At 72.4% G+C, this 57,671-nt stretch carries 41 protein-coding genes (2 of these 41 running past the window's edge); 21 read left to right on the top strand and 20 right to left on the bottom strand.

The window, feature by feature from the left end:
- On the top strand, window positions 1–292 hold the final stretch of the coding sequence (locus WMF27_RS31755) for an OmpA family protein (protein ID WP_437765122.1). It extends 533 nt beyond the left edge of the window; only the last 292 of its 825 coding nucleotides appear in the window; its start codon lies off the left edge, out of view; the stop codon is at window positions 290–292.
- Window positions 293–370: 78 nt separating this feature from the next.
- Here the strand turns inward: WMF27_RS31755 and WMF27_RS31750 are convergent, their stop codons facing one another.
- Window positions 371–1,207 (bottom strand): AraC family transcriptional regulator, encoded by an 837-nt coding sequence (locus WMF27_RS31750; RefSeq protein WP_437765123.1) that lies wholly within the window; start codon window positions 1,205–1,207, stop codon window positions 371–373.
- Between the two features lie 76 nt (window positions 1,208–1,283).
- Between WMF27_RS31750 and WMF27_RS31745 the strand changes: the two genes are divergently transcribed.
- Window positions 1,284–2,066: a class I SAM-dependent methyltransferase gene (locus WMF27_RS31745; protein ID WP_437765124.1), complete on the top strand. Its 783-nt coding sequence runs from the start codon at window positions 1,284–1,286 to the stop codon at window positions 2,064–2,066.
- A gap of 50 nt (window positions 2,067–2,116) precedes the next feature.
- Here the strand turns inward: WMF27_RS31745 and WMF27_RS31740 are convergent, their stop codons facing one another.
- Window positions 2,117–3,577 (bottom strand): hypothetical protein, encoded by a 1,461-nt coding sequence (locus WMF27_RS31740; protein ID WP_437765125.1) that lies wholly within the window; start codon window positions 3,575–3,577, stop codon window positions 2,117–2,119.
- Between the two features lie 610 nt (window positions 3,578–4,187).
- Complete coding sequence (locus WMF27_RS31735; RefSeq protein WP_437765126.1) at window positions 4,188–6,740, bottom strand: alpha/beta fold hydrolase; 2,553 nt, start codon at window positions 6,738–6,740, stop codon at window positions 4,188–4,190.
- 215 nt (window positions 6,741–6,955) lie between these two features.
- On the opposite strand from WMF27_RS31735, the gene WMF27_RS31730 reads away from it, so the two are divergent.
- Window positions 6,956–7,288 (top strand): transcriptional regulator, encoded by a 333-nt coding sequence (locus WMF27_RS31730; protein ID WP_437765127.1) that lies wholly within the window; start codon window positions 6,956–6,958, stop codon window positions 7,286–7,288.
- 25 nt (window positions 7,289–7,313) lie between these two features.
- On the opposite strand, the gene WMF27_RS31725 is transcribed toward WMF27_RS31730, so the two are convergent.
- Window positions 7,314–8,291 carry a hypothetical protein gene (locus WMF27_RS31725; RefSeq protein ID WP_437765128.1) on the bottom strand — a complete coding sequence of 326 codons (978 nt, stop codon included), beginning with the start codon at window positions 8,289–8,291 and terminating at the stop codon, window positions 7,314–7,316.
- A 330-nt stretch (window positions 8,292–8,621) separates the two neighbouring features.
- Between WMF27_RS31725 and WMF27_RS31720 the strand changes: the two genes are divergently transcribed.
- The gene (locus WMF27_RS31720; RefSeq protein ID WP_437765129.1) at window positions 8,622–9,212 is read left to right on the top strand and encodes a hypothetical protein; all 591 of its coding nucleotides are present in this window, start codon (window positions 8,622–8,624) and stop codon (window positions 9,210–9,212) included.
- 174 nt (window positions 9,213–9,386) lie between these two features.
- Window positions 9,387–10,820: a cytochrome P450 gene (locus WMF27_RS31715; protein WP_437765130.1), complete on the top strand. Its 1,434-nt coding sequence runs from the start codon at window positions 9,387–9,389 to the stop codon at window positions 10,818–10,820.
- Between the two features lie 54 nt (window positions 10,821–10,874).
- Here WMF27_RS31715 and WMF27_RS31710 read toward each other — a convergent pair whose 3' ends face one another.
- Both WMF27_RS31710 and WMF27_RS31705 read right to left on the bottom strand, forming a co-directional pair.
- The gene (locus tag WMF27_RS31710) at window positions 10,875–12,215 is read right to left on the bottom strand and encodes a cytochrome P450 (protein ID WP_437765131.1); all 1,341 of its coding nucleotides are present in this window, start codon (window positions 12,213–12,215) and stop codon (window positions 10,875–10,877) included.
- Window positions 12,216–12,311: 96 nt separating this feature from the next.
- Window positions 12,312–12,689 (bottom strand): Nif11 family protein, encoded by a 378-nt coding sequence (locus WMF27_RS31705; RefSeq protein WP_437765132.1) that lies wholly within the window; start codon window positions 12,687–12,689, stop codon window positions 12,312–12,314.
- 330 nt (window positions 12,690–13,019) lie between these two features.
- Between WMF27_RS31705 and WMF27_RS31700 the strand changes: the two genes are divergently transcribed.
- A complete protein-coding gene (locus WMF27_RS31700) occupies window positions 13,020–13,496 on the top strand; it encodes a MarR family winged helix-turn-helix transcriptional regulator (RefSeq protein ID WP_437765133.1) in 477 nt (158 codons plus the stop codon).
- Between the two features lie 248 nt (window positions 13,497–13,744).
- On the opposite strand, the gene WMF27_RS31695 is transcribed toward WMF27_RS31700, so the two are convergent.
- Window positions 13,745–14,086 carry an ArsR/SmtB family transcription factor gene (locus tag WMF27_RS31695; protein ID WP_437765134.1) on the bottom strand — a complete coding sequence of 114 codons (342 nt, stop codon included), beginning with the start codon at window positions 14,084–14,086 and terminating at the stop codon, window positions 13,745–13,747.
- Between the two features lie 312 nt (window positions 14,087–14,398).
- On the opposite strand from WMF27_RS31695, the gene WMF27_RS31690 reads away from it, so the two are divergent.
- The gene (locus WMF27_RS31690; RefSeq protein ID WP_012239035.1) at window positions 14,399–15,730 is read left to right on the top strand and encodes an aminotransferase family protein; all 1,332 of its coding nucleotides are present in this window, start codon (window positions 14,399–14,401) and stop codon (window positions 15,728–15,730) included.
- Between the two features lie 109 nt (window positions 15,731–15,839).
- On the top strand, window positions 15,840–16,667 hold the full coding sequence (locus tag WMF27_RS31685) for a Uma2 family endonuclease (RefSeq protein WP_437765135.1): 828 nt from the start codon (window positions 15,840–15,842) through the stop codon (window positions 16,665–16,667).
- A 110-nt stretch (window positions 16,668–16,777) separates the two neighbouring features.
- Here WMF27_RS31685 and WMF27_RS31680 read toward each other — a convergent pair whose 3' ends face one another.
- From WMF27_RS31680 to WMF27_RS31665, 4 genes are all read right to left on the bottom strand, one after another.
- On the bottom strand, window positions 16,778–18,061 hold the full coding sequence (locus WMF27_RS31680; RefSeq protein ID WP_437765136.1) for an RNA polymerase sigma factor: 1,284 nt from the start codon (window positions 18,059–18,061) through the stop codon (window positions 16,778–16,780).
- Between the two features lie 75 nt (window positions 18,062–18,136).
- Window positions 18,137–18,562 (bottom strand): YciI family protein, encoded by a 426-nt coding sequence (locus tag WMF27_RS31675; protein WP_437765137.1) that lies wholly within the window; start codon window positions 18,560–18,562, stop codon window positions 18,137–18,139.
- A gap of 468 nt (window positions 18,563–19,030) precedes the next feature.
- Window positions 19,031–19,723, bottom strand: coding sequence for a VTT domain-containing protein (locus WMF27_RS31670; protein ID WP_437765138.1), 693 nt, complete (start codon window positions 19,721–19,723; stop codon window positions 19,031–19,033).
- A 187-nt stretch (window positions 19,724–19,910) separates the two neighbouring features.
- On the bottom strand, window positions 19,911–21,437 hold the full coding sequence (locus tag WMF27_RS31665; protein WP_437765139.1) for a deoxyribodipyrimidine photolyase: 1,527 nt from the start codon (window positions 21,435–21,437) through the stop codon (window positions 19,911–19,913).
- 419 nt (window positions 21,438–21,856) lie between these two features.
- Here WMF27_RS31665 and WMF27_RS31660 point away from each other — a divergent pair, with 419 nt between their 5' ends.
- From WMF27_RS31660 to WMF27_RS31650, 3 genes are all read left to right on the top strand, one after another.
- A complete protein-coding gene (locus tag WMF27_RS31660) occupies window positions 21,857–23,056 on the top strand; it encodes a hypothetical protein (protein ID WP_437765140.1) in 1,200 nt (399 codons plus the stop codon).
- The gene (locus WMF27_RS31655) at window positions 23,053–23,811 is read left to right on the top strand and encodes a ferritin-like domain-containing protein (RefSeq protein WP_437765141.1); all 759 of its coding nucleotides are present in this window, start codon (window positions 23,053–23,055) and stop codon (window positions 23,809–23,811) included. Before WMF27_RS31660 ends, WMF27_RS31655 begins: the two co-directional genes overlap by 4 nt.
- Before the next feature lie 168 nt (window positions 23,812–23,979).
- Window positions 23,980–26,112, top strand: coding sequence for a S9 family peptidase (locus tag WMF27_RS31650; protein ID WP_437943228.1), 2,133 nt, complete (start codon window positions 23,980–23,982; stop codon window positions 26,110–26,112).
- Window positions 26,113–26,120: 8 nt separating this feature from the next.
- Here WMF27_RS31650 and WMF27_RS31645 read toward each other — a convergent pair whose 3' ends face one another.
- Both WMF27_RS31645 and WMF27_RS31640 read right to left on the bottom strand, forming a co-directional pair.
- Window positions 26,121–26,588, bottom strand: coding sequence for a response regulator (locus WMF27_RS31645; RefSeq protein WP_437765143.1), 468 nt, complete (start codon window positions 26,586–26,588; stop codon window positions 26,121–26,123).
- A gap of 170 nt (window positions 26,589–26,758) precedes the next feature.
- A complete protein-coding gene (locus WMF27_RS31640; RefSeq protein ID WP_437765144.1) occupies window positions 26,759–27,544 on the bottom strand; it encodes a TerC family protein in 786 nt (261 codons plus the stop codon).
- 430 nt (window positions 27,545–27,974) lie between these two features.
- Between WMF27_RS31640 and WMF27_RS31635 the strand changes: the two genes are divergently transcribed.
- Window positions 27,975–30,113: a hypothetical protein gene (locus WMF27_RS31635; protein WP_437765145.1), complete on the top strand. Its 2,139-nt coding sequence runs from the start codon at window positions 27,975–27,977 to the stop codon at window positions 30,111–30,113.
- A gap of 64 nt (window positions 30,114–30,177) precedes the next feature.
- On the top strand, window positions 30,178–30,558 hold the full coding sequence (locus tag WMF27_RS31630) for an STAS/SEC14 domain-containing protein (RefSeq protein WP_437943227.1): 381 nt from the start codon (window positions 30,178–30,180) through the stop codon (window positions 30,556–30,558).
- A 48-nt stretch (window positions 30,559–30,606) separates the two neighbouring features.
- Here the strand turns inward: WMF27_RS31630 and WMF27_RS31625 are convergent, their stop codons facing one another.
- Together WMF27_RS31625 and WMF27_RS31620 are read right to left on the bottom strand one after the other, a co-directional pair.
- Window positions 30,607–32,913: an Rv1355c family protein gene (locus WMF27_RS31625; protein WP_437943226.1), complete on the bottom strand. Its 2,307-nt coding sequence runs from the start codon at window positions 32,911–32,913 to the stop codon at window positions 30,607–30,609.
- A gap of 82 nt (window positions 32,914–32,995) precedes the next feature.
- The gene (locus WMF27_RS31620) at window positions 32,996–33,424 is read right to left on the bottom strand and encodes a hypothetical protein (protein WP_437765148.1); all 429 of its coding nucleotides are present in this window, start codon (window positions 33,422–33,424) and stop codon (window positions 32,996–32,998) included.
- Window positions 33,425–34,043: 619 nt separating this feature from the next.
- Here WMF27_RS31620 and WMF27_RS31615 point away from each other — a divergent pair.
- The 5 genes from WMF27_RS31615 to preA all read left to right on the top strand — a co-directional run bounded on the left by WMF27_RS31615 (window position 34,044) and on the right by preA (window position 40,799).
- Window positions 34,044–35,492: a CoA-acylating methylmalonate-semialdehyde dehydrogenase gene (locus WMF27_RS31615; RefSeq protein ID WP_437943225.1), complete on the top strand. Its 1,449-nt coding sequence runs from the start codon at window positions 34,044–34,046 to the stop codon at window positions 35,490–35,492.
- On the top strand, window positions 35,492–36,364 hold the full coding sequence (locus WMF27_RS31610; protein ID WP_437324274.1) for a nitrilase-related carbon-nitrogen hydrolase: 873 nt from the start codon (window positions 35,492–35,494) through the stop codon (window positions 36,362–36,364). The genes WMF27_RS31615 and WMF27_RS31610 overlap by 1 nt, the downstream gene beginning before the upstream one ends.
- 201 nt (window positions 36,365–36,565) lie before the next feature.
- A complete protein-coding gene (hydA, locus tag WMF27_RS31605; RefSeq protein WP_437765150.1) occupies window positions 36,566–37,969 on the top strand; it encodes a dihydropyrimidinase in 1,404 nt (467 codons plus the stop codon).
- Between the two features lie 40 nt (window positions 37,970–38,009).
- On the top strand, window positions 38,010–39,407 hold the full coding sequence (locus tag WMF27_RS31600; RefSeq protein WP_437765151.1) for an FAD-dependent oxidoreductase: 1,398 nt from the start codon (window positions 38,010–38,012) through the stop codon (window positions 39,405–39,407).
- Window positions 39,408–39,410: 3 nt separating this feature from the next.
- A complete protein-coding gene (preA, locus tag WMF27_RS31595) occupies window positions 39,411–40,799 on the top strand; it encodes an NAD-dependent dihydropyrimidine dehydrogenase subunit PreA (protein WP_437765152.1) in 1,389 nt (462 codons plus the stop codon).
- Between the two features lie 67 nt (window positions 40,800–40,866).
- Here the strand turns inward: preA and WMF27_RS31590 are convergent, their stop codons facing one another.
- Complete coding sequence (locus WMF27_RS31590) at window positions 40,867–44,505, bottom strand: DNRLRE domain-containing protein (RefSeq protein WP_437765153.1); 3,639 nt, start codon at window positions 44,503–44,505, stop codon at window positions 40,867–40,869.
- A gap of 325 nt (window positions 44,506–44,830) precedes the next feature.
- Here WMF27_RS31590 and WMF27_RS31585 point away from each other — a divergent pair, with 325 nt between their 5' ends.
- Entirely contained in the window at window positions 44,831–45,349 is a 519-nt protein-coding gene (locus WMF27_RS31585; RefSeq protein WP_437943224.1) for a hypothetical protein, read from the top strand.
- Between the two features lie 21 nt (window positions 45,350–45,370).
- Here the strand turns inward: WMF27_RS31585 and WMF27_RS31580 are convergent, their stop codons facing one another.
- On the bottom strand, window positions 45,371–46,594 hold the full coding sequence (locus WMF27_RS31580) for a hydroxymethylglutaryl-CoA synthase family protein (RefSeq protein ID WP_437765155.1): 1,224 nt from the start codon (window positions 46,592–46,594) through the stop codon (window positions 45,371–45,373).
- Between the two features lie 391 nt (window positions 46,595–46,985).
- On the opposite strand from WMF27_RS31580, the gene WMF27_RS31575 reads away from it, so the two are divergent.
- The gene (locus WMF27_RS31575) at window positions 46,986–48,287 is read left to right on the top strand and encodes a hypothetical protein (RefSeq protein WP_437943223.1); all 1,302 of its coding nucleotides are present in this window, start codon (window positions 46,986–46,988) and stop codon (window positions 48,285–48,287) included.
- A gap of 112 nt (window positions 48,288–48,399) precedes the next feature.
- On the opposite strand, the gene WMF27_RS31570 is transcribed toward WMF27_RS31575, so the two are convergent.
- Window positions 48,400–50,016 carry an SUMF1/EgtB/PvdO family nonheme iron enzyme gene (locus tag WMF27_RS31570; protein WP_437765157.1) on the bottom strand — a complete coding sequence of 539 codons (1,617 nt, stop codon included), beginning with the start codon at window positions 50,014–50,016 and terminating at the stop codon, window positions 48,400–48,402.
- Window positions 50,017–50,191: 175 nt separating this feature from the next.
- Window positions 50,192–54,049, bottom strand: a complete 3,858-nt coding sequence (locus WMF27_RS31565) for a serine/threonine-protein kinase (protein ID WP_437943222.1) — start codon at window positions 54,047–54,049, stop codon at window positions 50,192–50,194.
- 432 nt (window positions 54,050–54,481) lie between these two features.
- Between WMF27_RS31565 and WMF27_RS31560 the strand changes: the two genes are divergently transcribed.
- Window positions 54,482–55,216 (top strand): Uma2 family endonuclease, encoded by a 735-nt coding sequence (locus WMF27_RS31560; RefSeq protein WP_437943221.1) that lies wholly within the window; start codon window positions 54,482–54,484, stop codon window positions 55,214–55,216.
- A 111-nt stretch (window positions 55,217–55,327) separates the two neighbouring features.
- Here WMF27_RS31560 and hrpA read toward each other — a convergent pair whose 3' ends face one another.
- Window positions 55,328–57,671: the 3' portion of an ATP-dependent RNA helicase HrpA gene (hrpA, locus tag WMF27_RS31555; RefSeq protein ID WP_437943220.1), read on the bottom strand. The gene runs 1,436 nt beyond the window's last position; the window shows 2,344 of its 3,780 coding nt (coding positions 1,437–3,780); its start codon lies off the right edge, out of view — the gene reads right to left on this strand; the stop codon is at window positions 55,328–55,330.

Here is a 57,671-nt window from a genome sequence, read left to right as displayed (position 1 = left end):
GGTCGCCGGCCACACGGACAACAAGCCGCTCGCGGGCGGCCAGTTCCGCGACAACTGGGGCCTGTCGCTGATGCGCGCCCGCGAGGTGCTCGTGTTCCTCGTCAGCCCGGCCGACGTCAAGGGCGGCGGGGGCGCGCTCCCCGTCGCGAACTGGAGCGCGGCGGGCTTCGCGGACACCGATCCGGTCGCGACCAACGACACCGACGAGGGCCGGCAGAAGAACCGCCGCTGCGACCTCATCGTGGTCCCGAGCGTCGAAGAGATGCTCGACCTCCGGGCGATCACGCAGTAGCCCCCGACCTCGCGGCGCGCGCCGCCGTCCGCGGCGCGCTCTTCGACGATCGCGTCCGCGCCGTCAGGTCCGCTCAGGTCAGCTCGTGTGTCCACCGCCCGGCGATGGCCGGGCGGCCCTGCGAAACTCGCTCGGCGTCTGGCCGGTGACGGCGCGGAACGCGGCGGCGAACGCGCCGAGGCTCTGAAAGCCGACGTCCAGCGCGACCTGCGTGACGCTGGCGCTCGGGCTGGAGAGCAGGTCGATCGCCCGGAGCACGCGCGCGCGCGTGACGAAGCCGCGCCACGTGACGCCGGTCTCCTCGCGGAACCGCCGCCGCAGCGTGCGCTCGGTCGCCCCTGCGAACGCGGCGGCCCGCGGGAGATCGGCGCTGGAGACGTCGCGCAGCGCGCACTCGATCGCGCGCTGCACCGGCCGCGTCTTGCCGCGGGGCAGCCGGTACGTGGCGCCGCGATCGAGGAGCGGGCCGATGATGTCCGCCATCGCCGCGAAGAACGTGTTGGCCGCGGCGTCGTCCGGACGCCGCGCGACCGGCCAGCGGCGCGCGTAGATCACCATCTCGCGCAGGAGCGCGGGGATCTCGAAGATCCTCACCGCCGCGAGGGGGGAAGGGAACGCGGCGGGCTCGAAATAGATCGAGACGATGGACGCGTCGCGGCAGGTGGTGGCGTGCCGCTCGCCCGCGGGGATGAGCGCGGCGAGCTGCGGGGGGAGCAGGAACGACGCGTCCTCGACCTCGAGGCGCGCCGTGCCGGCCAGAGGGCAGAGCAGCTGGTGCCGCGCGTGGGTGTGCCAGCCGTACACGGCTCCCGGCAGCTCGTCTTCGTAGGAGAACGCGCGCGCGCCGGCATGATCGAGCCCGAGGCGCGCGAGGTGCTCGGTGGTCTCCGTCGGGGTCAGGACGCGGGCTTGCAAGGCGTGGCCTCTCGGCGGTGATCTTTGTCCGATCGCCGGCAGCCGTAAAGCCGGAGCGCGTCCATCTTCGAGCGCCATGAAGCAAGCGACTCCCGCGGCGCACGATGCGTTGATACAGGAACAGTTCACCCGCCAGGCCAGGCCGTTCGCCGAGGTCCGGGCCCACTCGGCGGAATCCGCCATGGGGCTGCTGCTCGACGCGCTCGCCCCGGCGCCGAGCGACGCGGCCCTCGACGTGGCCTGCGGGCCGGGGATCGTCGCCTGCGCGCTGGCCCAGCGCGTGGCGAGCGTGCGGGGGCTCGACATCGTCCCGGCGATGCTGGACGAGGCGCGGAAGAGGCAGGCGAGCCTCGGCCTCTCCAACGTCACCTGGGAGCTCGGCGACGCGAGCCGGCTGCCCTATCCGGACGAGAGCTATCGCCTGGTCACGACGCGCTACAGCTTCCATCACCTGCTGGAGCCGCTCGTGACGCTGCGCGAGATGGCCCGCGTGTGCCAGAGGAGCGGGCGAGTCGCCGTGATCGACGTGGCGCCGTCCGAGGACAGGCGGGCGGCGTACGACGCCGCCGAGAAGATCCGCGATCCGTCGCACGCGAGCGCGCTCACCGAGCGCGAGCTCGGCGCCCTGTTCGACGCGGCGGGGCTGGAGATCGAGACGACGACGCGGTACCGGCTCGAGGTGGAGCTCGAGGCCACGCTCCGGGCCTCCTTCCCGGAGCCCGGCGGAGCGGACCGGCTCCGGGCCCTCTACCGCGCCGACGTCGGCGTCGACGCGCTCGGCGTGGGCGCGGAGCTCCGGGGGGACGAGGTCCACTTCGCCTATCCGATCGTCATCCTGGTGGGCCGGAAGCGCGGCTGAGCCGAGAGGCACCTTCTGCCCGGCGACTCGAGGCGCCAGGACTCCGCAGCTCAGGGGAGCGCCGCGGCCGGGCAGGAGGGATCGGTCGTCGCCTCGACGTCGTCCACGTGCAAGGCCTCGTCGTCGAGCGGCGCATCGCAGGTGCCGCTGGCTCTTATCTTGAAAGAGATCGGCTGAGGCATGCCCGCCGTGCGCGGATCCAGGCAGATCGTCTGTTGCGTCCAGCGCTCGCTGGCAGCGAGCGCGCCTCCTGGCATCGAGGAGGCGGTCGCCGCGAGGAGGTGGCTCGTGCGGTACCAGAACTTCAGCGCCGGACCGGCGGTCCCCTGAGGCTCGGGGACGGTGAACACGGTGGAGGCCGAGGGCTCGCGGCACGGCTTCCGCACGGACAGCGAGAGCGAGACGTCGCCGGCGTGCGCGGCCGCCGCGTCGACCGCGAGCCTGGCGCTGCCGCGCGCAGGGTCCTCCGCGTTGAGGACCCATGTCGGCGAGAGGCCCGCGTCGGCGCCGGGGTTCTCGAAGCCGGGGTCGAAGAGCGGCGCGTCCCCGGGGCAGCGGTCGTCGGAGACGATGGCGAGATCATCCACCGTGAAATCCCGCTTGTTCTCGTCCATGCACGGCTGGCTGTGCCGGTTCCGGAACGCGAACGCGAGGCGGTGCGCCATGCCGAGCGCCCACCGGGGCAAGCAGGCATGCGAGACCTGCGCCTCGCCCGTGCCCGTCAGGGCCGTCAGCCGGTGCGTGCTCAGCATCACGTCGACGATCGCCCCCGGGCTGCCACGGCTCCAGATGCGGAGCGCCGGGCTCGGCAGCGCGGCGGACGGCAAGGGCGCCGAGAGCGTGCCCTCGAGCGAGGGAACCTGGCAGAAGAGCGTGGTGGCGAGATGTCCGCCCTTGCCGCCGCCCTGGCCCAGGCCGCCCTCGATCGCGGAGACGCCGCCCTCGGGGGTCGTCTTCCAGCCGGCGGCGCCTGCTTCGAAGTCGCCGTTCAGCACCTGGCCAGGCGGCGGGCACTCGTTCATTTCATCAGGCCGAAGGGCGACGTCATCGAACGTCAGCGTGAAGTCCTGTCCGGTGTCCTCATCGCACAGGGGAGAACGCCGGGCGGGCCCGAGGAGCAGCTCGATCGGCCTGCCGTAGGCGCGCTCTCCCAGGCACACGCGTTGCGGGGAAAAGGACGAAGAGGGCATGAGATCGAGGTCGGTGATCCCTCCGTCGATCCGGACCCCCACCCCCGGCGGGCCGAGGCAGTCCATCGCGAGCTCGCAGCCGACGCGCGCGGCGAACGTGAGGAGGAGCGGTCCGGCGCACGCGAGGTCCGGCATCGAGAGGCGCTGATAGAAGCCGGCCATCTGGCACACCGCGTCTCTCCCGATGATGCCGGCCCCGGGGTTGCCGTTGCCCTCGACCTCGGGGGAGACGAGCGCTGCCCCCGTGGTGCCCCACGTATCCGAGCGCTGGAATGAGGGGTCCTCCGGGCCTCCCCGCCAGTCGCAGTCGCCGTCGACCATCGGATCATCATCGGCGCTGGCACACTCCGAAACAACACATACGCTGTCTGCGCAGCGGAGCCCGCCGTCGCACTGGCCCAGAGGCCCACACGGACAGCCTTCCTCACCAGGAGGGCAGTCGGCGCCCCCGCCCGCCGCGCTCTCGGCGCTGCCGTCACCTCCCGCCCCGCCTGCGCCTGCCGCTGCGCCGGCAGAGCCCTGCTCCGTCCCGGAGCAAGCGCTCGCGAATGCGCCAAGCACGGCAGCGATACAGCAGGTCAGCGGGCGCGACCATCCCATCATCAATTCAAGCTAGCGGGGGAATCACGAGATCGCAAGGTAGACAGGATGTTTCCTTTTTCCTGGAGAGACATCGAGATAAGGAGAACTCTCAAGTCGTATCGGGCGAAGCCGGAGACGCGGACGTCCGCACGCTGAACTCGGGCTCATCAGCTCATCGTAGCGCGGGCAAACATCGGTTGAGGAAGCGCTGCGAGCGCGAGCGTCCGAGAGGCGGGCGCGCGTCTGACGGCCCGCGCGGCTCGTCGTGCGAGCGCAGGAGTGTCCACGAGAGCTCCGCGGCGCGAGCCGGGCGACGACGCACCGCGTGCTTGGCCCCGCGCCGAGCGCGTCAGCCGCCGGAGGCGGCGCCGAGCGCCGCGGAGGGCACGAGGCTCGAGACGGGGGTCCCCCCGGCATCCGCGCCAAGGAAGGCCCGCAGCTCGGCGAGCAGCGGACCTGACTCGCCGATGAAGGGGAGGTGATCGTCGCCCGGCAGCTCGACGTGGCGCGCGCCGCGGATGCGGCCGGCGAGGTCGCGCCCGGCCGCCGCCGGGACGGCCCGATCGCCGGCCCGGTGCAGCACGAGCGTCGGGGCGCTCACCCGGCCCAGCGCGGACCGGACGTCGGCCGCCGCGTGTGCCCGGAGCATGCGCGCCGCCCCGCCAGGGCTCGCGCCGTGGCGCAGGTACGCGGCCCAGAAGCGCCGGAACGCGCCGTCATCCGCCGCGGACGGGGCCAGGCGATCGAGGAAGAGCGGCTCGCCCCAGCCGCTCCGCAGCACGCGCTCGGCCTCCTCGGCGTCCTCGCCGGCGAGCCCGAAGAGGCACCCCGGCCAGGCAGACATCTGCGCCGCGCTCCCGAGCGCAATCAGGGCGCGCGCCCGCGCCGGGTGCGCCGCCGCGAGCAGCGCGCACGGCGCGAAGCCGGCGCCGACGCCGAGGAGCGCGGCGCGCGCCACGCCGGCCGCGTCCAGCACCGCCAGCAGGTCCTCCGCCTGCTGCTCGGCCGGAGCGCCCGCGCCCTCCCGCTCGCTCATCCCGGTGCCGCGCTGGTCGAGCACGATGAGCCGCGCCCACGCGCCGAGCTCGGCGAAGAACCGGGAGATGTGCGCGCCCTCCCACGCGGCCTCCACGTGCGTCACCCACCCCTGGACCAGCACCAGATCGATCGGCCCGGCGCCCGCGGTCCTGTAAGCCAGGCTCGCGTCGGCGCTCGTGGCCAAGCGGGTCTCCGCGGCGGGCAGGCGCGCGGGCGCCCGCGTGGAGGAGACCACCCCCTCCCGCGCGGCCTCGAGCCCGCGCCGCATCGCCTCGGCGACCTGCGCGTACGCGCCCGCCCAGGCCCGCGCGGCGGCGGGCGACCACGCGTCCCCTTCGAGCTCCCCGAGCGCCTCGAGCAGCGCGCGGCCCATGGCGTCGAGATGCTCGGGCAACGCGGCGTACGCCGCGTGGCGGCGACCGAGCGCCTCGAGCATCTCGACCAGCTTGTCCGGCGCGCGCAGGTTGTCGACCACGAGCTGCAGCGCCGCGGCGAGCTTGCGCCGCTGCTCGCGCATGTCCGGCGGGAACAGCGCCCGGAGCGCCGGCTCGCGGGCGAAGAGCCGCTCGTAGAAGCGCGTCACGAGCGCCTCGGCGCGCGGGGCGAGGCGCTCGAACGAGGCGCGCACGACGTCCGCGCCCGCGTCCTGCGCGCTCGCGGGGGACGACGCGGAGCGGACGATCTGGAACGCCCGGCAGAGCGCCTCGGTCTCCTCGAGCGCGGCCTGCACCTCCTCGGCCGACGCGAAGCGCGCCTCCGGCTCGCGCAGGACGCAGCGATCGATGACGGCCGCGAGCATCTCCGGGATGTCGGGGCAGAGCGAGCGCAGCGGCGGGAGCGCCCGCGCCGTCACCCAGCTGGCGATCGCGTGCACATCGAGCCCCGCGTGAGGCAGCCGGCCCGCGCACAGCTCGTAGAAGACCAGCCCGAGCGCGTAGACGTCGGAGCGGGGCGTGCCGGCGGTGCCCGCCCAGAGCTCGGGCGCGAGGTAGAGCGGCGTGCCCATCATCGTGCCGCCGTCGGTCAGGCTCGCGGTCTCGAGCGTGCCGATCGCGTCGAGCGCCACCGGGATCGCGGTCGTCAGGGCGGACATGTCCGCGAGCGCCCACGGCGCGGGCGCGACGGCGGAATTCGGCGCGGCGCGATGGCCCGCGTCGACGGCGGGGGCGCCGGGCCGGTCGGCGAGCTTGGCGAGGCCGAAGTCGAGCAGCTTCACCTCGCCGCTCGCGTCGAGCATCACGTTCGCCGGCTTGATGTCGCGGTGGAGGACGCCCCGCCGGTGCGCCGCGGCGAGCCCGCGCGCGAGGCCGAGCGCGAGGCGCAGCGCGGCGGGCCACGGGAGCGGCTTCGGGAGCAGCTCGAGCGGCTCGCCCTCGACGAACTCGTAGGCGATGTACGGCCGCCCGCGCACCTCGCCGATCCGGTAGACGGCGACGACGTTGGGGTGCTGGAGGCGCGCGATCGCGCGGGCCTCGACGCGCAGCCGCTCGATGGTCCTGGGATCGGGGCTGTCCGCCGCGACGAACTTGAGCGCGACGGGCCGGTCGAGGACCTCGTCGTGGGCGAGGTACACCTGCCCCATGCCCCCGCGGCCGAGCGGCCGCACCACGCGGTAGTCGTCGAAGGCCGAGGGCGGCGCCCACGAGAGCGGGGGCGACGGCGGCCGCTCGCTCTCGCCGAAGCGCTGGTGCGTCGCGTGGAGGAAGAGCGGCGCCCCGAGGTCGCTCTCGCTCGGGCGCGTCGAGAGCCGCGCGCGGCAGCCGTCGCAGCCGGCCACGTGCCCGCGGATGCTCGCCGCGTCGTCGTGCGGGAAATTGCCCGCGAGCCAGGCGGCCAGGGCGTCGTCGGACGGGCACGGGATCATGCGCTGCTGTTCTCCGGAGCGGCATTGTCCGTGCGCGCTGTGGGCAGCGCAATGGCCGCGCGGTCTGTGCCGCGCTGCGCTGCCCCGCCGCCGTGAGAGGCAGCACCTGTGCGCCTGTCCTGGCCGCGCGGTGCTGGAGCGCGGCGCGAGTCCAGCGCGCGAGCGCGCTCGCGTGCTGGACCGGCGCCGCCGCGGTGTCACGCTCACGGAGCGCGATGAGCGACCCGAAGCCACCGCCGAGCCCAGCGCCCCGGTCGGAGACGGTGCGGCAGGCGCTCCTGGAGGAGCTCCGCAGGGGAGCGGCGACCGCGTGGGAGCTCTCCACCCGCCTCGGGATGCGGGAGCGCGAGGTGGCGCCGCACCTCGAGCACCTCGCGCGCTCGTTGCGCGCGCGCGGCGAGCGGCTCTCGGTCGCGCCGGCGCGCTGCCTGCGCTGCGGCTACGCGTTCGACGAGCGGCGGTCGCTCGCGAAGCCGAGCCGCTGCCCGGCGTGCCGGGGGGAGCGCATCGAGGCGCCGCGGTTCCGGATCGACGCGGGCGAAGGGTGAGGCTCCCGGGCGGCGGCGGCGCTCCTCACAGGGCCGGTCGCTCGGGCGGCTCCGGGCGCCCGCGCCGCGCGGCGCGGGCCTCCACCTCGCCGAGCAGCCGCGGGCCCGCGCGCTCGCCCGCGCCCGCGAAGAAGGCGCGGGCCTGGGCGAGGTCGCCGTGCGCCGCGTAGAGCTCGACGAGCTCTCGCTCCGCGGCCTCGTCGATCATCGCCTCCAGCGAGCCGGCGCGCGCGGGGCCGAGCTGCACGATGGCGCGCAGCGCCCTCATGGCCCCCCCGGTGGCGCTCCGGCCGCCGAGGCCCCGCAGGCCCCACGACTTCACGTAGAGCGCGCGCTTGCGGAGCGGCGCCCCCGCGGCGCCGCGGAGCGCGCCGTCGCAGGCGCTCACCGCCTCGTCGAGGCGCCCCGCGGCGAACGCCAGGTCGGCCAGCGCGAGGTAGGCCTCGGCCGCCTCGCCGGACGCCGGGTGCTCGAGCGTGAGCTGGCGCAGCCGCGCCTCGGCGCCGCCCGCGTCCCCGCCGTCCTGGAGCGCCCGCGCGAGCGCGAGGAGCGCTCGGGGCCGCTGCTCCGCTGCGCGCAGCGCCGGCGCGTCGACCAGCGCGGCGTAGGCCGCCGCGACGCCCGCCCGCAGCCGCGCGGCCTCGGCTTCGAGCGCCGCCCGCCGCGCCGCGCCCGCCGCGCCCGCCTCCGCGGCCTGGTCGAGCACGAAGAGCTGCACGCCGATCACGCGGTAGCGCCCCGCGAGCGACTCCGCCTCACGGAAGAGCGGCTCGGCCGCCGCGCTCGCGAAGGGGTCTGCGCCCCCGCGCGCGGGCGCCGGCGCTCCCGCGCTCGCGCCGGGGTCCGCGCCCCCGCGCGCGGCGGGCGCCGGCGCTCCCTGCGCGGCGCATCCGGCCGAGGCGAGGGTGAGCGCCATGAACGCGGCGCCCCGCCGCGCCGCCGCTCTGCGCCGCTCCGTGAGACTGCCGGCGGTCTTCGCTGCGCGCTCCACAACCCGTGACACTTCTTCTCCTCGTGACTCGCCGCCGGCAGAGAGGGCGAAGCGCCGCGCGCTTCGTGCCGAACGGCGCGGGAAGATAACCGCGGGCGCCCCAGGGACCAGGGCAATCCACGGCGGGCGCGCCGATTGTCTCCCTGAACCGCGCGGAGAACAGCGCCTTTCGAGCGCCTTGCGCGGCGGCGCACACGCGGCGCGCGGAGCGACGCGCCGCAGAGCACGCACCTCCAGCACGCTCCGCTTCGGCCCATCCATTGCGTCTCGGCCTTCATCGCTCCGCGCCCGGACCGGCGCTTCACACCGGGCGGGGGGCGTATCCGGATGGAGAGTCACGACATGGCGACAAAAGTGAACTGCCTCCCGTTCACGATCCCCACGATGCCGCGCCTCGGGCTCGCCGACCTGGAGGCGCGCTTCCGACGCCTCTCGCTTGTCATGTACGACACGAAGGTTCCGAACGCGACGCTGGAGAAGGAGGTCTATCCCTACCTTGCCCGTGGCATCGAGTTCGTCAATCCATGGCGGCGCGTGCGCGGGATCGAGACGTACCAGGTCGGCCTCTCGGGATCTCGCGTCGGCGGCCGTTTCGACCTCGACGTCTCTCAGCTGAACGTCCAGCTCTCCGAGCGGCGTGACGCGGGCCGCGCCCTGGTCGACAGCACCTTGTACCTGAGGTTGTTCCCGCGCCGCGCGTATCCCGTGCGGGTGATCCTGACCTACGATTTCTGCATGATCGACGGCGGCGAGAGCTTCGAGATCACGCGCCACGAGGAGATGTGGCGTATCGGGGACATTCTTCGGAGCGCTCCGCTGCTGGGCCGCTCCTACGATGTCTTCCGTTCCTGCTCGGGTTACCTCTTCACCGGCGCGCTGCTCCTGTCCCGCGCGGTCGCTGTCCGTCCGCCTGGCGCCGAGGCCGCGACCTGAGCGCGGGCCGGCGATCTCTCGGAATCGACGGAATCGACGGAACCGACGGAACCGAGGGAACCGACGGAACCGAGGGAACCGAACGCCGGTCCGCGTGTCGGAATGTCCCCGGCGCCCTGGTCTTCTCCGGCCGGGGGCATCCCGACAACCCTCGTTCACTCACGGAGCAGCTCGATGGGAAATCTGCCGCCCGGGCCGAAGTCGCTCAGCCTTGTGGATACCATTCGCGCAGGATTCATTTCCTCCGAGCCCGTCTTCAGGCGCTACGCCGCCGAGTACGGCCCCACGTTTCGCCTGAGGTCGCCGAACGGGATACTGACCATCACGGGCGATCCGGAGGCGATCCGCGCGGTCTACACGGCCGACCCCGACGAGTTCGATGTCTGGGGTGTCCAGCTGACGGAGCCGGTCTTCGGGACCTCGTCGGTGGTGGTGACGGCGGGCGCGCGGCACCGGCGCGATCGGCGGCTGCTCGCCCCGCCGTTCAGCGCCGGCGCGATGCGGGGTTATGGCGGCGTGATCGCGGACATCAGCCTGGACGTGGCGTTGCGGTGGCGGCCGGGCCGGTCGTTCTCGATGCTCGCGGCGACCCAGGCGATCGCGCTCGACGTGATCGTCCGCGTGGTCTTCGGCGTGAGGGGCGAGGCGCGCGTCGGCAGGACCCGCGAGGCCGTGCTCGGGCTCATCGAGTCGCTGAGCCCGAGCTTCATGATCCTCCCTGCGCTCCGCCGCGACTTCGCCGGCTTCGGCCCCTATGCGCGCCACAAGCGCGCCGCCAGGGCGCTCGACGCGCTGCTCTTCGAAGAGATCCGGGCAAGGCGCGCGGAGGGGGACGCGTCGCAGGACATCCTGGGCCTGATGATGAGCGCCCGCCACGACGACGGCGCGGGCATGAGCGACGTCGAGATCGCGGACCAGCTCCGGGCGCTCCTGTTCGCTGGCCACGAGACGACGGCCATGTCGCTCGGGTGGGCGATGTACTGGCTGCACCGCGAGCCGGCCGTGCTCGCGCGCCTCCGCGACGAGCTCGACGCGCTCGGCCCCGCGCCCGAGGCGGACGCGCTCGCGTCGCTGCCGTACCTGGAGGCGGTGTGCCTGGAGGCGCTCCGCCTCCACCCGCCGGTGGTGGACGTGGCCCGCGTCGTGAAGAGGCCGTTCCAGCTCAAGGGTTACACCATCCCGGCCGGCGAGGCGATCGCCGCCTCGCCGCTGCTCCTGCACGGCCGCGAGGATCTCTACCCGTCGCCTGAGCGATTCCGCCCTTCGCGGTTCCTCGATCGGAAATTCACACCCTTCGAGTTCATCGCCTTTGGCGGCGGCGCCCGCCGGTGCCTGGGCGCGGCGTTCGCGATCTACGAGATGAAGGTCGTCCTCGGCACGATCCTCGGGAGATATCGGCTCCGGCTCGAGAGCCAGGCGCCCATTCACCACGTGCGCCGCGGGCTCACCATGGGGCCGAGCGGGGATGTGGCGATGATCCTGGAAGGGGAGCGCGAGCGAGCGAGGGCGGAAGGCCGCCCGGCTGCGGTCCAGGGCAGCCCGGCGGAGCCGGCGCTCCGGCCCGTCGCGCCGCAGCCGGCAGGGCGGTGCCCCATGGGCTTCTCCTGAGCGTTGCTCACCGGGTCTCCTTACGCGCGGCTGGCCGGCCGCGCGCTCTGGCCTTCATCCCGTCAGCTCGTGCTCGCGGGGACGCCGATCCGCCCTCCGGCGGCGCTCCACGACGAGCGGCAGCCCATCCCGCGGCACGAGCGCCCGCCGGCCGCCTGCGCCCGCCTCGTACCCTGCGGGCAGCTCGAACCGGAACTCCCGCACCAGCGCCGCAAGCATGAGCTTCATCTGCAGCACGGCGGTCCGCTCGCCGATGCACTTGCGCATCCCGAGCCCGAAGGGAAGGAACGCCGAAGACGGGCGCTCCTCGTGCCATGGCGAGCCCGGCTCGAATCGCTCCGGGAGGAACGCCTCCGGGCGCTCCCAGTACCGCGGGAGCCGCTGCATGACATACGGGCTCACGAGGACCTCGTCTCCCGCGTTCACCGCGTGTGGCCCATGGCGGAACTCGCTCCGCGCCTCGCGCGCCAGCACCCATACGGGCGGGTGCAGCCGCAAGGTCTCCTGCACCACCGCCGACAGGAGCGAGGCGCGCTCCACCTCCGCTCCCTGCCCGCCCATCCCCTGCGCGCCGATCGCGTCGAGCTCCTCCTCGAGGCGCCTTCGCACCTCCGGGCGCTGCGCGAGCTCGTAGAGCGCCCATGCCGACGCCGCGGCCGTCGGCACGTGCGTCACCAGCATCATCACGACCTCGTCGATCAGGGCTTGTTCGTCGATCTGGCCGGCGTCCACCGCGCGCACGAGCGGATCCAGCAGATCGGTTGTCCCGCGGTTCCCGGCCGCCCTGCGGTGCTCTGCCGCCGCCAGGATGGACGCCGCGAGCGCATCCCTCGCCTGGCCATAGGCTATCTCGTCGTCTGCGGCGTGCCCGAGCCACGCTTCCACCCGGGGCAGCTCGGTCGCGATGCGCTCCACGACCTGCTCTCCCGACTCCCCGAGCAGCAGCATCGACGCGCTCCGCAGGGCGACGTCCTCGAGCACCGGCAGCACCGGCAGCACCGCGCGCGCCTCGCCCGTGCGCAGCCGCGCGAGCGCCTCGCGCACCACGCGCGCGGCGCCCTCGGCGCGCGCGAGGAGCGCCTCGCGATGGAACGCCGGTGCGAGCGCCCTCCGGCGTTCCAGGTGCTCACCCCCCTCGAGGCGGGCGACGCTCCGCGGATAGGCGTCCTGCATCCGGTGCGGCAGCGTCTTGTCCGTGAAGCCCTCCCGATCCGAGAACACCCTCTGGATCGCGGCCGGATCCGAGACGGCAAAGCACTGCTTGAGCCCCAGCCGGAACCGGAAGAAATCGCCGTACGCCAGGGTGCCGTCGAGCAGGAAGGCGAGGGGATCTGCGCGGAACTCCGGCCAGGAGCCGTGCAGAGGGTGCGCTTTCGGACCGGGGGATCGGATCATGGCCAGTTCTCCGGAGAGCGTAGAGCCGCGGTTTGCATACGAGCGAGCGTCGGGACGGGCGCCGGCGTTCCGCAATCAGGGGCGCGCGGGCGTCGTTCAGGAAGACAGCTGGGCGCCGGGGCTCGAAGGAGCGCGAAGGCTCAGGTACACCATCGCGTGGCTCAGGTCCGAAGGCGCGCGGAGGCTGAGATCGACCACCGGATACCCGAAGTCATAGGCCGACGCGCCGGGCTGCGCGCGCACGTGCTCCTCGTACGCCCTCGCGAGCTCCTGCGCGGTGCACGGGCAGCCGGCCTCGGCGGCGATCGTGAGGATGCGCGTCATATCCCCATCGGCCTCGGCCATCTTCTCCGCGAGGCGCTCGTCCGCCTCGACCTGCGCCAGAAACGCGCGCGCGTCGCTCCTCGTCGCGCGTCCTGCCATCGTCCCCTGGTTCGTGGTCGAAATACCGATCGTGGTGAGTTGTCCAGTCATGTGCGCAGACCTCCTTCGGGCCCCTTGAGGCCGCGGAACCGCGGCGGCGGCGTGCCGCGCGCGGTCCGTCGTCTCCCTCCCCCAGAGCAGGTCCCGCGCCAGCGCCGCGGGCAGGCGAAATGGCCGGCGATGGCGGCCCTCGAGATGCCCGTTGTGCGCGCCCTCGCGCGAGTTGCGCGAGCGCTCGCGCAACTCGCGCAGCGGCGCCTCTCTCACCGCCCCAGGGGCCCGGGCGCCGCCCCCTCGCCGTACGCTTCGGCCCAGCGAAGGGGCTCTCGCCGGCCCTGCGATCCCACTTGATAATATTAGTTAGTCTTACTAACTATTGGGGTGCCCGACACGCTGACCGTCTTCACCACGCTGCTGCTCGCGCGGATCGCTCGCGTGGATCGCACCGCCTTGCAGCTGATCCAGGAGCGCCTCGCCGAGCGGGGGGTCACGCTCGCGGAGTTCCGCCTGATCGGCGCGCTGCTCGGAGAGCGCGTGGGGCTCACCCAGCGCGAGCTCGCCGAGCGGCTGCAGATCACAGCCGCGTCGCTCTCGCCCCTCGTCGGCCGCCTCGAAAAGAAGGGGCTCGTCGAGAGGACCCCGGACGAGAGCGACGCGCGCGCCTTCCGCGTGCGCTGCACGCCTCAGAACACGGAGTACGACTGGGTACAGGACGTGGTGGTCGAGGTGGAGCGCCGCGCGACGCGAGGCGTTCCGGCCACAGAACTTGAGACCACGGGGCGTGTCCTCGCCGCCATGATCGGCAATCTCGAGATCGACGACACGCCCGTTCCATCAATAAGGAGGAGAGAGGAATGAAGCGCGCACGCGCCCTCGTGGTGTCCTTCTCGACGGCAGCAGCAGGCGGCTGCGGGGGTCTGCCGCCGTCGTCCCTGCCGCCGATGACCACGGCCGTGGCCGAGCCTGATGTGACGCTCGTCTGGAGCGATGCGGGGCTCGGACGTGCCGGTGATCATCCGCCCGACCCTGGGAGACGGCGAGGGGCGGGCGGATCCGGAGCTCCGGCGCAGCCAGCTGGAGATCGCGGGTGACGCGCAGGTCGCGTCTCATGATCTGCCTCCCCTGCGCGCGATGTCCGCCTCGCGATCGAGCAGCGCGTCGAGCTTCTTCGCCCAGAAGCGCTCGTAATGAGCGGCCCAGTCGTAGACCGCGCGCAGCGGCGCGGCCTCCACGTGGTAGAGCCGCGAGCGCCCCTCCCGGCGGGGCGCGACGAGCCCGGCGTCCCGCAGCACCCTGAGGTGCTGCGAGATCGCCGACTGGGTCACGTCGAACATCGCGCATAGCTCGGTGACCGAGCGCTCCCCGCCGGCCAGCGCGTCGAGGATCGCGCGCCGCGTGGGGTCTGCGATCGCGCGGAACGTTTCGTCCGGGGAGCGCGCGTTCGTCACCTCACGTCACCTCGCGCCACATCATATTAGTGAGCTCTAATATGTCAACCGACCGGCGCGGTGACGAGCTCGCCCGCTCATGGACGGATCACGACCGTCCTTGGTGACGGGATCGCGCGCGGCGCCGCGAGCGCGCTCGTTCCGTCCGAGCATCGCGGCGGCGACGGCGAAGCGCGGCGCGGAGTCGCGGGCGCGCTGCACGGAATCGCGGGCGCGGCGCGCGGAAGCGGGCGAGCGGCGCCGGGGAATTCGCGTGCGAAGAGGTCTGATCACCCTCTACGCTGAGCGCCTCCTCGAACCGCGAAGGTTGCCATGAGCGATGACATCGTCGAGCTGACCACGAAGCACACGTACGGCACCTGGCGCGCCCAGCGCGGCTGGAAGCCGATCCATGTCACCCGCGCGGAGGGCTGCGCGTTCTGGGACGCGTCCGGCAAGCGCTACCTGGACCTGTCCTCGCAGCTCATCTGCTCGAACCTCGGCCACCAGAACGAGGCCGTGATCGAGGCCATCTGCGCGCAGGCGAGGCAGCTCGCCTACATCAGCCCGGCGCACACGTGCGAGGTGCGGGCCAGGGTGGCGCAGAAGCTCCTGGAGGTGATGCCGAAGGGGCTCGACAAGTTCTTCTTCGCGACGTCGGGCACGGAGGCGAACGAGGCGGCGTTCAAGATGGCCCGGCTCTACACCGGCAAGCACAAGATCATCGCGCGCTACACGTCGTACCATGGGTCCACCGCGGGCTCGGTCGCGGCGACCGGCGACTTTCGCCGCTGGTTCATCGAGCCGGCCGGCAAGATCCCGGGCGTGGTGTTCGGCCCGGAGGTGAACTGCTACCGCTGCCCGCTCGGCCGGAGCCACCCCGAGTGCGGCGTCGCGTGCGCCGACTACCTGGCTTACATGATCGACCACGAGGAGAACGTCGCGGCGGTGATCGTCGAGCCGGTCGTGGGCACGAACGGCGTCCTCATCCCGCCGGCCGACTACCTGCCGAAGATCGCCGAGGTCGCGCGGAAGCGCGGCGTGCTCCTCATCGCGGACGAGGTGATGAGCGGCTGGGGCAGGACCGGAAAGTGGTTTGCGGTCGATCACTGGGGCGTGGTGCCGGATATCCTGACGACGGCGAAGGGCGTGACGAACGCGGCCGCGCCGCTCGGGGTCGTCGCGACCTCCCGCGCGATCGCGGACTACTTCGACGACAACATGTTCGCGCACGGCCACACCTACGAGGCCCACCCCCTCACGCTGGCCCCGGTGATCGCCGCGATCGACGAGTATCGCCGGCTGGACCTCCTCGACCGCGCGACGAAGATGGGAGACGTGGTGGGCGCGAAGCTCCGCGCCCTCAAGGAGAAGCACCCCTCGATCGGCGACGTGCGCGGGATCGGCCTGTTCTGGGCGGTGGAGCTCGTGAAGGACCGCGCGACCAAGGAGCCGTTCAACGTGCCGCAGGACAAGGCGGCTCGGCGGCCCCTGGTGGTCGACGCGGTGGTCGCCGAGGCGGCGAAGCGCGGGGTGTCCCTCATGGGGTGGGTGAGCCACCTGCTCGTGGCGCCGCCGCTCATCATCAGCGAGGCGGAGATCGACGAGGGGATCGCGGCGCTCGACGCGGCGCTCGACGTGGCGGATCAGCGGCTCTCGGGCTGAGGACCTCGGGCGCGAGGCGGCCCTTCGCGGGCCGCCGGAAGAGCACGTCTGTGGCTGCCGCGAGGCGCGCCCGGCGAGGGGGGCGCGGCGACGTGCTAGGATCGTGGGCATGACTGCACGCACGAACGGCCTGCCGACCCGTCCGCCCCGGAACACGGGGCCGATCGAGCTGCGCGATTTCGGCCCGACCGGCCGCCGTCTGGGCACGCCCGACGATTGTTACGACGGCAGCCCGTGGGAGCTGCACCGCGGGGAGCTGATCGAGCAGATGGGGAGCAAGGATATCCATGGCATCGTGATGGCGCTCCTCGCCGCCCTCTTCCGCACGCACGCGCGCGAGGGCTTCACGGTGATGACCGACGTGTACTGCGATCTCAGCGACCCGGCAGGGCCGTCGCTCCGGGCGCCGGACGTGGTGGTGGTGGGCGATCTCTCGTCGCCGCGGAACGACGCCTACCGCGGCACGCCGGTGCTGGCCGTGGAGATCCGGGGCACGCAGTCGAGGCGCTACCTCGAGGAGAAGGTGAAGCTCTACCTGGAGCACGAGTGGCCGTGGGTGTGGATCGCGCACGCGGAGCGGCGGGAGCTCGAGGTCGTGCGGCCTGGGACGGCGTCGATCACCTACCGTCCGGGCGCGGAGGTGCCCCTCCTGCCGGAGCTGGGCAAGCACGGCCTCGGCGCCGTGCCGGTCGCGGCGCTGTTCGAGGAGCGCGACGCGGCGCGGTTCACGGACGAGTGGGTCGAGGCGCGCACCCAGGCGCGCACCCAGGCGCGCGCGATCCTCGCGGTGATCTCGGCGCGGGGGCTCGCGGTGCCGGAGGCGGTGCAGGCGCGGGTGCTCGCGTGCGACGAGCCTGCAGCGCTGGAGCGATGGCTCGTCAGCGCGGCGACGGCGGCGAGCGGGGCGGTGTTCGCGGCGGCCGTGGATCGAGGGTGAGCCGGCGGCTGTCGGCCGCTCGGTAAGGGCGGCGGCCGAGGGCCGTGCGCTCCGGGGAGCGCTCCTCGGCGCGGAGCCAGCCTGTCACCGCGGCGCCGGCCCCGCCGCCATCACCGCGACGTCGGCGCCGAGCCGCCCGCGCACGCGGCGGCGCGCGCGAGGAGCAGGTCGCGCTCGCGCGCGTTGCGCGTGAGCGACGCCGCGCGCTCGAGCTCCGCGCGCGCCTCGTCGAGGCGGCCGAGCTTCGCGAGGAGGTCGCCGCGCACGCTCGGCAAGAGGTGGTAGCTCTCGAGGGAGCGCTCCGAGGTCAGCGCGTCGACGACGGCGAGGCCCGCCGCCGGGCCGAACGCCATCGAGAGCGCGACGGCGCGGTTCAGCTCGACGACGGGCGACGGCGTGACCTGGGCGAGCGCCGCGTAGAGCGCCGCGATGCGCGCCCAGTCCGTCTCCTCCGCGGCGCGCGCGCGCGCGTGGCAGGCGGCGATCGCGGCCTGGAGCGCGTAGGGACCGCGCGCGCCGCCGAGCGCCTCGGCGCGCTCGAGCGCCGCGAGGCCGCGGCGGATCAGCAGGTGATCCCAGCGCGCGCGGTTCTGATCCAGGAGCAGGATGGGCTCTCCCGACGGTCCGACCCGCGCCCTGGAGCGCGAGGCCTGGATCTCCATCAGCGCGACGAGGCCGTGGACCTCCGGCTCCTGCGGCGCGAGCTCGGCCAGGATGCGGCCGAGGCGGAGCGCGTCCTCGCAGAGGGCAGGCCGCATCCAGTCGCCGCCGGCCGTCGCCGAGTAGCCCTCGTTGAAGACCAGGTAGATGACCTGCAGCACCGACGAGAGGCGGGGCGCGAGCTCGGCGCCGCGGGGGACCTCGAAGGGGACGCGCGCCTCGGCGAGGGTCCGCTTGGCGCGGACGATCCGCTGGGCGACGGTCGGCTCCGGGACGAGGAACGCGCGCGCGATCTCCTCGGTCGTCAGGCCTCCGAGCAGGCGGAGCGTGAGCGCGACCTGCGCCTCGGTCGAGAGGACCGGATGGCAGGCCGTGAACACGAGGCGCAGGAGGTCGTCGCCGACGTCATCGTCGAGCGCGGCGTCCAGATCCGGCGCGGCCAGCGCGTGCTGGGCCTCGATCTCGTGGCCGAGCTCCTCGTGCTTGCGCTCGAGCCGCTTGCTCCGGCGGAGCTCGTCGATCGCGCGGCGCTTCGCGGTGGCCATGAGCCAAGCGCCCGGCCTGTCCGGGACGCCCGACTCCGGCCACCGCTCGAGCGCGGCGACGAGCGCGTCCTGCGCGAGCTCCTCGGCGAGGCCGACATCGCGCACCATCCGCGCGAGACCGGCGATGAGCCTGGCCGACTCGATGCGGAAGACCGCGTGGATGGCGCGATGCACCTCGGGGGCCGTCACGGCGCCCGATCAGAACACCTTCCGCCGTCGGCGCAAGCCCCCCGCCGCCGGCGCAAGCCCCCGAGGTGCGCGGGGCTACTTCTTCTGCGCCGCCTGCGCGCGCAGGCGCTCCTCCTGCTCCCTGAGCTCGGGCGTGAGCGCAGGGCCGAAGTCGTCCGCCGTGAACACCTGGCGAATCTCGATCTCGGAGTCCTCGTACATCGGGTTGGGACAGCGCTTCACCCACTCGATGGCCTCTTCCTTCGACTTCACGTCCCAGATCCAGAAGCCCGCGATCAGCTCCTTCGTCTCGGTGAAGGGCCCGTCGACGACGGTCCTCTTGTCGCCCGAGAACCGGATGCGCGCACCCTTCGTGCTCGGGTGGAGCCCCTCGCCCGCGACCATCACGCCGGCCTTGACGAGCTCTTCGTTGAACTTCCCCATCTCGGTGAGGAGCTGCTCGCTCGGCATGACGCCCGCTTCGCTGTCCTTGGTGGCCTTGATCAGGATCATGAATCGCATGGTCGTGTCTCCTTGCTTCCTTGGTGGAGCTGGGCTCCGGAGGGTCTCTTGCCCGGGGCGAACCGTGGCTTCATCGTCACGACGAACGGCGGGGCGCGGGATCGACACGCCGGGCGATCTTTTCTTGAGATGCTTTCAAGTGAGCGTAATTATTGATGATTAGAGCGATTGGCCCGCCCGCCGCGCCGGTCCGGGGCCTCAGAAGCGGCTGCGCAGCAGCGCGCCGCCGCCCGGCAGGATCGCGGGCGCGAGGGCGACCGAGCTGCGCTGCTCGGCGCCGTCAGGAGGAGCACCAGGCGGAGGGGATGGCGGGCTGCTGCGCCATGGTGGGAGGAGAGCGTAGCGGCGAGGTGGTGCGGAGTACAAGAGGCGGGCGGCCTCGATGGCCGCTCGCGAGCGCCCGACCCGGGAGGGCTTGCGCGATGACGGACTCGACGCGATCCGCTCGCGACGTCCGCCGGAGAGCGCCTAGGGCTCGGCCTCGATCCGCGCGGCGTCCTTCTTCTGCTGGAGCCTGTGCTTGATCGCCCCGAAGAGCACCGGCGCCACGGAGACGAAGATGATCAGGTAGACGACCCGCTCGATCTGCTTGGCGTCGAAGACCTTGCCAAGGAAGTAGCCGAGGAAGGTCATCGAGAAGACCCAGAGCACGCCGCCCACCACGTTGAACATCGCGAAGCGCCGGTACTGCATCTGCCCCACGCCCGCCACGACCGGCGCGAACGTCCGGGCGAACGGCATGAAGCGCGCGAGGATGATCGTCTTGCCGCCGTGCTTCTCGTAGAACTTCTGCGTCGCGATCAGGTGATCCTTCCGGAACAGGAGCGACTGCTCGCGCGTGAAGATCTTCGGGCCGGCGCGCCGCCCGATCGAGAAGCCCACCGCGTCGCCGAGGATCGCCATCGCCATCAGCGTGACGTTCATCAGGAGCAGGTTCTGGAAGTTCGGTAAGCCGAGCGGGTTGATGAGCCCCGCGTTGACCAGCACCCCGGCGGTGACGAGCAGCGAGTCCCCGGGCAGGAAGAACCCGATGAGCAGCCCCGTCTCGGCAAAGATGATGATCATCAGGACGGGGTAGCCGCCCCACTGGAGCAGCGACTCGAGCTCCCTCAGCCTGCTGAAAAATTCACGGAGGAGATCCACGGCCGCTCGATAGCTCACCCCGGCGGCCGCGTCGAACCCCGCGTGCGCCCCGGCCGCCGGCGCCGCCGTTCACACGGGCGCCGCCGGCGGTGGGTCGCCCTGCATCGCTGGCTGCCCCGCCGGGTTGCTCCCGCGGGTGAGCCCCCCGCGCTCCCCGGAACCTCGAGGGCGAGCTCCCCCGGCGCGCCGCCGGTGGCCGCGCGCGCTACGGCGTATAGCGCGCCAGGTACTCCTTGAGGTGCAGCTTCCGGGCCGTGTTCTCGGACGACATGTAACGTATCGTGCCGAAGATCTCCCGCTCTGGACCCCAGGCCCGATCGTAGCGGCCGAGCACCCAGAAGATGCCCGAGGTCGAGTTCGGGTCGCGGCCGTCGAGCGCATACCGATCGTTGAGCTCGATCATGATCTCGAGCGCCTCGCGCGGCGTCCGCGACCACTCCAGGATCTTCTTGCCCCAGAGCATCCGGAGGTAATTGTGCATTCGCCCCTCGCGGAGGAGCTCGACCTGCGACGCGTTCCAGATCCGGTCGTAGGTCGCCCCCGCCGCGAGCGCCTCGATCGGGTAGACGCGCGGGCGCCTGTCGCGCGCGTGCTTCTCGAGCGTCGCGAGCGCCCAGTCCGGCAGAGACTCGTACTCGGTCGGATCGCGCTTCCACGAGGGGCGCGGCCCGTCTCCCTCGCTCGCCCCGAGCGCGAAGGCGTTGAACCCGAGCTCTCGCCAGGTGACGAGCTGCTCGAGGAACGCCTCGGCCGAGGCGCTCATCCCCCAGAACCCCTCGCGGCTGCCGCTCGGCCGCTTCACGCCGTCACCGGGGCGGCCGAGCTGCTCGACGCGGAAGGCCTCGCGCCGCGCGACGGCCGCGAAGACCTCGTGCGCCGCGAGGTGGCCGAAGTGCAGGTACGGCGACAGGCCGCTCGTCGCGCCGGCGTCGGGGTGATCGCGCTCTTCCAGGTAGCGCGGCAGCCGCTCCGAGACGAAGCGCGCGAGCGCCTTGCCAGCCGCCTCCGGGCCGCCCCGGCAGGGCGCCGGCGGGACGGCGTGATCGATGGGGATCGCGGAGAGCGCCGCAGGATCGCCCCCGAGCAGCGCCGGCGAGGCCGCCGGCCACCTGCGCGCGATCGCGCGGGGGAGGGGAGCCGCAGGCCGGAGCTTCGCCCGCTTCAGCGGATCGGCCGCCGGTTGCGCGCCGAGGTGCTCGCCGATCACCCGCTGCCAGAAGATGCGGAACGAGCGCGCGGTCGTGAACACCCGATCGGCCGCGCGCATCGGCAAGAGGCCGTTCGCGTCGACCTGCTCGAGGCGGACCGGCGCCTGCCGCGCCGCCGAGGCGACCATGCGCGGGAGGAAAAAGCAGGGGTAGTCGTCCGTGACCACCACGCACGCCCGCGCCGCGAGCGCGCCGAGCAGGCCCTTGCCGGCCCCCTCGGCGGGCTCGACGTAGGGGTGATGCGCGACGCCGGCGGCCGCGAGGCGGCGCGCGTTGTCGGCCATGCCGTCGATCACGAAGCGATGGATCCTGTCGCTCGCCCAGCGGTAGCCGCACCGCAGCGCCTCCAGCACGACGAGCGGTCGATCGAGCGCCATCGACCAGGCGATCGCGCGCTCCAGACCGAAATTGTACCGTGTCCGGCGACTCGCGATCATCCAGTAAAGGACGTAGTCGCCGCCCTCGCGGACAGGCATCGCGTTGCGGGTGCGGAGACGGAGCTCTGGGACGCTGCTGGAGATCACGACACCTCCTCCTCGACCGGCCCGCCAGCGCGCCGCCGCGGGGCCGGCGCTCTGCTCTCTCTTCAGGACGAGCGGCGCTCTAGAAGCGACAAACGGGTTGAAATTGCCTGAAAAACACGAAATTTCGAACCGCCAAGACGCCAAGACGCCAAGAGCGCCAAGAGCGCCAAGAAGAGAATCTCATCTTGGCGTCTTGATGTCTTGGCGGTTTATTTCTCGCTTGATCAACGTGACCGCTGCTCTAGCACGGCTCGGACACGGGCGCGCACATGCGTCTGGCGGTTTCATGTGGAAAAGGCCGGCGCGCGGCCCCGACCTCTCGGGATATGCCCACGCTTGCGCCGTGGTGAAGGCGGCTTCAGGTACCGCCGCAGCGGTCGTTCATCGGCGCACGAGCACGACGCGCGAGGAGGGGCAACATGGCTCTTGATCTCCTGAGAGAGCGGGGGACGCCGCTCGACCGCCAGTCGTTCAACTGGCGTGATCTCGTCCAGGTGCCGTTCAGCAAGCTAGACGACGACGCGTTCACCCGGGTGCGCGTCATCCTGATGAACGGCATCGAGCTCGAGAGCGTGCGGTTCCTGCACAGCTTTGCGCGCATGAACCGGGATCTGCGGCGCGTGCTCGCCCAGGTGCGCCGCGTCGATCACCACCAGGCCACGGTGGTGAACTGGCTCAACCCGCCGGATCAATCGGCGCTGGAGACCACCATCGGATACGAGCAGGTCGCGATCGAGATCACCGCGCACGCGGCGCTCGCCGAGCCGGACCCGTACCTCGCGCAGGTCTACCGCTTCGGCATGCTCGAGGACTACGATCACCTGTATCGCTACGCGGCGCTCCTGGACCGCCTGGAAGGCAAGGACGCGAACAACATCCTGCAATCGTACACCGACGTGACGGTGGGGCGCCCGACCGCGGTGGAGCACCGCGCACCCGAGGACGACGTGCGCGCGCCGTACGACCGGCGGACCGCGAGCGGGATCACGAAGCTCAACGCGCTCACCATCATGGCGGCCGAGCAGCAGACGCACAACTACTACGTCAATGTCGGGCCGTTCTTCACGGACCCGGTGGCGCGGCTTCTCTACGCCGAGATCGCCTCGATCGAGGAGCAGCACGTCACGCAGTACGAGGCGATCATCGACCCCGAGGAGACCTGGCTGGAGAAGTGGGTCCTCCATGAGGCCACCGAGGTCTACAACTACTGGAGCTGCCTCCAGCAGGAGCAGAACGCCCGCGTGAAGCGGATCTGGGAGCGGTTCCTCGACTACGAGCTCGGGCAGCTCCACGTGGCCATCGACCACCTCAACCGGATCGAGCGGCGCGACGCGGCCGAGATCCTCCCCGCCTCGCTCCCGGACCCGGTCTCCCACAAGAGCCACCGCCAGTTCGTGCGCGACGTGCTGTCCACGGAGGTGCAGCTCCGCGCCGTCGGCGAGGACATCGTCGATCCGCGGGTCGTCCCGGAGAGCGCCGCGACGATCGCCTACCGGCAGCAGATGAACTCCGCCGGCTCCCCCTCCGAGATCGTGGCCGCGGGCTACCGGTTCACGCCGGGCACAGAGCTCTCGCGGCGCGCCGAGAAGATCGACGGACAGAAGGAGGCGACGCCATGAAACAGATCAAGATGGGGACCAACACCACGGGCATCGCGACCTCTCCCATCGACAGCAAGGAGCTCATCGAGTTTGCGCAGGTGATCCCGCCGAGCTCCCCCGGGAGCGAGGCCGATGCCGCGGCGGTGAGGAGCGAGTACGCGAGGGAGTCGGGCACGGTCGGGAGCGTGCCGCCGCCGGCGAGCCTCAAGGGGGTCGTCAAGGCAGCCGGAGAGCTCATCCACGGCAGGCCCCCCGCGCTGCTCATCGACAAGCTCGGCGAGCGCCTCCAGTTCGAGCGCTCGGGCACGCGCCTCTACGAGGCGATGATCGCCAAGCACGACGCGGAGGGGAGCTTCGAGGGCGGCCCGACGCGCGCCGACCTCGAGGCGATCCGCGACGACGAGCTCCGGCACTTCGCGCTGCTGAAGCGCGCGATCGAGCGGCTCGGGGCCGATCCGACCGCGATGACGCCCGGCGCCGACGTCATCGGCCTGGCGTCGTCCGGCGTCCTCGCGGTCGCCGTCGAGCCGAGGATCAACCTCGGGCAGAGCCTGCAAGCATTGCTCGTCGCCGAGCTCACGGACAACGACAGCTGGCGGATGCTCATCGACCTGGCGATCGCCTGCGGCCAGGACGAGATGGCCGCCGAGTTCCGCGTGGCCGAGCAGCACGAGGCGCTCCACCTCGAGCGCGTGCGAGCGTGGCTGTCGAGCAAGCTCACGCTCGACGCGCGCGGCGAGCCCACCCGCACGACACCGCAGCAAGCCGCCTGACGCCGAGCCGGCATGCCCCCCCGGATCGGGCGATCCGGGCTGGGCGGATCGCGGGCGCCTTCGGTGCGGCCCCCGTAGACCGGCCTCCGGGATCTCGGTTATGACGCTCGGCGCGCGGGCCCGGCGCATGCGGGGTGCCGCCAGCGGCTCCGCGCCCCGGGTGAACCCATGGACTTGCCCCAGAAGCTCCGATCGCTGTTCCTGCTGCCCTTGATCGCGCCGCTCGCCTGCGGCGGCGCTCCGGCGTCCGCGCCGCCGCCTCCCCGACAGGCCGCCGCGCCGGCCCCGGCAGCGCCCGCGGCCGCCGGGGCCCCGGCCGCCGCGGCCCCGGCGGCGCCGACGAAGGCCGGGCCGCGCGTCGACGCGACGCTCATGCCCCGGCGCGTGCTCTTCGGCAACCCCGATCGCATGTCCCCCCAGATCAGCCCGGACGGCCAGCGGCTCGGGTTCCTGGCCCCCTCCGACGGCGTGCTCAACGTGTGGGTCGGCCCGGCCCAGGCGCCGGCGTCGGCCAAGCCGGTCACGAAGGAGCAGAGCCGCGGGGTGCGCACCTTCCTGTTCCCCTACGCGGGCGACTACGTCCTCTATCGCCAGGACAAGGCCGGCGACGAGAACTGGCACATCTACGCCGTCGAGCTCAAGACCGGGCAGATCAAGGACCTCACCCCCTTCGAGGGCATCTCCGCGATGTTCGAGGGGATGAGCCCCAAGATCCCGAACGAGATCCTGATCGGCATGAACGATCGGGACAAGAAGGTCCACGACCTCTACCGCGTCGACGTGCGCACCGGCCAGCGCAAGCTCGTGCGGCAGAACGACGGGTTCGTCGGGTTCGTCACCGATCATGACTTCAAGGCGCGGCTCGCGTCGCGGATGACGCGCGACGGAGGCCAGGAGTACGTCGATCTCACCGGCAAGGAGCTGAAGCCCTTCGTCGCGTTCGGGCCCGAGGACGCCGTGACGAGCGAGGCGATCGGCTTCGACGCGGCCGGCAAGACGCTCTATTTCCGGGACAGCCGCGGCCGCGACACCTCCGCGCTCGTCACCCTCGATCCGCGGACCGCGAAGCCCGCGGTGCTCGCCGAGGACGCGAAGGCCGATGTCAGCGCCGTGATCGTCCACCCGAAGACGGGCAAGGTCCAGGCGGCGGCCTCCGAGCGCGAGCGCAAGCGCTGGCAGGTGCTCGACAAGAGCATCCAGCCCGATCTCGACGCCCTCCGCGCGGTCGCCGACGGCGAGCTCGACGTGCTGAGCCGGTCGCTCGACGACAAGCGCTGGACCGTCGGATACACCGTGTCGGACGGCCCGGTCCGATACTACCTCTATGACCGTGACGCGAAGAAGGCGACATTCCTCTTCACGAACCGCGCCGCGCTCGAGTCGCAGCCGCTCGTGAATATGCGGCCCGTGGTCATCAAGGCGCGCGACGGCCTCGAGCTCGTGAGCTACCTGTCGCTGCCGCGCGCCGCCGACCCCGACGGCGACGGCAAGCCGGACAGGCCGCTCTCGATGGTGCTCCTCGTCCACGGCGGCCCCTGGGCGCGCAGCTCCTTCCGCCTCGATCCGATGCACCAGTGGCTCGCGAACCGCGGCTACGCCGTGCTGAGCGTCAACTTCCGGGGCTCGACGGGCTTCGGAAAGAGGTTTGTCAACGCGGGCGACCTCGAGTGGGCGGGCAAGATGCACAACGACCTGCTCGACGCCGTGGAATGGTCCGTCGCGCAGGGCATCGCCGACAGGGCTCGCGTGGCGATCATGGGCGGCAGCTACGGCGGCTACGCGACGCTCGTCGGCCTGACCTTCACGCCGGAGACCTTCGCCTGCGGCGTCGACATCGTCGGCCCCTCGAACCTCGTGACCCTGCTCCAGTCCATCCCGCCCTACTGGGCGCCGATGCTCGAGCTCTTCGCGAAGCGGGTCGGCGACCCCCGCACCGAGGACGGCCGCGATCTCCTGCGCACGCGCTCGCCGCTCTACCGCGCCGACCAGATCAAGCGGCCCCTCCTCATCGGCCAGGGCGCCAACGACCCGCGCGTGAAGCAGGCCGAGAGCGATCAGATCGTCAAGGCGATGACGAGCAAGGGCATCCCGGTCACGTACGTGGTGTACCCCGACGAGGGCCACGGCTTCGCCCGCCCGGAGAACTCCATGTCGTTCAACGCGATCGCGGAGACCTTCCTCGCGCAGTGCCTCGACGGCTCCTACGAGCCGGTCGGCGGCGACTTCAAGCGGTCGAGCGTCACCGTCCCCGTGGGCGCCGAGGTCGTCCACGGGCTCTCCGCGGCGCTCCCCCGGCCCTGAGCGCTCCGCTACGTCCGCTGCGTCGACGCGGTCCGCGTGCGCCGCCGCGCGTCTGGTTCGCTCACCGGGGGCGCGCTCGTCAGGTCGTCGAGCGTCTCCAGCAGCTGCTCCAGGTCGAACGGCTTGTTGATGATCCTCGTCGCGTCCGGGTGGTTCGGATCGATGCAGAAGCCGGGATCGCTGAGCGCGGTCACGAGCACGACCGGCGCCGCTCTCCCCTCGGCCACGAGCGTCTCGATGAGGCGCGGCCCGTCCAGGAACGGCATCACGCAGTCGATGACGATGGCGTCGGGCGGCGCCTGGGAGCGCAGCCGCTCCAGGGCTTCGAGGGGGTCGGTGTACCCCTCGACCTCGTACCCTTCCGCCAGCAGCACCTCCGCCAGCGTCTCGACGATCGCGTCGTCGTCGTCGACGACGACGATGCGCCGCTGCCTTCCTCGCTCTGAGTCTCCTTGGTCGTCTCGCTCGTCGCTCACGCTCACCTCGGTGGAGAACCCCGGTGTCACTTCTGGGACCGGCCGCTCTCGCCGTCGACCCTCGTAGACCACCTCTGTGCGAATTGTTTACAGGCTCTCCCGGTGCTCGCTCCAAGCGCCCCGGCCTCCGCCGCCTCTCCGGCTCTTCCGCGGAGATCCCGGCGTAAAACTCAGCTCCGTGCCGGAGGCTGCTCGTGCGCCGGCGAGAGGTCCGGAGAGCTCCCCATCCTCGTGCGCAGCTGGACGGGCCGCTGGCGCACCCGGAGGCGCATGTTGATGAGCTCGACGCCGAGCGAGAAGGCCATCGCGAAGTAGATATACCCCTTGCTGATGTGCTGGCCCATGCCGTCGGCCAACAGCACCACGCCGATGAGGAGCAGGAAGCTCAGCGCGAGGATCTTCATGCTCGGGTGGCGCTGGATGAAGGCGCCGATGCTCCCGGCGAAGACGAGCATCACGCCCACCGCGATGAACATGGCCACCATCATGATCGAGATGTGCTGCGCCATGCCGACGGCGGTGATGACCGAGTCGAGCGAAAAGACGATGTCGAGCAGCACGATCTGCGCGATGACGGAGGGGAACGACGCCTTCGCCTTCGGCTGCTCTTCCTTGGGATCGTCGACCTCGAGTTTATCGAACATCTCGTGGGTCGCCTTGCCAATCAAGAACACACCCCCAGCGAGCAGGATCAGATCACGCCCGCTGAAGTCGTGTCCGAGCAGGCTGAACAGGGTAGCCTTGAGTCCCATCACCCATGAGATCGCGAGCAGGAGGAGCAGCCGCATCCCGAGGGCGAGCACGAGGCCGATGCGACGGGCGAGCGGCTGCTGCTCCAGCGGCAGCTTCGCCGTCATGATGGAGAGGAAGACGATGTTGTCGATTCCAAGCACGATCTCCAGCGCGCTGAGGGTCGCCAGCGTGATCCAGCCGTCGGCGTGCAGAAAGGCGCTCATGTCGGGCATCGGGGTGGCGCTTTGTAGCATGGACAGCCGTGGCCGCCCGCCACGCCCGGACCATCGCCCCGCGCTCCGGTGGATCCTGGGCGATCTTGCTCCCGTGTTCAGGGCGCGGGGCGGCGGCGATTACGACGGATGCGTGAACGCAAAATACGTTGGCGGCGTTGACGGCGGCGACCCTGCACGGGCGACACACGTCGGCGAGCGCGGCACGGGCGGCGCTTGACGCGGGATGTCGACATCCGGTACAGAGGATATGGAAGTACGCGCAAGTGGATCTGCCTCCTTCCCGGCTTCCAGGTGAGCTCCTGCGGGGTGTTGGCGAGCTCGCCGAACAGCGCCGCGCTTTCTCGCCATGCTGGCGAAGCAGCATCGTCGCCTGTTCCTCACCTGGAACGCGTGGCCTCACGAAAGAGGGGGCGCCCGCGTGACCGTGGTTCCGAAGGTCGGCTTCGGGCAGGACGCGCGCTGGGCCGCCGGCGGCAGCGCTGACGGGGGGCCTCTGGATCGGGCGCTCCTCGGGGGGGATCCGGCGGTCAGGGTGCCGGAGGCGTGCTGGCTGGACGGCGGCGCTGCCCGGCTGCGCATCGAGGGGCGCGACCTGAGCTACCCGATCGTCCTGCTCGGCTCGATGGGCGCCTGGATCGAGCCCGACTATCGGACCTCGTTCCCTTTCGGCAGCGTCGTCCGGGTGCGCCTGTACGCCGGCGACGTCGAGATCGGTCCGCTCTCCGCCGTGCTGGTGCTCCAGTCGATGGGCCTGCGGGGGCCGCTCATCGGACTGTCGTTCGAGGACGGAACCCCCTCGCGCGCGGCGGGGCAGATCCGCGACGTGCTGCGCGCCCTCGTCGACGCGGGCACGGCCAAGGCGGCCGCGGCGAGCCTGTTCAGGCCCTCGGCCACGGACGCGGGGCAAGTGCGCGAGATCATCGACGACCCCAGGAGGGTGCGCAACATCCTCGGCTTCCTGCTGCGGAGGAAGGGCGTCGTCTGCCGCGCCGAGAGCGCGCCGCCCCTCTGCGTGATGCTCAGCGAGGTGGGGGCCGGGACGGTCACGTGGTTCGGCATCAAGGGCTGGAGCGAGGACGCCGCGGTCGAGATCGCCGGTCAGAACTCCGTCTTTCGCTTCAACGTCCGCGCGGACGAGGTGCGCCCGGGCGAGCTCGTCTCCGCGCTGCCGGCGCGCGTGGAGCGCCTCCGCAAGAACCTGCTGCAGCGGGGCGTCGAGGCCGATCTCACCGCGCGCTTCCTGCACCCCCAGTGGCTTCACCTCCCGCCGATCGAGGCCGAGGTGGTCGACGTGTCCTTCTCGGGCCTGCGGATGGCGCTGACGAGGGGACACCCGCCGCTGCTCCCCAGGCACAAGCTCTCGCTGGAGCTCCCCGACGGCGACGACGGCGTCGTCCACCTGCGGGGCGAGGTGCGGTCGGTGTCGGTCGTGGAGGGCGCGGACACCCAGCTCTGCAGCGTGCACGTGACCGCCGCGCGGCGCGAGGACGAGCGGCGCTGGCTCAGGCTCGTGTCCCGCATCCTGCACGCGACGACCTACGGGGGGACCGCGTGGCAGGCGGAGCTCTGGGATCTCTTCGACTCGTCCGGCTATTTCAACCTCTCCGGGCGGCGGCCGGAGCACTTCGACGCCATCAAGCCGAGCTTCCTGACCATGGCGCAGAAGGCCGCGGCGGTGCCGCACCTCCTGTACAACGTGGCGTGTCTGTCCGAGCACGGGATCGAGGGCAATTTCTCGATCATGAAGCCCTACCACAGCACGTGGATGATTCATCAGCTCGCGAAGCGGCCAAAGTCCGCGTCGAACCTGAGCTCCCGGCAGGTGCTCCGCGACATGTTCACCCGCTGCTTCGAGCACGCGATGGCCGACCCGGAGTGCCGCTGGATCATCGCCTACGCGGAGGCGCACGTCGCGTGGAACGAGCGATCGCTGTTCGAGTTCGCCCGCGCGCGCCACGAGACGGGCCACGTCCTGTCGCTGCCTTTCCGCCTGATGGGGGTGGACGCGCGCGCCGCGCCGCGCGCGCCGCGCGAAGCCGGCGGGCCGATCGAGATCGGCGAGCCGACCCCCGGGGAGCAGGCGGCGCTGCTCGGCCTCCTGTGCGCGACGTCGCCGCGCATGTACGTGGAGGCGCTCGATCTCGTGCCCGGCAGGCTCGGGATGGGGCCCTGCGTCGAGCGCTGGCGCAGCGCGGGCCTGGAGCGGGAGCGCGTGCTCCTCGTGGCGCGCCAGCACGGCGAGCCGCTGGCGGTCGCGATCCTCGAGCTCGGCGAGCTCGGCACGAACCTCTTCCGCCTCCTCGACTCGGTCCGCATCTTCCCGATGCGCCCCGGCGGAGACGCCGCGCTCGGCCCGCTGCTCGACGCGGCGTGCGGCTGGTTCCGCAGCCACGACAGGAAGTCGTTCATCTACTTCGGTGAGCGCGGCAAGCTGACCTTCGATGGTCCTGCAGGCTTGCACGACCTCGGCGAAGGACGGCTGTGGATCGTCGCCAGGGAGCTCGTCCCGGAGTTCGTGGAGCATGTCTACCGGCTCACCGAGCCGAAGCTGCGATAACGGCCTGGATCCACGGCGGCGCGACGCTATGGTCTCTTGGTCTCGGTCCTCCAGGTGAAGTGGCATGTACCAGCTCAAGATCGACCTCATCAACGCGCTCATCGAGGTCACGTTGCAAGGCGTCGTGCGCGCGGAGGAGGCGCAGGCGTACGCCGCGGAGTACAAGAAGGCCCTCGGCTCGCTCTATGGCCGGAGGATCCGCGTCCTCGTGGACTTCCGTGGCTTTTCCATCGCCTCCGAGGAGGCGACGGAGCTCCTCCGCGACATCGCGGCGACCTCGACCGCGATGGGGGTGATCAGGGCCGCCGAGCTCGTGCAAAGCGATCTCGCGGCGCTGCAGGCGAGCCGGATCGCCCGTGAGGCGGGGACCGCGCAGTTCGTGCGGGTCTTCAAGGACGAGGGGGCCGCGCGCAGCTGGCTCTTCGGCGATCGCCCGGCGCCGTGAGGGCCGGCTGCGCGCGGGCCGCTGCGGCGCGCCGTGCGGGCCGCCCGCTCAGCGCACGACGAGCACGTCGTCGACGGGGCGGCGGAGGGAGCGCGCCGACACGGGGCCCGCGAGCGACAGGCGGAAGAGCAGGACCTCCGCCGTCGCGTCGGTGACGTCGAACAGCCGGAGATAGCGCTCCCGGAGCCCGGTCGCGGCCTCCGCGGTCTCCGCGTCGAGCCCCTCGCCGCCGCCCCGGATCAGCCGCGCGAAGAGGTAAGGCAACGTCGTCATCGGGTAGACCGCGATGCCCAGCTGCGTCGCGGTGAGCCATGCGCGCTCGACCGCCCTGCCGCCCTGGAAATAGTCGGTGAGCCGGGCCCGCGGCAGGGTGATCAGCCCGACGGCCATCGCGCAGCGGATCGCCTTCTGCGCCATCTTCTCGAGCCCCCGGCCGCCGCCCCAGCGCCGCACGAGCTCCAGGGCGCGGTAATCCCGGCAGATCTTGAACCCCGCGAGATCGGTCGGCGAGAGCTCGAGCGTGCCGACGAACAGCCCGTCCCGGCGCGCCTCGGCCTCCGCCTCGGTCCAGCGGACCTCCCTCATCATGTCGGCGTGGGTCTGCCTCGCGAGCATCCGGAGCCGATCGCCGGCGCCGATGAGGGCGCCGATCTCGTCGAGCTCCGCCGGCGCCTCGAGCAGCCCGAGGCGCGCCCCGGGGATGGACTCGACCGCGGCGCGGAGGGCGGCGCGGTGCTCCTCTGCGAGCGGCGCCCGCTGGCCAGGGCGCCGGTTCGTGTGCCGGAGCCCGATGGCGTCCGCGAGGCCATCCATGGCGTGCTCCTCGGCGCCGGGGGTCGGCGCGCCGAAGAACGCGAACGTGGCGGCCAGGTCCTCGTCGCCCTCGCGCGGGAACGGCGAGACGCGCACGCTGAGCCCCTCGCGGTGCGCGGCGAGGACGACGTTCTCGGCGGCCGCGCCGAGCGCGACCACGCCGCCCGCGCCCTGGAAGTCGGCGAGCGACTCGGAGCGCGCGCGGTCGTGGAGCAGCCCGAGGCGACGGCCCTCGTGGACCCAGAGCCAGGGCTGGCAGTTGCCGCCCGAGGGCGCCGCGACGCCCGCCGCGACGAGCCGCCGCAGCCGCGCCGGGTCGAGCGCGACGGCGCCGGCCTCGGCGGCCGGGAGCGGGCCCGCCGCCGTGGCGAGGGCAGGGCCCGGCGCGCGCGGCGCGTCCGCGGCGGTAGGCTCTCCCTCGGGGCCGCTGATGAGCTGCTCCAGGTCGACATAGTACCGGCCCGACCGCACCGGCTCCCCGAGGGCGATCCGGCGCGCCGTGTCCGCGGCCGCCGCCCCGCCGTGGACGACCGCCGACCCGAGCTGAGGCCATGTGCTCACCGATTGCTGCACCTCGATGAGCGACGCGCGGAGCCGGACCGAGATCGCGTCTTGCCCGATGATCTGCATGACATAAGGCACCTTGTCCTCGGTCGACAGGCCGCGGAGGCGCTCGGGCGTGAGATCGCCGACGAGCCCATGGAGAATCGGCCGATCGCCCTCCAGATCGAAGCGCTCGACGTCGATGAGCCCCCGGTCGCTCGTCTCCATCACGACCGGTATGCGGCGGGCGCGCGCGTTCGCGCGGAGCAGGAGCTTGATATCGAGGCTGTCGCACTCGTCCACGAGGACATCGAGCTTGCCCCCGTCGAGCAGGAAGCGCTCGATATTGTCCTCCGTGACCCCCTCGGGGAAGCACGTCACGTGGAGGAACGGGTCGAGCTCGGCGATCTCGCGCGCCGTGGCGACGACCTTCGGCAGGTCGAGGTTGTGCGCGCCGGTCCGGATCCGGTTCAGGTTCGAGAGATCGAGGTGGTCGAAGTCCGCGAGGCGCAGCTCGCCGGCGCCCCGCTCGAGGGCGATGGTCATCGCCACGGACTGCCCCACCGAGAGGCCGACGACGCCGATGCGCCGGCGGGCGAGCGCCGCCTGCTCCTCGCCGCTGATCTTGTGCTTGTTCCGGTCGGTCCGCAGCTCGACGAACTCGGCCTCATCGAGCAGGTGCACGAGGCGGTGCGACCACGGATAGTAGACCCAGACTCCATAGGCCTCGATGGGGGCGCCGTTCAGGTGCTCTCCCACGAGCCGCGCGACGTCCCGCTCACCGAGGCGCTCCCGGGGGTGGCGTGTCTTCACGAGATCGGCGAGCTGCCGGTCGATCGTGTCGAAGATCTCGACCCGGGCGTCGTCGTGGAGCAGGCGGCCGAGCGCCTCCGCGTCGTCCTCGCGCGCCGGCCGGAAGAAGCGGGGCCGCCACGCGCCGTTCGGGGCCTCTCGCGCCTCTCGCGAGGAGATGAGCTGCTGCCAGCGGGTCGTGTTCATCGCGGTGGTCCGGTCCCCTCCTGCCACCGTCCTACCACCCCCGCGCCCCGGGCGTCGCCACGATCTTCCCGGCGGCCCCGGGTCAGCGCGGCGCGCGGGAAGGCCGGCCCTCGATCTCGAGTCTCATCTTCGTGACCTTGTGTTGCACCAGGGCGGCCTCAGGCCCGGTGACCTCCAGATAGCGCAGCGCGGCCACGACGTCGCTGCCCCGGAACGCCTTGACCCGCGGGTTGAACCAGCTGAGCGCAGTCCCGATCTGCCGGACGAGGAGCGCGTCCGTGCAGATCGCCACGGTGAGCGCGGTCTTGCTCACGTAGTCGTTGATGGATGCTCGCTGCTTCGCGTTGGGGCCCCCTCCGGCGGTCACCACGAGAGTCTTCGTGCAGCTGGGCGGGAGACTGCCCGCCGCCTGCATATACCCTTCCCATTCCTCGTCGCTCGGCGGTTCCCTGCCGTGGACGGCGATGAGCACGTGCTCCGTCGTGTCGAACAGCATGCTGGGTTTCGTCATCGTCTCACCGAGCGCGCACCGATCTTACGTCTGTGCACCGCCGAGCCGCCAGCGCGCACAGCCATCCCCTGGGATAGTCCTGCGTCTGGCCATCGGGCAAGGATCCGCGAGGTCCATGGGGTGCACCTAGGACGGTTCGATCGACGGAGCAACGACCACGAGCGACTTTCGATGCGGTGCTCCGGTGGACGGGCCGCGCGCGTCGCGGCGCGCGCGACTCCTCCCTGAGCGCGCGCGCGGCGCGACCGCGCCGGGCCGGCTCGACGTGGGGCGTCGCGGCGGATGGAGTCGCTCGAGCGGCATGGTCCTCTCGTTCGCGTCGTTCACGCCGCCCACCCAGGGCATACCCGAGTTATTTCCAATGTATTTCATGACGTGCTGCTGGGCAGTTGCACGGTGGGCTTCCAGCTGCTCTGTGGTCTATACTACGGGATGTGCGCTGGGGATCTTCCGCAGGCGGGTGCGGTGCGCGCCGCGTCGCACCGAGGCTTGACGGATGGCCCCCACCGCATGTAGCGCTCGATCGGTGGGCTGTGATGCCCTGCAGCCAGGGGCGGCGCCCGGCCTGTGGGTCGGGGCTGCCGAGTGACGACCTCGCCGGGGGGAAAGGTTTTTCACGATGCGTGTGCTGGAAAACTTCGTCGGCGGAGCCTGGTCTCGAGCTTCGGGGGCGACGCGCCTCGAGGTGAAGAACCCGGCGACCGGGGAATCTCTTGCAGAGGTGCCCCTCTCGACGGCGGCCGACGTCGACGCGGCGGTGAAGGCCGCGCAGGCGGCGTTCCCCGGCTGGAGCGCGACGCCGCCGGTGCAGCGGGCGCGCTACCTCTTCAAGCTGCGCGAGATCTTCGACGCCCATCGCGACGAGATCGCGGCGATCTGCACCTCCGAGCACGGCAAGACGCTGGCCGAGGCCCGGAACGATTTCGGTCGCGGCATCGAGAACGTCGAGCACGCGGCCGGCATCCCGGCCCTCCTGATGGGGCAGGGCCTCGAGGACGTCGCGTCCCGGATCGACTGCCACACGATCCGCCAGCCGCTCGGCGTCTTCGCCGCGATCACGCCGTTCAATTTCCCCCCGATGGTGCCGCTCTGGTTCTTGCCGTACGCGATCGCGACGGGGAACACGTTCGTGCTCAAGCCGTCGGAGCAGGTCCCGCTCTCGCAGCAGCGCATCTTCGAGCTGATCGAGCAGGCCGGGCTGCCGCCCGGGGTGGTGAACCTGGTCCACGGCGGCCGCGACGTCGTGAACGCCTTCTGCGCGCACAGGGACATCGCGGGCGTCTCGTTCGTCGGCTCGTCGGCGGTCGCGCGCCACGTGTACAAGAGCGCCGCGGAGGCGGGCAAGCGGGTCCAGGCGCTCGGCGGGGCGAAGAACTTCCTCGTCGTGATGCCGGACGCCGAGCGGCAGATGACGGTCGCCAACGTGGCCGAGTCCATCTACGGCTGCTCCGGCCAGCGGTGCCTGGCGGGCAGCGTCGTCGTGTGCGTCGGAGACGCGTACGAGGCGGTGCGCGACGGGCTCGTGCGCCGCGCGAAGGGGATCGTGCTGGGCGACGGATCGAAGCCGGGCGTGACCATGGGCCCGGTGATCTCGGCGGCGCACAGGGACCGGGTGCTCTCGTACATCAACCAGGGCGTGGCGGAGGGGGCGACGCTCCTCCTCGACGGCCGGGACGCCAGGGTCGAGGGGTATCCGAACGGCAACTGGGTGGGGCCGACGGTCTTCGACGACGTGCGGCCAGGGATGGTGATCGCGACCGAGGAGATCTTCGGGCCGGTCGCGTGCCTGATGCGCGCGAACGACCTCGACGAGGCGATCGCGATCGCGAACCGGAGCGAGTACGGCAATGCGGCGTCGATCTACACGTCGAGCGGCCGCGCGGCGCGCGAGTTCCAGCACCGCGCCGCTGCCGGGATGGTCGGCGTGAACATCGGCGTCGCGGCGCCCATGGCCTTCTTCCCCTTCGGCGGCCAGAAGGGCAGCTTCTTCGGCGATCTGAAGGCGCACGGCCCGACGGCCATCGATTTCTACACGGAGCGCAAGATCGTCATCACGAGGTGGTTCTGATGGCAAGGAATGTACTTGGCGGGCTGATCCAGTGCTCCACCCCGATCGGCGACGACGGCGCCTCCGTCATGGCCATCCGGGACGCGATGTTCGAGAAGCACCTGCCGTTCATCGACGAGGCGGGGAAGAGGGGTGTGCAGATCCTCTGTTTGCAGGAGGTCTTCAATACACCTTACTTCTGTCCTTCGCAGGACGCGAAATGGTGCGATGTGGCCGAGCCCGTCCCCGGCCCGACGGTCGAGCGGCTCGCGGCGTACGCCAAGAAGTACAAGATGGTGATGATCATCCCGATCTACGAGCGGGAGATGGCGGGCGTCTACTACAACACGGCCGCCGTGGTCGACGCCGACGGCACGTACCTCGGCAAGTACCGGAAGACGCACATCCCGCACACGAACGGGTTCTGGGAGAAGTTCTTCTTCAAGCCGGGGAACCTCGGCTATCCCACGTTCCAGACGCGGTATGCGCGGATCGGCGTCTACATCTGCTATGATCGCCACTTCCCGGAGGGGGCGCGGCTGCTCGGCCTGAACGGCGCCGAGATCGTGTGGAACCCCTCGGCGACGGTCGCCGGGCTCTCCCAGTACCTCTGGAAGCTCGAGCAGCCCGCGCACGCCGTGGCCAACGGCTACTTCATCGCCGCCTCGAACCGCGTCGGCACCGAGGCGCCGTGGAACATCGGCAAGTTCTACGGGACGAGCTACTTCTGCGACCCGCGGGGCAGCTTCCTCGCGACGGGGAGCGAGGACAAGGACGAGCTCGTCGTCGCGGAGATGAACCTCGACCTGATCGAGGAGGTGCGGAGGACGTGGCAGTTCTACCGCGATCGCCGGCCCGAGACGTACGGCGAGCTCACGGAACAGCTGCCCTGAGGGCCCGGGGCGGCGGGAGGACGGCGAGGTCAGCCAACGAGCGCGACGAGCGCGACGAGCGATGCAAAGTCCACCGCGAAGACATCAGCAGCGCCGGGGCGCTGGTCGCGGCCGGCTCTCTCCCCCGGCGTTTCCCCCGCCATGGCGGCGCCGCCCCCCGGAGGGGACCCGCCGCACGGCGCTCACCCGCGGAGGAGCAACATGGGCATCCTGATCAAGAACGGCGAGATCATCACAGCGAGCGACCGGTTCGTCGGCGACGTCTACTGCGAGGACGGGAAGATCGCCGCGGTCGGCGCGGGGCTGTCGAAGGAGCGCGCGGGGGACACCGTGATCGACGCCTCGGGGCAGCTCGTCTTCCCCGGCGGGGTCGACGCCCACGTGCACATGGAGCTGCCGTTCATGGGGACGGAGAGCTCCGATGATTTCGAGACCGGCACGGCGGCGGGCGTCGCCGGGGGCACGACCTCGATCATCGATTTCGTGATCCCGGCCCGAGGGCAGGCGCTGCTCGACGGGCTCGCGATGTGGAACGAGAAGGCGAAGAAGGCCGTCTCCGATTACGCCTTCCACATGGCCGTCACCTGGTTCGGCGACGATACCCTCAAGGAGATGGCCGTCTGCACGCGCGAGCACGGCATCCCGTCGTTCAAGACCTTCATGGCCTACCGCGGGGCCATCGGCGTCGACGATCCGGAGCTCATCCAGGTGATGGAGGCCGCCAAGGGCCTCGGCGCGCTCGTGACCGTCCACGCCGAGCACGGCGACGCGGTCGTCGCGCTCCAGAAGAAGCTCCTGAAGGAGGGCAAGACCCACCCGCGGTACCACGCGCAGAGCCGCCCCGCGCCGATCGAGGGCGAGGCGACGGGGCGCGCGATCATGCTCGCCCGGATGATCGGCGAGCCGATCTACATCGTCCACCTCACCTGCAAGGAGGCGCTCGCCGCGGTCACCGAGGCGCGGAGCCGGGGCCAGGTGGTCATGGCCGAGACGTGCCCGCAGTACCTCCTGCTCGACGACTCGGTGTACGAGAAGCCCGGCTTCGAGGGGGCGGCCTACGTGATGAGCCCGCCGATCCGGCCGAAGGGCCACCAGGACGCGCTGTGGGCCGCGCTCTCGTCAGGGCTCATCCAGACCGTGGCGACCGACCACTGCCCCTTCAACCAGGCCGGCCAGAAGGACATGGGCAAGGACGATTTCTCCCGGATCCCGAACGGCGCCGCCGGCATCGAGAACCGCCTCGCCCTGCTCTGGACCTACGGGGTGCTCGAGGGGCGGATCGACGTCCACCGCTTCGTCGATCTCTTCTCCACGCAGCCGGCCAAGATCTTCGGGCTGTACCCGCGCAAAGGCTCGATCGTGCCGGGCGGCGACGCGGATCTCGTGGTCTTCGACCCGAAGGGGAAGAGCACGATCTCCGCGAAGACCCACCACCACCGGTGCGATCGGAGCATCTTCGAGGGCTTCGAGGTGAAGGGGAAGCCGACGCACGTCATCGTCAACGGCCGGGTCCAGTGCACGGACGGCAAGCTCGACGTGCAGCGCGGCGCAGGGCGCTATCTACCCCGCCGGCTCGGCCCGACCCAGGGAGCCCAGGCCTTCTAGCCACCACCCACCATTCGAGAGGAGCCGCGCGAGCGCCAGCATGACCCGAGCCCCGATACGCCTCTCAGCCCTCCCGTCCGGCCGGATCGAAGAGCGATTCGAGGACAAGAGCCCGCGCTACACCGACGCCGAGGCGATCGCCGAGGCGAACCGGTGTCTCTATTGCGTCGACGCGCCCTGCATCAAGGCGTGCCCGACGGCGATCGATATCCCGAGCTTCATCCGGAAGATCGCGGCCGGCCAGGTGAAGGGCGCGGCCCGCACCATCCTCACGGCCAACCTGCTCGGCCAGTCGTGCGGGCAGGCCTGCCCCGTCGAGGTGCTCTGCGCGGGCGACTGCGTCTACAACGCGTGGGGGCGCGAGCCGATCGCGATCGGCCGCCTCCAGCGCTACGCGGTCGAGTCGGCCCTCGCGCGCGATCCGCGGATCTTCCGGGCGAAGCCGCCCACCGGCAAGAGCGTCGCGCTCGTGGGCGCGGGGCCCGCGTCGATCGCCGCGGCGGGCTACCTCGCCCTCGAGGGGCACCGCGCCGTGATCTTCGAGCGGAAGGCGATCCCCGGCGGCCTGAACACGCTCGGGATCGCGCCCTACAAGATGAAGGGGCACGAGGCGCTCCACGAGCTCGAGTGGGTCCTGTCGCTCGGGGACGTCGAGCTCCGCGCCGGCGTCTCGGTCGTCGCGCAGGCGGCCGGGCCGGGGGAGGTCTCCGCGCGCGACCTGGTCGCGGAGTACGACGCGGTCTTCCTGGGGCTCGGCCTGGGCGCCGACGCGCGCCTCGGCCTCCGCGGGGAGGACGGCGACGGCGTGGTGGGCGCGACCGCGTTCATCGAGCGGCTCAAGGCCGACCCGGGCCTCGACCTCGCGGGCGTGCGGCGCGCGGTCGTCATCGGCGGCGGCAACACGGCGCTCGACGTCGCCCACGAGCTGGCCCTGCTCGGGGTCGACGTGGCCGTTGTGTACCGCCGCTCCGAGGCCGAGATGTCGGGCTACGCGCACGAGCTCGAGGGCGCGCGGGTCGCCGGCGCGCGCCTCGTCGAGAACCGGGTGCCGGTCGAGGTGGTGCGCGAGGGCGGCAAGGTCGTCGCGCTGCGGATCGCGCCCGCCGACGCGGGGGCGCGGGGCCCCGCGCCGGGGCCGGCCGAAGAGGAGCTCCTGCCCGCCGACCTCGTCGCGGTCGCGATCGGGCAGAGCCGGGCGACGCAGGTGGCGCTCGCGTTCGAGGGGGTGGTGCTCGACCCGAGGGGGCGCGTGGTGGTCGACCCGGCGACGCACCGCACGGGCAACCCGAAGGTCTACAGCGGCGGCGACTGCGTGAACGGCGGCAAGGAGGTCGTCAACGCGGTCGCCGAGGCGAAGATCGCCGCGCGCGCGATGCACGAAGCGATGACGACGCGGGCGGGCGGCGCGGCGCCCGTGCCCTCACCCCAAGGGAGCTGAGCGATGGCCGACCTCTCTATCGACTTCGCCGGGATCAAGAGCCCGAACCCGTTCTGGCTCGCCTCGGCGCCGCCGACCAACACCGGAGATCAGGTCCGGCGCGCCTTCGACGCCGGCTGGGGCGGCGCCGTCTGGAAGACGCTCGGGAACCCGATCGTCAACGTGTCGAGCCGGTTCGGCGGCATCGACTACGGCAACACGCGGCTCATGGGGCTCAACAACGTCGAGCTCATCACCGATCGCCCGCTCGACGTGAACCTCAAGGAGATGCGCGAGATCAAGCGGCGTTACCCGGGCCACGCGCTCATCGCCTCGCTGATGGTCGAGACGAAGGACGAGTGGCGCGAGATCATCCGCAAGGCCGAGGACACGGGCGCGGACGGGCTCGAGCTCAACTTCGGCTGTCCGCACGGGATGTGCGAGCGCGGCATGGGCTCGGCCGTCGGCAACGAGCCGGCGGTCCTCCAGGAGATCGCGCGCTGGGCCGTCGAGTTCGCGACGACGCCGGTCATCGTGAAGCTCACGCCCAACGTCGGCGACATCCTGGAGCCGGGCGAGGCCGTGCTCCGCTCCGGGGCGCACGGCGTCTCGCTGATCAACACGGTCAAGTCGCTCATGGGCGTCGATCTGGAGCGGATGGTCCCGCTCCCGCGGGTCGGCGGCGCGTCGACGAACGGCGGTTATTGCGGGCCCGCGGTCAAGCCGATCGCGCTCCACCTGCTGAGCCAGCTGGCGCGCCACCCCGGCGTCGGCCGGCTGCCCATCTCCGGCATCGGCGGCATCTCGAACTCCCGCGACGCCGCCGAGTTCATCGCGCTCGGCGCGACGAGCGTCCAGGTCTGCACCGCGGTGATGCATTACGGCTACCGCATCGTCGAGGAGATGATCGAGGGGCTCAGCGACTGGCTCGACGATCACGGGATGCGCTCGGTGAACGAGCTGCGCGGCAGGGCGATCCCGCAGGTCCAGGAGTGGGGCGAGCTCGACCTCTCGTACCGCGTTGTCGCGGACATCAGCGTCGACAAGTGCATCGGGTGCCAGCTCTGTTACGTCGCCTGCATGGACGGGGCGCACCAGTGCATCCACCTGCCGGGGAGGACGGAGGCGGAGGCGCGCGCGGCGGGCCACACCCACCTCCCGAAGGTCCTCCCGGATCGCGCGGTGTCGGCGGATCCGAGCGGGGACGCGGCGCCGTCGCGGGTCCCGTTCGTCGACGAAGAGGAGTGCATCGGCTGCAATCTGTGCGCGCTGGTGTGCCCGGTGCCGGGGTGCATCACGATGAGGGAGGTGCCTTCAGGCAAGCCCCCCGAGACGTGGAACGACCGTGTCCAGAAGGGGACGGACTTCGTGCCCGGCGGGCTGGAGTCGACCGCCCGCGCGCGGAGCTCGTGATCCCGGGCTCCTGGCCAGGCGGCCAGGAGCCCGCGACGACCGCGACCGCGCCGGGGCGCTGCCCGGGCTACGGGGCGAGCTTCACGACGATCGCGTCCTCGTGGTCGTACGTGCCCACGCCGATCACGTTGCCGGCGCTGTCCACGGCCAGATCGAAGATCTCGCCGCGGTCCGCGCTGCCGATCGGGTCGACCGACCACAGCACGGCGCCCGACGGCGAGAGCTTCGCGATCGCGCCGCGGGGGTTGACGAACACATTGCCGGCGCTGTCCACGGCGACGGAGTGGATGTCCCAGGAGCTGGAGAGCGTGCCGAGGCCGCTCGTATCGACGCTCCACAGCGGAGCGCCCGAGCCGGTGAACCTGGTCACGGTCGTTCCCAGGGCGACGACCAGGTCCCCGGACCAGGTCGCGGCGACCTCGCCGTCGCCCGGCGCCCCGGAGACGACCTGGCTGAACACGTGATTTCCCGCCGCGTCGAACTTCGCCAGGTACGTGCCCTGAGCCGCGGGCGAGCTCGCCAGCGGTCCGCCGCCGAGGTCGAGCGCGCCGGAGAAGCTGCCGAGGACGATGACATTGCCCGCGCCGTCGAGGGCGACGCTCGTCGGATCGCTGTCGTACGGGTCCGCCGCGAAGGTCCTGGTCCAGATCGGCGCGCCCGTCGCGCCGAGCTTCGCGACGAGGAGCTCGCTGCCCGGCGCGCCACCGAGGGGGCCGGCGCCGAGATCGACCGTGTCCCAGAGGACGCTGGCGAGCGCGGCGTCCGAGCCGGCCCGGGCGACCTCGACCTGGGTGAGGCCCTCGACCTCCGCGACGAGCTCGCCCCACGCGCTGTACCGCTGCAGGCCGGAGTTCGAGCCCACGAGCAGCTCGCCGGACCCCGACGCGGCGACGCTCAGGACGGTGTCGCCGTGGAGCGGGCGCGTGTTCCATGCCCCGTACCCCGCGGGGTCGAGCTTCGCGAGGAACTGGGTATTCCACAGCTCCATGGGGGCCGGCGCGCCGTTCTCGGCGAAGTCGATCGGGCCATAGGCGTAGCCGCCGAAGATCACGTTGTCCGCGCCGTCGACCGCGACGGCGCGCGCGCGCATCGACTCGTACCAGCCGTTGACGAAGCGCCTGCTCCAGAGGACGCTGCCGGGGGCGCACGGCGCGCAGCTCGGGCCCCCGCAGTCCACGCCGGACTCGGCGCCGTTCTGGATCCCGTCCTCGCAGGTGTCGTGGTAGCAGACCGTGAGCGCCGGCCGCTCCGTGGCGCTCGCGCTCTCGCTGCTCCGCAGGGTGCTCCGGGTCACCGCGTCCTCCTCGATCAGCACGCCGTGGTTGGCGAGCTCGCCGCTCACCCAGGCCTGCGCGAGCGCGGTCACGTCGACGTTCCGGAAGCCGGTGGTGCCGGAAGGACCGCCGGTGACGAAGGAGGCCTCGATCGCAGGATCGAAATGGCCGCCGCCGCCGGAGTTGCCCCACGTGACGCCCGACTCCGTCCACGGGGCGGTGGCCCGGTGGACGCGCACGGTGCTGCTCTCGATCTTGTACGTCTGGTACAGCGACAGCGTCGCCGAGGCGATCTCCGCGCTCGCCGGGACGCCGGCGAGGTCGAACCGGAGGAGGCTCCGCCGGACGCCGCCCGTGCCGGTGCCCGTCGAGAGCGTGGTGCTGGCGCCGTCGTTCCACGTGGGCGATACCTGCCAGAGCGTCGCGTCGGCCACGTCGCCGCCGAGGCCGCGCCGGAAGGTCACGCACCGCGGGTCGCACGCGTCGCCATGCCCGTCGGCGTCGCTGTCCACCTGCGACGGATTCGCGGCGTCAGGGCAGTTGTCGTCCGCGTCGATCACGCCGTCGGCGTCGCTGTCCTGCGCGAGCTCGAACGCGTACGCGGGAGAGCCCACGATGACCGAGCTCCCCGAGATCGCGACGGTCTTGCCGAACGCGCCGCCGGTCGGCCCGCTGCCGGCGAGCTTGGCCTGCGGGCCCTCGACCCACTCGCCGCCCGTCGGCACGAACACGTACGCCGCGCCCGCGTCCGGTTGATCGAGGCGATCGGCCAGGATCGCGCCGACGATCGCCGCGCTGCCGGAGACCGCGACGGCGCCTCCCAGGCCGTCTCCGGTCCTGCCGTCGTTCGCGATCAACCTGGCCTCCTGGTTCCAGCCGCTCGCTCCGCGGTCGAACACGTAGGCCATGCCCCGCCCGAGGCGGTACCACGGCATCGGCGGGCTGTCGGTGCCCGGCGCGCCCACGACGATGCGCCCGCCCGAGATCGCGACCGAGCTTCCGAAGCGATCGTACGTCTCCGGCGGGGGCGCCGCGAGCCTGCGCGCGTCGCCCCAGTCGCTCGCCTCGAATACGTACGCGGCGCCCACGCCGTCGTCCTCCATCCACCACCTGTCCCCGGGCGAGCCCACGACCACCGTGCCGCCCTCGATCGCGACGGGCGGCGCGCTCCAGGCGTTGGCGCCGGCCGGGGCGACGAGCTCGACCTCCTCGCTCCAGGCGCCGCCGCTGCGGGCGAACACGTAGGCCGACGTCTCGGCGGAGAGGACGGCCCGGTCCCCGTCGACCGCGACCGCCCCGCCCGCGGGGTTCGACGACCCGCCGCTCGCGACGAGCTTGGCCTGCTCGGACCACACGCCCCCGCTCCGCACGAACACGTAGGCGGCGCCCGCGCCCCCGGTGCCCCAGGGCGCCCCGACCACGGCCGTGTCCGCCGAGATCGCGACCGAGGCGCCGAAGTTGTCGCCCGCGGCCCCGTCGCCCGGGACGAGCCTGGCTTGCTGCGTCCAGGCGCCGCCGCTCTTCACGAACACGTACGCCGCGCTCCCGGGCGCCCCGACGATCGCGGTGTCGCCCGACATGGCGATCGCGTCACCGTCCAGGTGGATCGGGGTCGAGCCGTCGAGCGCGACGAGCGCCGTCCGCTCCGAGGCGGCGAGCGGATCCACCGTCACCGGGTACGCGGCCCCGGCGGTGTCCACGCGCAGCGACAGCGTGCGCCCGTCGACGCCGAGCTCCATCCACGCGGGCAGCGTCCGGCCCGCGGCGTCGGCGGCGTGGAGATCCGTGTACCGCATCGCCGCCGCGCCGGACGCCTCGCGCAGCGCGACCCCCTCGCCGCCGGCGAGCGGCGTCGCGCGGAGATCGCCGCCCAGGGCGAGCTCGATGACGAGGTCCTGGTCCCCGGGGGCGAGGCAGGGCGGCGCCCCGGGCACCGTGAAGCCCTGCTCCAGCCCGAGCGGCCCGTTCACGTACCACTCCACGAGCCCCTCGCCCGGCGACGCGCCCTGCCGGCGGAGCTCCACGCGGTTCTTCGTGGCGGTCGGGGACGCGCGCGGCACCTCGCGCAGATCGCCCGCGCATCCATACCGGGCGGCGGCCATCGAGAAGCTCCACCGCGCCTCGCCCTCCGGGGCGATCCGCACGCCCGAGGCGCTGAAATCGGCCGCGAGCCGGTGCCCCGGGTTCGGCGCGCGCAGGCTCGCCTCGTTCCCGCCCGGGGGCGCCTCGATCACCCGGTAGCTCTCGGGCGCCGACGCCTGCACGGCCGCGATGTACGCCGCCCGCAGGCGCGCGGGGGCCGCCGCCGTGCCGGGCGCCGTGGGCGCCGCCGCCGCGCCGTCCACCGGCGGCGCGGGGTCTCGCGGCGCCTCGGTGGAGGCGCAGCCCCCCACCATGGCGGCTGCGGCCATCACCTGTCCAATCCTCCCCATTCGATCTCCCATAGACTGGATCTCCCTCTGGCTGACGCTCCTCCGCGCAGGCGCACCGGGCGCCGGACCGCTCCGCGCCGGAGGGCAGCGAGCTCGCGGCGCCTCATCGCAAGGTCCGCGCCCTCGCCGCGGACGGGGGCCGCGCCCCGGGCGGTCCTCCGTCGGCCGCGAGCGGGCGCCCACCGGGGCGCCGCGGGCTCGCCCCGGTGCAGCGCCGCGCGGCCGGCGTTTGCGAGCGACGCGCGGCCGCGTCCGATTTCGTGACACGCGCGGCGCGGTGACCGGAACAAACAACACGGAGGGCAGGAGCCCTCGCTGGAGGAACATGGTCCCGAAAGACGCAGCGACGATCACCCCGCGGAATCGCGGTCTCACGCCGAACGCCCAGGCGAAGCAGGGGCGGGCGGGCATGTCCGATCACGAGGAGCGGGCCGAGCTGCTCGCCGATCACCGCCCGGAGCTCGCGCGCCTGCTGCAGAGCCTCCCGGCCCGCAGCAGCGCCCCCGCGCCGCTGACGGGCTATCTCCTCTCCTTGCGAGAACCGACGGGCTACCTCATCGCGATCGGCCTGCAGCAGCGCGACCCGGCTCTCGAACCCGAGCGCATGCTCCGCGCCGCCCTGGCCGCGGGCGAGCGCGCGCCGATGCTGGTCGGCGTGATGGCGCGCTCGGCGATGGCCGAGAGCATCGCGCCGCTCGCGCCGGTCACGCGCGCGGTCGCCGCGCGCCTGAAGCGACCGGCCCCCTCCGGCACGCTGCGGGTCGTCGTCGCTGCGGCCGGCGGGGCGGAGCTCTTCACCGTGAAGCTCTCGGAGCTCACGTCCCCCTCGTCCGGCTCCGGCTGAGCGAGCTGCCCGCTCCGGCGCTCACTCGCTGGCGTAGACGCGCCGCTCCATCGCGTCGAGCCCCAGGTACACCACCCGGCCGTCGAGGCTCGCGCCCCCGCGCTCGGCGCCCTCGGGCGCCGGCCGGCGGTCGGCGGCCTCGTCGCCTTTGCGCAGCGCCTCGTACTCCGCGACGGAGACGCGACGGCACCCGTCGAGCGGGGCGTCGATCTCGAGGGCGGCCACGAGCGCCCCGGCCTCCGGCCCGATCCTGCCCGCGAAGAACTCGGCGCAGCAGCCCGAGCCGTAGCTGAACAGCCCGACGCGCTGCCCCTGGAGCGCGCGGGCCTCCGCGTTCAGCAGGGACGCGAGCGCCAGGTAGAGCGAGCCCGTGTAGATGTTGCCGATGCGCGACGGCAGATCGAGCGACGGCTCCACCTCGACGGCGAAGCTCTCGTCGGCGGCCTGCTCGGTCAGGCCGTCCATCGCCAGCCGGTGGCGGTGGGCCTTGCGGGCCATCTTGCCGTAGGGGACGTGATAGCAAGTGCGCGCGAGGGGATCGCCGTCGCCCGCCACGCGGCGCCACTCGCCGTAAGCCCCGGCGAGGGCGTCGAGGTAGCACTGCACCGAGTAGTGACCGTCGACGAGCGCCTCCTTGTGGTGGAGCGGCCGCCAGAAATCGTAGACGTCGCGCGCGTACGTGCCGGTCTGGCCGACCTCGATCTCGACGAGGCGCGGCCGCTCGCGCACGAGCAGCGCCACGGCGCCGGCGCCCTGGGTGGGCTCGCCCGCGGAGCCGAGCGCGTAGCGCGCCACGTCCGAGCACACGACGAGCGCGGCGCGGCCGCGGGCCGAGCCCGAGGCGATCCAGTCCACCGCGTTGAGAAGGCCCGCGGTGCCCCCGAAGCAGGCGTGCTTGGCCTCGAAGACCCGGCACGCGCTCGGCAGCCCGAGCAGGCCGTGGAGGAAGGAGGCCGCCGGCTTCGCGTGATCCACGGCGGTCTCGGTGCCCACGACGCAGAGCCCGATGTCCGCGGGGCTCGCGCCCGACCGCTGGAACAGCCGGCGGGCCGCGTTGGCGCCGAGGGTGATCGGATCCTCGTCGGGCGCAGCGATCGCCATCCGGCGGGTCCCCAGGCCGGTCAGGTACTTGGAGGGCGCGATGCCCCGCGCCTCGGCGAGCTCGGCGAGCTCGACGAAGCGGCGGGGGACGGCGAGCGCGATCGCATCGATGCCGATGCGAGGAAAGTCATGACGTAGGCTCATACCTGCATCCTAGGGGCGCATTGTGCAGAGACCATCCAGCCCACGCGGAGCGTCCGAGGAGCCGAGGCGCCCGCCGCGCTGCGGCGCCGCTGCGGCGCCGCGTTCCAGCTGGCGCCCTCGCTTCGCGCTACAGGTGGCGCGTGGCGCGTGGCCGCGCCTCCATCCACCGCGCCTCGCCGTGCGCACCACGTGGAATGACAAAGACGCTTCCATGATACATGTCATGGAACAGCCTCCGAGAAAAATCGCGGTCAGGTCAAAATCGTCACCACATCTCGTTGCAATTGTGCAATCTGAAATAGCGCGTTCATGCGCCCTAGCGGTCGAGGTTCATGTGAAGCTCTCCCGGTCTACCATGTTGGTTCCGCTTCTTGGGTTGGGTGTTCTGGTGATGACCGGCGCCGCAGGGTGCTCCTGCAGCTCCGGGGCGGAGGGCGACGCGGACGCGACGGCTGGAGCGAACGTCGGTGGAGCCGGCGGCGCGGGTGGGGGCGGCGAGGGCGGCGCGGGCGGGGGCGAGGGCGGCGCGGGCGGTGACGACGGGGGGACGATCGGCAACGGCTCCAGCGGCTCCAACACGGGTGGCAGCGGCCCCGTGACGCCCGATACGGCCTGTGTCGCCACGGTCGCCGAGGCCACGCTCACGAAGCGGCCGGTCGACATCGTGTTCGTCATCGACAACTCGCCCAGCATGGCGAACGAGATCATCAGCGTACAGAACAACATCAATGAGAGCTTCGCCTCGATCATCGGCGAGAGCGGCATCGATTACCGCGTCATCATGATCTCCGCGCACGGCGCTGCGGAGGTCGACGACTCGATCTGCGTCGGCGCTCCGCTCAGCGCCGCGAGCTGCGCCCCGGTGCCGGAGGCGCCGGGGAACAACCCGCCCGTCTTCTACCATTACAGCCACGAGATCAGGAGCAACGACGCGCTCTGCGTGCTCCTCGGGAGCTACAACGGCGGCATGCCCGACCAGTACGGCGTGGCGCCGTCCGGGTGGTCGGAGTGGGTGCGCGAGGACTCGTTCAAGGTGATCACCGTGATCACCGACGACCACGTGGGCTGCCAGTCGACGCACCTCCCCCGCAACATCTATATCGACGACACGCGGCAGCCCTGGGAGGAGGTCGCCACGGACTTCGAGGAGCTGCTGTTCGGCCTGGACCCGGCGGTCTTCGGCGACGCGACCGCGCCCAACTACGTCTTTCACAGCATCGTAGGGCTCCACGAGAACACGGTCCCCACGGACGCCTACGCGCCCGACGCGGACGTGGTCGAGGAGACGTGCGGCACCGCCGTGGCGCCGGGCACGGGCTACCAGACGCTCAGCAAGAGGACGGGCGGCCTCAGGTTCCCGCTCTGCCAGACGGACTCTTATGACGTGGTGTTCCAGGCGATCGCGGAGGGCGTCATCACGGGCGCGGTGGTCGCGTGCGAGTTCGCGGTGCCGGACTCGCCGCCGGGGGAGATCATCGACCTCTCGACCGTGGTCGTCCAGTACACGCCCGGCGACGGGAGCGAGCCGCAATCGTTCGCCCAGGTGGCGAGCGTGGCAGCGTGCGCCCCGGGCTCCTTCTACATCGAGAACGACATGATCACGCTCTGCCCCGACGCGTGCCGGCTGGTCCAGGACGACGCCATGGCGGCGGTCGACGTCCTCTACGGCTGCGATCCCGAACCGGCGCAGTGAGCTCGTCGGCCGGGCGGCGGCGCCGGTGAGCGCGGCCGCCGCCCGCTTTGGGCCGGCGCGGGGCGCGTCGAGCGCCCTGCGCGGCGGCCTGGCGCGTCTCCCGCGCGAACGCTCAGAGACAGCAGCGGAAGCCGATGTCCGCAGACGGGGTGAGGCGATCCTGGTCCAGGAGCGCATCGCACCTGGCCGCCTTCAGCGTGTCGCGCGTGATGTCATCCTCGTCCTGCTGCGAGGCCCGCGAGCCGCCGCGGACGAGGCAATTGCCCTGCGCGTCACAGGAGTTCTCCCACTCCGCCACGTTGCCGCTCATATGAAAGAGGCCCGTGATTCCGCCTTCGCAGGGCGAGATCGGCGGGAGCGGGTTGGGGGGCACGGGCTTCCTGGCGAACTCGCCGCTCGAGTCGCCCACCTTGCAGGTCGCCTCACTATAGAGATCGCTGTACGGGTATTCGTTCACGCCCTGGCCGGAGCACGCGTTGAACCACTCGCTCCGCGTCGGGCTCGCGAAGTCGGCAGGCGAGTTCGCGCCTCCGCCGATCCTGCCGCAGAGGTGTTTGCCCATGTAGGAGCAGTACGCGTAGGCGTCGCACCAGTCGACGTGGGTGACGGGCACTCGCCCCTCCGTGTAGGGCCACCCGCTCGAGGGACGGTAGATGTTCCCCGCGCACTCCGCCGGCATGCCGGCGAGCACCGGGTTCGCCTGGAGGAAGAGATCGTACTCCTGCTTCGTCACCTCGTATTGATCGATGCAGTAGCTCCCGCCGCCGCTCACGGGCGAGATCACCATCCACGCCGGGCACGCGCAGACGCGGTTCGTGGCGTTGCAGATCGACGTCGCGCAGTCGGCGTTGGCGCTGCAACGCTGCCCCGCCGGGCACCGGGCGCTGCACCCCTCCGTGCCGCCGCAGTCGATGTCGGTCTCCTTGCCGTTCTTCACGCCGTCGCTGCAGGTCGCGGCCTGGCAGACCTGCTCGTGGCAGACGAGCTCGATACAGTCGGTCGATTTGGAGCACGCGTCGCCGGGCGGGCAGCCGGGGCAGATCCCGCCGCAATCGACGTCGGTTTCCTGGCCGTTCTTCACGCCGTCGCTGCAGGCCGGCTCCAGACACTGGCCATTCACGCAGCTCGACGACTCGCAATCCGAGCCCGCCGCGCAGCCCTTGCTGGTCTTGCACGGCGGGCACGCCGGGTTGTCGTCGCGCGGCGCGGCACCGCCGCCGCAGTCGGTGTCCGTCTCGTCGCCGTCCTTCACGCCGTTGTCGCACCGCGCCGCCACGCACGCGCGCCCGGCGCCGCCGCTGCCCCCGCCGCCCTCCTCGCACCGCCCTGAGAAGCAGTCCGCGGCCTCCGCGCACGCCTGATCGACCCGGCACGGCGTTGCGCAGGCGCCGCCGCAGTCGACGTCCGTCTCGTTGCTGTCCTTCGCGCCGTTGGAACAGCTCGGCATCTCGGCGCCGCCTTGCCCGCCGGCGCCGCCCTGTCCGCCGGTGCCGCCCTGCCCACCGGCGCCGCCCTGCCCACCGGCGCCGCCCTGTCCGCCGGTGCCGCCGCCCTGTCCGCCGGTGCCGCCGCCCTGTCCGCCGGTGCCGCCGCCCTGTCCGCCGCTGGTCGTGACGCCGCTCGAGGGCAGGTCCCCCGTCGTGGGAGGCCGGTATCTGTCTTCGCTGCTGCACGAGACAGACGCGGCGAGGGCCACGAGGGGAATCAGAACGACGGACGACCTGAGCATGGAGGTGCCTCCCTGTGTTCGAACACGAGGTCAGAGATAGAGGCTCAGCTTACTTGCGACGTCGCCTGTCCCGGGTGACAAAAAGATGCTCCCGCCCGGCGGCCGGAATCACCGCCTTGTGGGCTCCCCCGGACGGCGGATGGCCTCTCGCTCTCGCCCCAGCGCGGCTGGCGCTTCAGGGCGCGTGTCCGTCGAGCCAGCCTTGCGCGAGCTCCAGGATCCGCGCGTTGTCGGGGACATCGCGCAAGAAGCGCTCGCGCCAGACAGGATCGCCGATCCTCCCGGCCCGCACGAGCAGCCCGTTGCGGGCCAGGGCGATGGCGCCCTTGGCCTCGGCCATCTGGCCCGTCGCGGCCAGCGCCTCGGCGTGGACCAGGCGCACCAGCGGGCCCTCCTCGTCACGGGGGCCCGACTCGAGCAGGGACAGGGCCTGCGTCGTGGCGGCGAGCGCCTCGCCGGCGCGCCCGAGATCGAGCAGCGCGCGCGCGCGCGCCGCGATGGCCGCGGGGAGCCGCTCCGGCACCCCCCGCGCGAGCGCCTCGGCCGCCTGCGCCTCCGCCTCGGCGAGCGCGGGCTCCCCCGCGAGGAGCAGGACGCGCGCGAGCTGGAGCCGGCTCTCGCACTCCCGCCGCCGGTCGCCGCGGCGCGTGAGCGCCTCGATCGAGCTCCGCAGGGCCGCCCTCGCCGCGTCGACCTCGCCCGCGTGGGCCAGCGCGAGGCCGAGGTTCTGCAGCGCGTTCGGGACCCGGTCGTCGAGCGCCATCCGCTCCGCCTCCTCGAGCCCGGCGCGGAGGACCCCCGCCGCCGCCTCGAAGTACCCGAACTGGACGTAGCAGAGGCCCATGTTGAGCCGCGCCCGGCACGCCTCGCGGCGATCGCCGATGTCCTCGAACGCGGCGAGCGCCGCGCCCATGCTCGCGATGCAGGCGCTCGGATCGCCGTTGTGCTGCCGGAGGAGCCCGTGCAGGTAGAGGAGCTTCGCCTCGATCATGAGATCCGCGGCCGACGCGTCCTCCGTCGCGCGCTCGACCGCGTCGATCAGCGCGTCGACGCACGCGTAGCGGCCGCCGAGCAGGAGCACGATCGCCCCCTCGAGCAGGCAGGCGTTCCTCGCGATGCGCGCGCCGTCGAGCGGCTCCGTGCCGAGGACGACCATCATCCAGCGCTCGACGCGCTCGTAGTGGCCCTGCTTGTGCCCCGCCCCCGCGAGCTGCGTGAACGCCGAGAACCACGCCACGGAGCCCGGCGCGAGGTGCCGCGTCGCCTCGATCCCGCGCTGCTCCGCGAGGGCCGGCTCGCCGCGCCAGAGCAGCGCCTCGGCCTCGACCAGGCGGAGCGCGCCCACCGCGGCAGGATCCGGCCTGCAGGCGATGCCGCGCTCGGCGCAGGCGATCGCCTCGGCGAGGTCGTTGCCGCGGAGCGCGTTGTCGGCGGCGCGCAGGTACCACTCGGCGGCCTTCTCGGGCTCCTCGCCGCGCTCGAAGTGCTCGGCGAGCGCCCTCGGATCGCCCTCGCCGGCCGCCTCGAGGAAGCTGCCCGCGAGCGCGTGGCCGATGCGGAGGTCGCGCGCCGTCAGCATGCCGTAGGCCGCCTCGCGGACGAGCGCGTGGCGGAAGCAGTACTCCGCGTCGTCCCGCGGCCGCCCCTCGCCCCGCCGCGCGATCACCTCGCGCCGGAGCAGCTCCGCGAGGACCTGCGCGATGTCGGCGCTCCCGAGGAGCGCGGCGACCGCGCTCGACCTGAACGTCTCGCCGAAGATGCTCGCCGCCCGGAGGAGCCGCCGCGCCTCGGGGTCGAGCGTCTCCAGCCGCGCCTGCACCATGGCCACGACCGTCTCCGGCTGGCCCTCGCTGTTGCCCTCGGCGGCCGCGCGGATCTGCTCCTCGAGGAAGAACGCGTTGCCGTCGGCGCGCTCGACGAGCCTCCCCACGAGGTCGTGCGTCGCGTGCGCGCCCAGCGCCTCGCGCACGAGCCGCTCGCTCGCGCGGCGCGGGAGCGGCGTGAGGTGGAGCTCGTGGGCCAGCCGGCCCTCCCAGAGCTTCGGGAAGAGCCGGCGCACGTCGGGCCGCCCCAGCGCCAGCACGAGCAGCGGCATGTCCTTGAGCTGGCGCAGCGCCTCGTCGACCATCGTGACGGTGGGGAGGTCGCCCCACTGGAGGTCCTCGAGCACGAGGAGCACGGGCCCCGCGCGGCACGCCGCCTGGAGGAAGTCCTCCCAGGCGTGGCGGAGCTGGTCGCCCATCAGCACGGCGTCGCGCCGCGCGAGCCGGAGCTGCACGTCGTGCTCGTCGGGGAACGGCGCGCCGACGAGCTCGCCGAGGAAGGCCGCGACGCGGGGCGCGTCGATGCCCCCGTGCTGCTCCACGCGGCTCCGGACCTTGCGCTGCCGCGCCTCCAGGGGCTCGCCGTCGGCGACGCCGAGGGCGTCCCGGAGCGCGCTCGCGAGCAGGCCGAAGGCCGCGCCGGCGCCCATGGGGTCGCCCTGGCCGAGCCAGACCTCGATCCTGTCTCCCCGCTCGCGGAGCTTGCGGATGAGCTCCTTTCGCAGGCGCGACTTGCCCATCCCGGCCTCGGCCGTCACGAGCACCGCGCCCGCGGCGCCCTCGTCGATGCAGCGATCGACCTCGGCCACGAGCATGGCGAGCTCGCGCTCGCGGCCCACGTAGGTGGTCGGCTTGCCGAGCAGCTGCGCGGTCCGCTCGTCGCGCGCCCCGTGCAGGACGCGGCCCGCGGCGTCCTCGGTGACGTCGAACCGCATGCCGATGAGGCCCGCGGTCACCTCGTCGATGCGGACGCCCGCGGCGGGGGAGCGGTCGTCGTGGGCGGCGAGCATCTGGAAGGCGCGGTCGATGAGCTCCCCGACGGGCACGCGCGCCGAGAGCTCCGCCCGGCCGGTGGCGAGCGCGACGGGCCCGCCGCCGAGCAGCTCCTGCAGCGCGAGCGCGCACCTGGCGGCCCGCGCCGCGAGGTCGGTCGGCGCGCCCGCGCCGGACAGCACGATGAGCGGCGAGCGGCCCTCGAGGAGCTCGAGCTCGCCGCGGTACTGCTCGGCCACGTCGTGCAGCTGCCAGAGCTCTGCCTGGCGCGGCTCCGCCGCGGCGCTGGAGCTGACGGCGCGCTCGCGGGTGACCACGAGGCAGGTCACGCGCCGCTCGCCTGTCGTGAGCTCCACCGCGCGCGGCGGGAACGAGCGAGGCCCGCCGACGCTGCTCTCGGGCGCGTCGATCGCGGCGAGCTCGGCCGCCACGGCGCTTCCATCGGCCGGCCGGTCCAGCGGCGATTTCGCCAGCATGCGGGCGACGAGATCGTCGAGCGCGGCGGGGGTGCCGGGCCGGAGGTCGCGCGCGCGGGGCGGCTCCTCGAGGAGGACCTTCATCAGCACGGCGAGCCCGGCGTTGCCCTGGAAGGCGGCGCGGCCGGTGAGGCAGCGGTAGAGGATGCAGCCGAGGGCGAACACGTCGGCGCGGGCGTCGACGCTGAGCTCGCCGCGCGCCTGCTCGGGGGCCATGTACCCGGGCGTGCCCAGGACGAGGCCGGCGGCCGTGAGCGGCTCGTCGGTGACGGCGCGGGCGAGGCCGAAGTCGATGAGGTGCACGCGATCGAGCGAGCCGCCTTCGAGCAACAGGTTGCTCGGCTTCAGGTCGCGGTGGACGAGCCCGAGCCTGTGGATGGCGCCGAGCGCCCTCGCGACGTGGAGGCCGAGCTCGAGGGTCTCCTCGAGGGTGAGGCCCTGGCGGATGAGCCGGTCGGAGAGCGTCTCGCCGTCGAGCCACTGCATGGCGAGGTACGGCTGTCCCCACGCGGTGGTGCCGTGCGCGACGTACCGCACGACGCCGGGCACCCGGGCGGCCGCGAGCGTGTGGGCCTCCCGCTCGAAGCGGACGAGGTGCTGGGCGCTCTCGGTGGTCAGGAGCTTGATCGCGACCGCCTCGCCGGTCTCCTGATCGCGGGCCCGGTAGACGGCCCCCATCCCGCCCGAGGCCGCGAGGTGCTCGATGCAGAACCGGCCGTCGATGATGTCACCTACCTGCATCGCTCACCGAGGACCCGGACGAGGAGCCTCGCCGGCGCGCAGCCTGCCAGCGGGGTGAGCGCTGCGTCCAGTGCTCATTGGAGCGGCGCGTCGCGGCCAAGCGGGCGTACGTCTTAAGGAAAAACCCGATCGAGGGGAGCGGTGGCGGCCGTCCGTCGGGTGGCGCGCGGCGCGCGGTGCGGTCCTGGGGCCCTGTGCGGCGGGGCTGGGGACCTCGCGCGGCGACGCGCGCTCGGGCCGCGGCGCTGCCGCGCCTTGGCGGCGTGGCTGTCGGCGCGGCGGGCGCTGGGCACCGGCCGCGCGCCGGCGTGGTAGGCTGCGACGCCGGTCGACTGGCCGACGGTGACCTCCATGCGCAACCCCCTGAGCTCCTCTCTCGTGCCCACCGTTCCCCCGGGAGCGGACGAGCTACCTTGCGACGATGGTGAGCCGATGGAAACCGAGCGCCACCGCAAGCAGATGACGCTGCTCATCGAGACGCTCGAGTCTGCGTGGCGGGACCGCACCGACTTTTACGTCGGCGGCAACATGTTCATCTATTTCAGCGAGCTGCAGGCGAAGAAGAACGACTTTCGCGGGCCTGACGTGTTCGTCGTTCTGGACACCGAGCGCAGGGAGCGGAAGTCGTGGGTCGTCTGGCAGGAGGGCGGGCGGACGCCCGACGTGGTCATCGAGCTCGTCTCGCCGTCGACCGAGGCGATCGACCGCGGGGAGAAGATGCGCACGTACGCGAAGCTGCTTCACGTGGCGGCGTATTACCTCTTCGATCCGCTGAGCGGCGTGATGGAGGCCTATGCGCTGGACATGGCGTCACGCTCGTACACGGTGGCGCCTCCTGACGCCGATGGGACGTTCCCGTGTCCGCCGCTCGGCTTGAAGCTCGGTGTTCGGCGCGGCGTCTACCAGGGCCTCGAGGCGGACTGGCTGCGATGGCTCGACGGCGAGGGACGGGTGCTGTCGAGCGCGGAGGAGGACGCGCGCGCGGCGCGGGAGCAGGCGCGCTCGGCCGCCGAGCAGGCGCGCGCGGCCGCCGAGCAGGCGCGCGCGGCCGCCGAGCAGGCGCGCGCGGCCGCCGAGCAGGCAGAGGAAGAGGCGCGGCGCCGGGGGGACATGGAGCGGCAGCTCGCGGCGGCGCTCGCGGAGATCGAGCGGCTCAAGCGGGGGTGACGGTCCACGTAGGCCGTCGCCGCCGTAGGCCGTGGCCGCCAGACGTCGCGCCAGGGCGGTGGGTGGCTTCGGGCCGCCCTGTCCCGAGGCGTTGAGCGCGTCCCTGCGCCGCTATCCCAGCAGCCGCTTCCACTGCTCCGTGAGCCGTTGCGGCGAGACCGGGACAGCCGCCTTCAGCTCGGGCGCGAAGAGCGACACCCTGAGCTCCTCGATCAGCCAGCGGAACGACTCCAGCTCTTCCGCGGGCACCCCCTTGTCGCGCAGCCCCTGCTGGTGCTTGAGGTAGTCCTGCCAGAACGGCAGCACCTGCGCGGCCTTGCTCTGGTCCTTCTGCGGCCCGTTGGGCAGCCGCTCGAGCCGGATCTGCGCGGCGCGCAGGTACCGGGGCAGGTGCGCGAGCCGGTCGACCGGGGCGCGCGAGAAGAGCCCGACCGGCAGCAGGAAGTCGACCTGCGTGCGCACGTCGTCGAGCGCCGGCCGGGGCGCGCCCGGCTTGCCCGTCATCGACCGGAGCATCGCCTGCACGCGGTCGAGCTCGACGCCGATCTCCCGCGCCAGCCCCGCGAGCTTCCCGAGCACGCCCTGCAGCGACGCGCGGCCCTTGTCGAGGCGCGCCTGGAACGCGGCCTTCGTCCTCGGAAAGGCGCCGGGATCGCCGAGCTGGAACGCCTCGTCGAGCGCGCGCAGCGCGATCTGCCGGGCGAGGCCTGGCTCGCCCGGGGCCACCTTGGCGCCGAGGCCGCTCACGGCCACGGCGCTCCGCAGCGGCTGCTCGAGCTGGCTCATCTTGCCCCCGAGCTGCAGCAAGAGGAGCCGCCGCAGCCCGGCGCGCGTCGCCTCGGCCGCCGCGGCCCTCGAGGCGAGCACGCGCACCGACACGGACGTCTCGCCGTCGACCAGCGCCGGGTAGCCGAACACCTTGTGGCGCCCGGCGTCGACCTGGACGCGTTCGGGCAGCGCCTCGACGCTGAACGACGTGAGCCCGTCCCGCTCCAGGCCCGCCTTGCCGACCCTCGCCCAGGCCTCGCGCGCCCGGCCGGACAGCCGCTCCTTGAGCTCGCGGAGCTCGCGCCCCTCGCCGATCACCCGGCCGTCCTCGTCGAGCACGCGGAAATAGAAGCGCAGGTACGGCGGCAGATCCTGGGGCCGGAACGCGTCGGCGGGCACGCGCTCGGCGGTGCGGTCCTCGACCGCGCGCGCGAGGACGGCACGCAGCGGGCCCTGGAACGGCCGTAGCTCCGCCGCGATCTCCCGGGCGACCTCGCGGAGGGGGGCGAGCGGGACGAGCGCCTTGCGGAGCGATTTCGGCAGCGACTCGAGCAGCTGCGCGATCTTCTCGGCGTGCCACCCGGGGATCATCCACTCGAGCTCGTCGGGATCGGCCTGCGGCAGGAGCACGAGCGGCAGCGAGAGGGAGATGCCGTCGTCGTCCTCGCCCGGATCGAAGCGGTAGGAGAGCGGCACGGCGGCGCCGTAGAGGTCGAGCGCATCGGGGAAGCGCTCGGGCGTGAGGTCCGCGGCCTCGTCGAGCAGGACGTCGGCGAGCGACAGGTGGAGCGCCCGCGGGTCCTCCGCCTCGGCCTCCTTCCGCCACGCCTCGAACGTCTTGCCGTTGTAGACGCCCTCGGGCACGCGCCGGTCGAAGAAGAGCTCGAGCGCGTGCTCGTCGGCCAGCATCTCGCTCCTCCTCGCCTTGTCGCGCAGCCGGCTGACCTCCTCGAAGAGCCGCCGGTTCGCGTCCATGAACGGCGCGCGCGTCGTGTACTCCTGCCGGACCAGCGCGTGGACGAGGAAGATCTGGCGCGCGGACTTCGGGTCGATCGCCCCGAAGTCGACCCGTCGATCCTTTGCGATCGGCAGCCCGTACAGCGTCACCTGCTCCCGGGCCATCACGGCCGCCGGCTTCGCGGCCCAGTGCGGGTCGCTGTGGCTGCGCTTGCAGAGCGGCCCGGCCGCGGCCTCGATCCACGCGGGATCGAGGGCCGCCGCCATCCGGGCGAAGAGCTGCGACGTCTCGACCAGCTCGGCGGCCATGATCCACGCGGGCGGCTTCTTCGCGAGGCCCGACGACGGGTGGAGCTGGAAGCGCGTCTGCCGGGCGCCCAGGTACACCTTGTTCTCCTGGTTCCACATGCCGATGCGGCTGAGCAGGCCGGGCAGGAGCGCGCGGTGGATGGCGTCGCCCTTCGCGGGCGCGTCGCTCGGCGAGAACCCCATCTCCTTCGTGATCCGGCTGAGCTGCCGGTGCACGTCGGCCCACTCGCGCATGCGGAGGTACGAGACGAAATGGTCGCGGCAGGCCTTCCTGAGCTGGTTCTGGGTCAGCCGGCCCTGCGCGTCCTGGTAGAAGCTCCACAGCTTCAGGAGCCCCACGAAATCGGAGGCCTCGTCCTTGAATTTCCGGTGCGCGTCGTCGGCCTGCTTCTGCGCGGCGAGCGGCCGCTCCCGCGGATCC

Origin of the sequence: Sorangium sp. So ce281, from assembly GCF_051527395.1 — a bacterium.
In the GTDB taxonomy this organism is placed as follows: Bacteria; Myxococcota_A; Polyangia; order Polyangiales; family Polyangiaceae; genus Sorangium; species Sorangium cellulosum_B.
This window is presented reverse-complemented; position numbering and strand designations above follow the sequence as displayed.

Coding starts and splice junctions, on each gene's coding strand:
- WMF27_RS31745 (WP_437765124.1), top strand. CDS start 1,284: ATGAAGCAAGCGACTCCCGCGGCGCACGATGCGTTGATACAGGAACAG.
- WMF27_RS31740 (WP_437765125.1), bottom strand. CDS start 3,577: ATGGTCGACGGCGACTGCGACTGGCGGGGAGGCCCGGAGGACCCCTCA.
- WMF27_RS31735 (WP_437765126.1), bottom strand. CDS start 6,740: ATGATCCCGTGCCCGTCCGACGACGCCCTGGCCGCCTGGCTCGCGGGC.
- WMF27_RS31730 (WP_437765127.1), top strand. CDS start 6,956: ATGAGCGACCCGAAGCCACCGCCGAGCCCAGCGCCCCGGTCGGAGACG.
- WMF27_RS31720 (WP_437765129.1), top strand. CDS start 8,622: ATGGCGACAAAAGTGAACTGCCTCCCGTTCACGATCCCCACGATGCCG.
- WMF27_RS31715 (WP_437765130.1), top strand. CDS start 9,387: ATGGGAAATCTGCCGCCCGGGCCGAAGTCGCTCAGCCTTGTGGATACC.
- WMF27_RS31710 (WP_437765131.1), bottom strand. CDS start 12,215: ATGATCCGATCCCCCGGTCCGAAAGCGCACCCTCTGCACGGCTCCTGG.
- WMF27_RS31705 (WP_437765132.1), bottom strand. CDS start 12,689: ATGACTGGACAACTCACCACGATCGGTATTTCGACCACGAACCAGGGG.
- WMF27_RS31690 (WP_012239035.1), top strand. CDS start 14,399: ATGAGCGATGACATCGTCGAGCTGACCACGAAGCACACGTACGGCACC.
- WMF27_RS31685 (WP_437765135.1), top strand. CDS start 15,840: ATGACTGCACGCACGAACGGCCTGCCGACCCGTCCGCCCCGGAACACG.
- WMF27_RS31675 (WP_437765137.1), bottom strand. CDS start 18,562: ATGCGATTCATGATCCTGATCAAGGCCACCAAGGACAGCGAAGCGGGC.
- WMF27_RS31660 (WP_437765140.1), top strand. CDS start 21,857: ATGGCTCTTGATCTCCTGAGAGAGCGGGGGACGCCGCTCGACCGCCAG.
- WMF27_RS31655 (WP_437765141.1), top strand. CDS start 23,053: ATGAAACAGATCAAGATGGGGACCAACACCACGGGCATCGCGACCTCT.
- WMF27_RS31650 (WP_437943228.1), top strand. CDS start 23,980: ATGGACTTGCCCCAGAAGCTCCGATCGCTGTTCCTGCTGCCCTTGATC.
- WMF27_RS31640 (WP_437765144.1), bottom strand. CDS start 27,544: ATGAGCGCCTTTCTGCACGCCGACGGCTGGATCACGCTGGCGACCCTC.
- WMF27_RS31630 (WP_437943227.1), top strand. CDS start 30,178: ATGTACCAGCTCAAGATCGACCTCATCAACGCGCTCATCGAGGTCACG.
- WMF27_RS31625 (WP_437943226.1), bottom strand. CDS start 32,913: ATGAACACGACCCGCTGGCAGCAGCTCATCTCCTCGCGAGAGGCGCGA.
- WMF27_RS31620 (WP_437765148.1), bottom strand. CDS start 33,424: ATGACGAAACCCAGCATGCTGTTCGACACGACGGAGCACGTGCTCATC.
- WMF27_RS31615 (WP_437943225.1), top strand. CDS start 34,044: ATGCGTGTGCTGGAAAACTTCGTCGGCGGAGCCTGGTCTCGAGCTTCG.
- WMF27_RS31610 (WP_437324274.1), top strand. CDS start 35,492: ATGGCAAGGAATGTACTTGGCGGGCTGATCCAGTGCTCCACCCCGATC.
- hydA (WP_437765150.1), top strand. CDS start 36,566: ATGGGCATCCTGATCAAGAACGGCGAGATCATCACAGCGAGCGACCGG.
- WMF27_RS31600 (WP_437765151.1), top strand. CDS start 38,010: ATGACCCGAGCCCCGATACGCCTCTCAGCCCTCCCGTCCGGCCGGATC.
- preA (WP_437765152.1), top strand. CDS start 39,411: ATGGCCGACCTCTCTATCGACTTCGCCGGGATCAAGAGCCCGAACCCG.
- WMF27_RS31590 (WP_437765153.1), bottom strand. CDS start 44,505: ATGGGGAGGATTGGACAGGTGATGGCCGCAGCCGCCATGGTGGGGGGC.
- WMF27_RS31585 (WP_437943224.1), top strand. CDS start 44,831: ATGGTCCCGAAAGACGCAGCGACGATCACCCCGCGGAATCGCGGTCTC.
- WMF27_RS31580 (WP_437765155.1), bottom strand. CDS start 46,594: ATGAGCCTACGTCATGACTTTCCTCGCATCGGCATCGATGCGATCGCG.
- WMF27_RS31575 (WP_437943223.1), top strand. CDS start 46,986: ATGACCGGCGCCGCAGGGTGCTCCTGCAGCTCCGGGGCGGAGGGCGAC.
- WMF27_RS31570 (WP_437765157.1), bottom strand. CDS start 50,016: ATGCTCAGGTCGTCCGTCGTTCTGATTCCCCTCGTGGCCCTCGCCGCG.
- WMF27_RS31565 (WP_437943222.1), bottom strand. CDS start 54,049: ATGCAGGTAGGTGACATCATCGACGGCCGGTTCTGCATCGAGCACCTC.
- WMF27_RS31560 (WP_437943221.1), top strand. CDS start 54,482: ATGGAAACCGAGCGCCACCGCAAGCAGATGACGCTGCTCATCGAGACG.